Genomic DNA, 57671 nt, shown 5'->3' with positions numbered 1-57671 from the left:
TATATTGTGCCAATTCCAACAATGCAGAAGCCGTAACCGCAGCAGTAGAAACATCGCGCAGATCCTTTTGATTATAATACTTACTTTCCTTGGTCAGTTTATTTTGATCCATATCCCAATACGGAATCAGATCCTTTGGAAGATTGGGATGATTAAGGTAAAACTTAGCGATATTCCTTGCTTGTTCCAGGTATTTCTTTTCACCTGTTTCGCGGTACATCATGGTATATCCATATAATCCCCAAGCTTGTCCCCTTGCCCATGCAGACTCATCGAATGCTCCTTGTGCAGTCTTTCTCGATATTATACTTCCATTATCGGGATTATAATCTACCACATGATAAGAACTGTAGTCTTTTCGATAATGGTTAACCATTGTCGTATTTGCGTGCCGTATGGCAATATCCCGAAATCTTTTGTCTCCTGTCATTTTAGATACTTCGGTCAAAAATTCCAGATTCATCATATTATCGATAATAACAGGATATGTCCACGGTTGCCCGTCCCAGTTCTTACCACCATCCCATGAGCGGATAGTTTTTGGAGCTTCATGAAAGCGTGTTGCCAATGAAGCAGCACCCGTACTTAACACGCCTTTATATGCTGTAGAATCACCTGTTAACCGTAATGCATTACCAAAACTACAATAAAGCATAAACCCAAGATCATGTGTTCCTTTATTGTTTTTCTCCTTTTCTAAATGTTTTAATTTTCGTTTTGCCTCATTCAACAACTTCTCGTCTTTTGTATATTCATAAAGATAGAGTACTGTACCTGGATAAAATCCGGAGCACCACCAGCTAGATCCCCAATTGACATATTTCCCATCTTTAAAGGTGGTAGGAATATCCGACTCCTGGATGGACGAAGCTAGATAGTTGATCTGTTTATGTGCATCTTCAAGATTGGTTTTGACAAATTCTTTATTCAGTCCTAATTTGGCTGTTGTTAAATTCTTCTGACTAGAACATGATATTGCTTGTAGACCAAGCCCGATCATTAATGCTCCTGAAATATAGTGTTGTATCTTCATTATTAGTATTGAGTATTGAGATATGAGTATCAAGATTTTACTTATACAAGTCTAAGACCTACCTAGTATCTCTATTTTTTTAGTATTTAGATTATGAATAAAAGAACAAGGAATTAGTAACTGACGTAATAATCTTTTGGAAACTGTTCCGCATTCCAGCACTTCTGTGATGTCCATTTCTGTGGGGCACATGTCCAGAACTCATCCGTAGCAGGTAATCCTAAGGGTAGGAAAGACAACGATGCCACATACATTGATCCGGCGTTGGTATAATAGTCGGCCAAATTTGACTGCTGGTCTCCAACCACCCCCATACGCAGCCATCCCGACGGAGCGAAGGTTTTGTCAATATAGATGTGTCTGAGTACTGCAGTCAGGGCTGCCCTCACTTGACCTTTTGAAATATCGTCCGGTAATTTATTTTCTAAGGCTACGGTTGCCAAAGGTTGAAACGCTGCATTCTTGTAGGTAGACGAACGTCCTACAACCACATAGTATCCTTCAGGCGATATCATCCGTTCTAAATGATGTGCATAACGCTGCATGCGTTTATAGGCACGTTCATACATTTCTTTGTATTTTCCACCAGCGGAGATATTATGACGAAGCGATTCCACTTGCATACAATGGATCACATAGCCATTGTAATGGTCAAAGCTAAAATGTGCCCCATCACTATACCAACCATCGCCGACATACCATTCCTGATCAAATTTATTGACCGCATAGTCTATTTTCTCACGCGCGCATTCCTCGCCAGCACTATATAGGAAAGTTTCGGTCATTGCAGCAAAAAGTAACCAATTGCTTTCATTTGGTTTGATCTTACGCAATAGTTTGAATTCTTCGACAACCCTTTTCTTTGTTACCTGATCCAATGGTTCCCAAAGTGCTTTGGGTGCTCTCAGGAACGCAAGGGCTAGATGTGCAGCATCTACCAGTGTCTGCGATGAGGGGCCGCGCCATGTAAAATAATCTGGAGATTTAGGATCTACACCATATTGAATACCCAATAAGGCTTGATCACGTAATTTTTTACGTAATTTCCCTTCTTCCGTTCCGTCATCAGGTAAAGCCAGCCAAGGTGCCATGCCTGCCAGCAATCGACCGAAAGCCTCGAGATAACCAACTCCTGGATCTCTACTGTCAAAAGTAGGACTTACCTCCATCGGCATCTTTTTGCGCCATTGTTGTTTACTGATATTATCCAATATAGGTGTGGCGATCTTGCTTAGTATTGAAACCCAATAAGCACGGTCATTCCCAGCATAGCTTATACTTTCATCAGATAAAACACTTGCCTCCGCCCCTATTGGTAACGAGGCCGTCAATGCACCAATCCCAGCACCGCCCAAAAATTTTAATACAGATCTTCTCTTCATTGATAACGGTTTATAAATAATGTATGCTCAACAAGCACACACAAAACATTAAAAATCTTTATTTTAAAATAAAAAAACAAACGAAAAAGAATCAATCGCTCTAGCAAACGATTGCGTGAGCGATTGATAACAAGTTCTTTACAAAAGGAGAAATATCTTTCCTGATTTCTTAATCATCCCAGCCACTGTTTTGTGTCAATGATGTGTTTCGTTCCCGTTCCACTTGTGGAATTGGCCATGTATAAAGTTGATCACCTCGCCAGTCATATGGAGAAACAACTCCTCCCCATGCCTGTTTAATTCCATTTCCGGTGTAAAATGATGTTTCTTTCAATGTTTTCCAACGCAACTCATCAAAATAGATAACACCTTCGCACATCAATTCACGGCGGCGTTCTTCACGAATTTCTTTTCTGAGATCCTGCTCACCTATCCCTAATGGTAATTCTCCAACTCCGGCACGCTTTCTTACTTCGTTTACTTTTAACACAGCTTCACTAGGCTTTTTCGATTCATTCAGTGCTTCTGCCCATAATAAAAGGATATCTGCATATCGCATCACAATATAATCATAAGCGCCTGCCTCTCTATTGGGAATACCTGGGTTAGCTCCCTCATAAACAAACTTACGTGGGTAATAGTAAAAATTAGGGACAATATCCGTTCTCAAGTCAAACACACCACCAAATTCTTGCCGATATGGCCACCTTGAGGTGAAGGTTTGGTCTGTCGCGCCATTTGCTCCCACAAAAGTAGAATAAGGCAAAATCACGTTGCTTACTAACCTTGGATCTCTATCTTCATAGGCTTTCTTAAGTCGTTCTTCATTACCTGTTGGCAAATACAAAGACATATCAAGCTTATTTGTAGTCCGTTTCTCAATGTTCGATATTTCAGTAGCGGTCAAATTATTCCGTAAGAAAAATACCTCCCTTTGACCCGGTGCCATCTGATTATAACCTGGCAGGTAATCATCCCAATTAAACTTAGATCCATCTTTACGCTGATAGCGATCTATCGCATCAGGATGGACCAAATAGGTATTCCAATTGGATCCAAAAGCTGATCGTGATCCAAACCTGAATTGGTAATCTGAACCATATCCTGCCAAAGCGATATTTTGGATACTAAATATAATTTCAGGGCTTTGCTCATTATCACCTTTAAAAAGGTTTGCATAATTACCAAATAAGGTATGTCCCATATTTTTGACTTGCTCAAAGTCGGCAATGGCTTTTGCCCATTCTTGCGTATACATATACACCTTACCACGAAGCGCATGTGCTGCAGATTTAGTAACTCGCCCAAACTCGGCCTTTCCTTTATCATAACGATTTGGCAATAGAGGTTCATTGATACAATCCGTCAGATCTTTGATAATCAAATCCCAGACTTCTTTTTCTGTACTCCTTGGTTTATCCACCTTATCCCACTCGATTGGTTCAGTATAAATCGGAACTCCCTTATACAGTTGATTTAAGCGATAGTAATGGAATGCGCGCAAAAATTTCATCTCTGCAAGTAATCTTGCTTTCTTTTCGGGCCCTACAGGTGACACATTGGTGATACCATAGATCGCATTATTACTCCGGTGAACACCTTCATACAAATTTTGCCATGTAGAAGAGAAAATACCCGATGACGCAGTAGCCGTTGCATTCATCAAGGTTGAATTGTCCCTTCCCTGAAGGGTAACATAGGTGTCATATACATACAGCATCTGACCTAAACGCAAGCCTTGGTAAACACCATTTACACCTTGGTCAGTAAGATTTTCTGTTAGCCACATATTATTGGTTAATACCTGTGTTTTGGGTACGGTATCCAATAAATCTTTCTGACAAGCAGAAAACAATGTTGCCGACCCGATAGTTACTCCAAGCAGTATTTTTTTACTCCACAAATTATATTTTTTTATATTATTTTTCATGATCTTTCTATTTTAGAATCCAATATTCAAACCAAAAGCAAATTGTTTCATTGTTGGATATTCTGCTCCTGCACCAACTTCTGGATCTAATCCTGGAAAGTCCGTAAGCATCAGTAGATTTTCACCTGTAAAAAATACCCTTAAGCTGCGTACTTTAACTTTTTCAGTTAGTTTCTTATCAAACGTATAACCTATTTGCAAATTTCTAAGCTTTAAAAAATTTGCCTTATATAACCAATAATCGCTTGCTTGATTATTGATATTTTCTGCAGAAGTGCCATATTTCAATCTAGGGAAATATCCATTTTGATTGGTACGTGGATCATTTGGCGCCGCCGGGTTATAGAAATAATGGTCATCTGCAATACGAGTGGTCACCTGGTTACCAAGAATCAATACATTATTATTATAACCAATATCTGTCCAGTAATACTGTCCTCCGGCCTCTCCTGCCCAAATCATAGACATATCCAGACCTTTATAAGAGAATCCAAGATTGAATCCATAGATATATTTAGGATTTGTCGACGTACCGGTAAAGTACTGATCGGCATTATTTCCATAAATGCCATCTCCGTTCCGGTCGGCATAAACCAAGTCTCCATAATACATCCGTGCATTCGCACCATAGCTATCCGCAATGGCTTGGGATGAGGTTATAAAAGAATAGCCCGCAGCCTTCATTGCTTTTGCCCATTCGTAATCCTGATCCGTACGGATCATCCCTTTGGTAGGTCCTCCATTGATATTAACTGAACCATCGGCATTAAAATAACTACCATCACCTTGATATACCTGACGTAGATAGAATTCATCCAGCTGGTATCCCTCAAGTCTCCGGTTTACACCACCTGTGGATACATCACCTAAGTTAGTATTCCATACCATTTTTCCCGTTCCGTCATCAACCATACCTTGAACCAGCTTACCTTGGTATTCCGTGACTTTATTTTTATTATATGAGAAATTACCACCAATGTTATAACTGAAATCCCCAATCTTATCCCGCCAGTTCAGATTGAGCTCAATTCCGTTATTACGCATAGCGGCTTGATTGTAATAAGGACCACTAGCAGTACCCGCCGTAATTGGCATTTGTGCTGTACGAATAATATTTGACGTTTTACGATCGTATAAACTTAGTTCCACAGATGCACGACGGTTTAATGTTGCAAATTCCAATCCAAGCTCTTTATTCTCGGAATCTTCCCATTGCAACAAGTTATTGCCAAAACGTGACAATGCTAGTCCATTGGCTTGAGCTCCATTAAATGAATAACCCACCGAACTATATACTCCGTGCCAGCCATAGACATTCAAATCATCTCCGCCGTCATTCCCTAATTTACCCCATGAAGCCCGAAGTTTAATATCCTGTACATAAGGATTGACAGCTTCCATAAACGACTCCTTAGATAAGATATAACCAACAGAAGCAGAAGGAAATGTACCGTATTTTCGTCCACGCCCAAATTTTGAAGCCCCATCCCGACGTAAACTGAATTCTGCTAAATATTTTGCATCATAGTCATAACTGGCACGACCAAAAAAGGAACGCATGGAGTTATCAGATTCGCTTCCAGAGATACTGTTCATCTCCGTTCCTGTACCGATATTGGTAATAGTCGCATCGATCAATCCTTTTCTAGAAGCACTAAATCCGGAATCGTTGTAATAAAATTCATTATGACCAACTAATGCGCCAATCGTATGTTTACCAATCGTTGTGTTATAACGCAATACGTTATCGAAAGATTTTCTGTAAATTTTACCATAAGACTGTCCGGTCGTCGAGTTCGCAAGGTTAACAGGTGTCGATGTAATCGTCATGGTTGAAAAGTCATAGCGTGGTGACGGATCAGACCAGGTTTTCACTTCATCAAATCGGCTCTGGTAGTTAAATTTCGTTTCAAATGTCAAACCCTTCCAAAGTTTAACATTTGCAAATAAGGTAGCGTTGAGTCGTGTACGCTCATTACTTCCCTTATTATCGTAAAGATAGGTCATTAAATTGTTCAGCTGCGATGATTCACCGGAGCTGAGTACAGCGCTTCCAAACTTACCGTCATACATTGGGTAAATACCCGGTGTCGTTTGTCGCAAGAAATTATACAGATTGGCATCGGAAGCCATAGAACGGTCTTCTTTCAGAATAAATGTCTGTGTACCGACTGTCAGGAAATTGGTAACATCTGTCTCCAGATTCACCCGTCCTTCATAGCGCTTCATCCCTGTGTTGTGCATAATGCCCGGGTTGTCTTGTATTCTTCCGGATAGATTATAGCGGATATTTTCACTCCCTCCCAAAACACTGACGTTATGACTCTTTAACCAAGCATTCTCATAAATCCAATCTCCCCAGTTGGTATTGGGATAGGCGACATAATTTGGTATGCCCTGAGCGGTCACACCATTTGGATCAGCATTTGCAGCTGTCCAGGTATCAATAGCGCTTTGCGTATATGGACCTTTCTCGCCTATATTTTCTGCTGCTTCTTGAAACAAGCTCATATGCCTCAAATAATCGCTTAGAAATTCAGGCTTCGCGCTTGGTGTCGTTCTCGAAAACAAACCTGAGTATTTTATTTGAGGTGCTTGTCCGCTTTTTCCTTTCTTTGTTGTAATGACAATAACTCCATTCGCAGCCCGTGCACCATAGATCGCTGCCGAAGACGCGTCTTTTAATACTGATATTGTTTCAATATCTTCTGGATTTACAGCATCCATTACCCCTTGAATACCATCAATAATCACCAAAGCATCATTATTGTTCATGGTACCTGTACCACGTACGCGAATGGTTGCTCCATCACTACCGGGCTTACCATTGCCGACTTTCACCTGAACACCGGCAGCCAGCCCCGACAAAGCCGAGGATACATTCGTCACAGCCCTGCTCTCCAGTTTTTTTCCATCGATAGTTGCGACAGAGCCCAATAGTTTAGATTTCTTCTGTTGCCCATAACCCACAACAACAACCTCATCAATCGCCGAGCTGGCACTTTCCAACGTTACATTAATGGCATTGCGGCCATTTAGTACAATCTCTTGATTTTGGTATCCTACATAGGAAATTGATAGTGTTGCGTTAGGATTCACAGATAAGGAATAGGTTCCCGATCCATTTGTGGAAGTGGAGAGCGTTCCGCCCTTCTCCCGAATGGTTACACCTGACAAAGGTGTTCCCTGACTGTCTTTGATTTGTCCCGTTACATTTATTTTTTGCTGGGCATGAACTGCACCTACAGAAAATAGTGTCATAGCGGACAATCCAATTGCGTAAAACTTAGCCATACTTTAGGAAATTGGTTTTATAATTAAAAATGGTTACTTAACTATGTCAAAATTGAGCAAGAACGACGATTTAATAGGGTGATTTTTATAAATATTAAGGGGTAAAATCTTAAATTTGATGCTGTAACCTCTATTTATCTATGAAATTTCCAGCACAACAGATTCGAAGCATTGTCGTCACTTTACTACACCTCTGTTCAAGTATCATTTGTTGTGCCCAGCACTTTAGTTTCGAAACACTGACGCAGGATAATATCCTAGACAAACAAGCAGTACTGACAATCGCGCAGGATCAACAGGGTAAATTATGGTTTGGTGGGGGAAACAACCTATTTATTTACGACTCCAGAAATGTGACGAATGTTTTAGTCACTGACTCCATTTTCAAAAATGTAGATTACATCAATAAGATTAATATCAATTCGAGAAATGATCTTTTTATTGCAACTGCAACGAAACTCTTCATCTTTAATATTGACAAAAGAAAACCCGTCTATCAACAAGACAAGCCCTTTGATCTTCCCTTAGCTATTCATGATATTTATATTCACGGCAATCAGACCATCCTCTGTTCCGCTCGTGGACTCTATCTTGCTATTCCTTTTGGAAACTCCTATACCATAAAACCGGTTCTGACCCGCAATCATGTCCAAGCTATTGTTCCGGTTAATTCGAAAACATATGCAGTTGCCAGCGATAGTGGTATTGAATTTTGCACATTAAAAAATAATACCCTAACACACATCGATCGTATCTCATTACCACTAAAAAATCAGGGTATTGTTAGCTCTTTGTATTACCAAAATGGCATATTATGGATAGGAACAAAACTACAGGGATTATTTCAATATCGATTATCGGATCAACATTGGCAGCACATTCATGAAGGGAACAGCAACCTCCTAAGTAATAACATCCGAAAAATCAATAAAGGCCCAAATAATACATTAATGCTGGGCACACTAAAAGGGCTTTCTGTCTTTACAGGCAGTACACCTTTTATTAATTACAAACACAATACTTTGGTTCCGCATTCGCTAAGCCAAAATTCCATTTACGATATATTTGTCGACGATCAACAAATTATTTGGTTAGGCACTTATTTTGGAGGTATCAATGCCATTTATCCAAACATGATTCCCCTACATGTTTATTCGAGTCGTGAGTCTCCTCAAAACAGGCTAAATAGTGATATTATTGGCAGTTTTGCAGAATCCCCAGATGCTTATTGGATCGGAACCGAAGAGGAAGGAATAAATCTTCTAGATAAAAAGACGGGAATAATGAAGCCTTTTCCCCAGCTATCGCGATCAAATCTAATCAAGGATCTATCAATACGTGACAGCACCCTCTATGCAGCACAACATGGTGGCGGTTACTCGATCATTGATTTAAAAACTAAAACTGCACAACATGTCCTATTAGACAAAAATCCGCTCCATTTAAAAAATAATATCTATAGCATCTATGCCGGAGTTGATAACTATCTGTACCTGGGTACAAATGCTGGTTTATATATTGTACCTCCAGGGAAACCTCCATATCCGGTCAAAATACTTCCTACCACATTAACGGATATCCAAGCGGATAACAAAAATTGTGTTTATTTTTTATTAGCGGGACGGCTTTACAAGCAAGATCCTAGGACAAAAGTTATTCGCCTATTTACGGATCCAAAATTATCCATTCAAGGGTTTTATGTCCATCCGGATGGCGATATCTGGTTTACAACTGCAACTGAATTATATCATTTGGGCGATATCAAGCCATTGGCCCGTTTTCACAATAACACCTTAGGCTGGCCTGTCATGATTGACAAACATTTCTGGATCAGTAGCAAAAATGGACTGATTTTCCTCGATCCAACCACAAAGTATACTACTGTCCTTAATCAGTACGATGGTTTTCCTGTTAAAAATATGCAGGGAGCTAAGGTCTATAGCAGCGACGCCGGTGTTTTATTCGTGACCACATTGAATGGCTTAGTTTCGATAGACACCCGAAAAATCACCTTTAATCAGAAAAAACCGAACGTGCTTTTTAGAAATATATTTCTTGAAGAGACGCCATTGAACTATGGCCGCATCCAACAAGGTGATCACCCCAACAACTACAGATTGCAATTACGTTATGACGAGAATTTTATCACAGTCAATTTTTCGAGTTCCAATTTTATTAAACCACATAAAAATAGATATCGTTATAAACTCGAAGGTTTTGATAAGGATTGGATAGAAACCAGTACACCAAGTGTCAGATATACCAATATTCCTGAAGGACGACATATACTCAGTGTATATGCCAGCAATAATGACGGCATCTGGAGCAGTACTTCGCTACAAATACACATTGATATAAAGCCGCCGCTCTGGAGAACTTGGTGGGCTTACCTCTTATATGCCGGACTATTTACCCTCGGCGTACACTTTGTTATCAAGTTTGTTGTAGAACGCCAGATGCTGATTAATTCTGAAAGGGAACAGGAAAAGAAAATCAAATTCTTTACACAAATTTCGCATGAGATCCGTACCCCACTGACCCTGATCACTGCTCCTCTGGATGAAATCATCAGCGAAACGGCCAACTTATCGACTACGCAATCTAAGATAAAACGGATTAAAAAGAACGCGGCCAAATTATTGGGGGTTGTTAACGAGCTACTTGATTTCAAAAAATTTGATGACAAGCACTTCATCTTGAAACAAAGCGATATCCCCTTCAGGGAATATATTGAAGACACATTCTACCTCCTCAATGATCTTGCGCAGAATAAACATATCAACTATTATATCCGACAATTGGATGCCGTAGGGTTACAATCCATCGACGCTGTTCAATTCGACAAGGTCATGTTCAATCTATTGTCAAATGCCATTAAGTATACCCCCGAGAATGGCACCGTTTATCTTGAGCTCCTTGATAACGAAGACAGCATCATCATCAACATTGTTGATAACGGGATTGGCATTTCAACGGACAATCAATTCAAGATCTTTGAAGAGTATTATCGGGAGGAACAAGCAAATGACAGTATCGGTACCGGTATTGGACTAGCCTTAACCAAACAGATTGTCCTACAGCATCAGGGAGAGATCCGTTGTTTTACCATGAAAGATGAAAAAGGAGAATGGACGGTGTTCAATCTACGTTTGCCTAAACTATCGAAAGTACACATATCCTCTCCCTCAGATTCCCTGATGACCGTAATAGATGAATCAAATTTAGCAACTCCGTCCGTAATGGACAGATCTTTGCAACAGACCATCCTCATTGTCGAAGACAATAGAGAACTATTGGATACCATTGTCCATTTGTTTCAGGACAGCTATACTGTCATTACAGCTGTCAATGGAGAAGACGCCTTATCGAAAGCGCAAGAGTATATCCCAGATTTGATCTTATCTGACCTGATGATGCCTTATATGAATGGAGCCCAGTTATGCCAGGCTGTAAAAACAAATATTGCTACAAGCCATATTCCAGTTATCCTGCTGACCGCAGTGACAGACAGTAACTCACAGACACAGGCTTTACAATACGGAGCAAACATTTATCTAACAAAACCTTTTGATAATAGGCTGTTGTTTCTATCTGTACAGAATCTCATAGCCATCAGTCATAAAAAGAGCAAGGAATTTCAAGTCAAAAAGACAGATTTCGACAACGAACTGGATGCTCAATTTATTGCCACATTGGATCAACTAATCGAAGATAATATGCAGTCGGATAACTTTGATGTTAATTTTATCTCCCGAAAGATGGGCATGAGCACACCTATTATTTATCGAAAACTCCGGGCGATATCCAACCTTTCAATCAATAATTATGTAAAGATGTACCGACTTAACAGAGCTAAAGAGTTGCTGCGATCTTCCATGAATATTAGCGAAGTCGCCTATGCCGTTGGGTTTTCCGAAAGAAAATATTTCAGTAGGGAATTTAAGAAACAATTTGGATATAATCCATCAGAGCAAGTAGCGGATTCCTCCGAAGATGATTAAAACACAAAATGGATTAGAAAAGGGATTAAATATTTGAAAAGAGACTGTAGTAGGACAGTAATAAATTTAAAACTAACAAAGGCGCTTAAATGGGCGCCTTTGTCATCTTTATCTTGGGATCTTTACAGTGTTTACTTCGCGATTTCTTTAATCAGTGGTTGGCCATCCAAGAGTCTTTTATAACGGATCAATGCTTCTACATAATAGTAGTCCGCATAGGTCAATGGTACATCAATCTCCGAATTTAAAGGAAGCGCCCCTACACTATGCTGAAGAATATAGCCACCGTTTTGACCATAAGCAGCCAAATAAGGTGCTTGGGATAGATTTTTGATCATTGTCTCCGCTTTATCAAAGTAAAGTGCAGATTCGTCGCCTTTGCTGTATTGCGAAAGTTCCAGTAAGGCCGAGGCATACAAAGCCGCAGCGGAGACGTCCCTTAAATCTTTATTGGGGTACATCTTATCAGTTGCAGCGATCTTATCTTTATCAAAATCCCAGTATGGAATTAGATCTGAAGGCAAATCTGGATTATCAAGAATGTATTTCGCTATCTGCTGTGCCTGCTTTAAAAACTCCTTTTTCTTTGTTTCACGGTACATCATGGTATAGCCATATAAGGCCCAACCCTGTCCCCGTGACCAGGCTGACTCATCAGATGCACCTTGATGTGTCTTCTTAGCGCGAACTTTACCTGTATTCTTATCATAGTCGATCACATGGTAAGAACTATAATCTTTCCGAAAATGGTTTTTTAATGTTGTTTCAGCATGGGTGACTGCAATATCATAATACTTTTTATCTCCGGTTATTTTAGAGACCTGTGTTAAAAACTCCAGGTTCATCATATTGTCTATAATGACGGGATAATCCCAGGACCCGTGATCCCAGGAACGGATAGTTTTTGTCTTCGGACTATAACGCGATGCCAATGAATTTGCTCCTGTTGTCAAAACTGGTTCATATTGTTGTGTGTTTCCAGTCAATCGAAGGGCATTTCCAAAACTACAGAACAACATAAAACCCAAATCGTGTGTACCCTTATTATTCTTCTCCTTTTCTAAGTAAGTTAATTTGTCCTCCGCTTTCTTTAGTAGATCTGGATCTTTGGTTCCTTCATATAAATAGAATAAAGTCCCAGGATAGAATCCCGAACACCACCAACTTGATGACGAGAAAACTTCCTTGCCATTTTCAAATGTTTTCGGAAACTTATCTGCCGGTGTTTCCTTATCCAAGACTTTAATCTGCTTGGCAGCTGCATCCAGTTGCTGTTGTACAAACTCTTTTGACAGTTTCAATTTCACAGTTTGCCCATGGACCAAAGTACCTGTTCCCAGAGCAGCCCATAAAATCATAAAAATTTGCTTTCTAAATCTCATTAGTTATATTCCCTTTCTATACGTTGTTTACTTTAATTATTTTAATCTATATTGCTGTTATTTACTTTCACGGATAGCGACTATAGCTCCCTTATTGAGTTCTAATCTGATTAAACCATCCTCCTGCTTCGTATACTTACCCTTTCCCTGTATTTTAACGATTGGGTTAAGCATATCGAGCTTTAGCTTTAATGTTCCACCGTATTGGCTTTTAACTTCAACGGCTACTGTATTCCCATTTTTACGTTGTGCAGAAATCAAATTCCCCCCATCCGCTAAAAACTGGTTAAAGGAGACATCCTTCCATTTGCTCGGAACAGCTGGGAATACGCGCAATATCCCATTCCAATATTGCAGACAGAGCTCCTGTATACTTGCCATGGCGGCCAACGGCGTCTCGATCACAGGGCCACTTTCCGCATAGAGAGTATTCGCTTTTACATATTTGTTCAATAAAACATCCAACGAGGCTAAAGCCGCATCGCCGCGTCCCATCATGGCATACATCGAAGCCGCCCCTGAAAAGGAATAGCCCTGAAGCCATTGCTTTTTACTCTGCCAATATGCAATAGATTTTTCAATCAGCTCCCTGTTTTCCTTTTGATCCCAGTTTACATCATAAAAAGGATAAATCATCATCAGATGCGAATAGTGTCGATGTGACTCCTCATAGGGCACATCTTTGGCAATCATAAAACCATCACTATTTTGTGGGTATTCAACCAAATGTTCCAGCACATCCTTCCATACGGCATGAAGTGGATCGTTGCCTCCACGTTCGTCATCTAGTTCCAGTAAAGCCTTTAAGCCCCACGTTAGGATTGATAGGTCGTAGTTTGTATTATAAGCAAATCCTTTTGAATATTCAGGTGAATAGGTTTTAACAGCGATCGCATATTTCCCATTTTGATCTTTCTCCAGCAAATGCAAATGGTAGTTGACTGCTTCCTTCAAAAGTGGGAATAAACGATCATATACATCTCGCGACAGTGTTGCCCGATAATACTGATAGTAGCTGTGCAGTAGCCACACAAGGTTACCAAGTTCTTTATCACCATCAGAGGCTTTTTCAAGGGAGACACCTTTTTGCAATAATACTGGGCTCCATAAATCCGGTGCAGAAGAACGACCCACCGCTATACTATTGTAGCGATAGGGTTCCGGAACATTAAGACGCAGATTATCCTTATTTTGGTCAATCATTTGAATCAAGGAATTAGCGATATCCAGGTGATTTGCTTTAAAAGTCGGTGAATAGGCGAGCTGCATATTTAGGTTGAGCCAATAAGCTGGCCAGGGAGTGGGACTCGTCCACGGCCCTTGCAGATCCATAGCTGGCTTGTCCGATCTGGTTGCGCTTGCCAGCTTGTACAATTGCATATCATAGAAACCTTGATAAATTGGATCAGGCAGTTCTAGTGTAGATGCCATAAAATAGTTCTTCCACCATTGACGATGTTGTGCCAGCCCCTGCGCTATTTTCCTATTGTCGATTTTTTTGAGATAGTCCAGCGTTTCTTTTGTAAAATCCTTTCCTTCTTGGCTGTAGCCAACTGTGATAACATACCTGTCAAGCTCTTTGGATGATCGAAGCAAATAAGCTGTGGTATATCCCCCACCCGCTGTTAGTGCTTGTTCATAGTATTTTATATGACCTTCTTGTCCATTCTTTCCAGCAGGATTGGCAAGGTATGCCTTCGGTTTTTGGGTATAGGAAAATTTCATGCGTGGACTGATTGCCGAATCGGCCACCCAATTGAGCGTATACTTTCCCTTAAACTCTTTTTTTGACACCTCCAATAAGATAATATTATCATTGGAAAGTGTTGTCGTTTTCACTTTGATCTGTCCCTGATCTGTCGAAACAGTTGCCATGGCATAAGCCTCCTTTAGATGGATATCACCCCTGCTTTGGACGATTGCACTCCCCAGGTCCAGATCAAAGTGCCCCAATTGCAGGCGGGCTTTATCGAACAACTTGTCCTCCGAGTTTGCACGGTGATCATATACATCCGTTCGGCCGATGTCAATACGCACAGATTTTTTACCCGATAGGTAAGTCATCGTTCCCAATAGACCATTCCCTGTAAACACACCCTCATATATCGTATTTCCGAGTGGCGTAACTTTAAATTGCCCAAATCCCATTGCGGGTAGGATTGTCGCAAAAATAATTATGAATAGTGTTTTTGGTTTCATCATATCGGTTTCCTTCTTTTGAAGGCTCCATAAAGATGCTTGATTCTCCAAGCATAATCAAGCTTGTTTTACGAAAACGATTGAGTGGCTTCACGATTTTCCGGTATCCTAATACCTGGTTTTTGTGAGTACCCACTGGATGAATACAAATTAAGGCATACTATTCAGGTATTAAATAGGACCAATAAATCGATCTGTCCTTTCAAAATGCCACATACTGCGACTCTATTATCACAAGGTGGATTAGATTGTATTCTAGAAAATTTATGCGCTTTAATAAGAGATTCAAGCAGTACAGTTCATGTAACAATTCTGTATCTAAATACTAGCGTGGGACAATAGAATCGAACCTTATATACGAAAGAAATGAATTTAGAGCTATCCTTTTATTATTTTTTCATAAAACAAGAAGAAACAATACATAAAATTTTAGTTATCAGTTTATATTTATCAGTTTTTTATCTATTTTTAGGTTCAATATCCAATTGCAGTTAATTTTAACAGCCTAAAATGGATCAATTATAAAACAACTAATCCAACCAACATGAAAGAACAGAATTCATCAAGGCGTGATTTCATTAAAAAATCAGTGGTAGGTGCTGCAGCATTTTCTATTGTACCACGCTTTGTACTTGGAGGCCAAGGCTATCTTGCTCCGAGTGATCATCTAACCAAAGGAGTAATCGGCGTCGGAAATATGGGCCGTGGACACTTCGGCTATGCCGGAACAAAAACAGTTGCCATCTGTGACGTTGACAAAAGCCATCTTGCAGCCGCACAAAGTGACTTGGGTGGCGGCATAAAAGAATACCACGATTTTAGAGAATTAATCAAATCTCCAGAAGTAGATATTGTCCACATTGCAACTCCGCCGCACTGGCATGGTCTTATGTCCATAGAGGCTGCTAAAGCAGGAAAAGATATCTGGTGTGAAAAACCAATGACGCGTACGATTGGTGAAGGTAAGAAAGTGAAAGAAGCCATTGCACAACACGGAAATATGTTCCGTCTGAACACCTGGTTTCGCTTCAAAGATGATTTTTATGGAATGAATGTACCTGTTAGTAAAATCAAAAAACTAGTAGATACAGGCATGTTGGGTTGGCCATTAAAAGTAACGATAAGTAAGCATACAGGATTTGACTGGAAATTCTACTGGGTAGGAAAAGAAAACTTACCGGAAGAACAAGTTCCCGCGGAATTAGATTACGAATTTTGGCTGGGTCCAGCACCGTATAAACCTTACAATAAACATCGCGTACACACCACTTTTAGAGGATATTGGGATTATGATGGTGGTGGATTAGGTGATATGGGCCAACATTATATGGATCCTGTACAATATTTCTTAGGCAAGGACAATGAAAGCCCTGTGAGTGTAGATGTGGATGCACCACAACAACACCCAGATGCCGTTGGTACCTGGAGACGCATTACGTTCACTTATGCTGATGGCTGTCAGATCATTTTAGATGGTGAGGCCAAAGATGAAAAAGCGGCTTATATTGAAGGGCCTAAAGGTAAATTATATAAAGGATTTGCGTCCGATATTCCTGATCTGGAAAGAAAACTGGCGCAATACCCTGAGCCTGCACCACAAATCACCGACTTTTTGGAATCCGTCCGGACACGCGAAAAATTCGCTCTCAATGAAATAAATGGGCACCGCTCCTGTACATTGGTTAATATGGGATTAGCAGCACTGCGCCTCAACCGCTCATTAAAATACGATTCTCAAAATGAGCAATTTATTGATGATGACGCTGCAAATCGTTTAATTCACCAACCAATGAGGGGTCCTTGGTCTATCTAACAATTATAATCCGATGAAATACCATGAACGCAAAAAGACTTCAGAACACTGGATGGATAGCAGTAATCATGGTAGTTTCATGCCGATAAAAGATAAATAATCTCAATGAAAAAGATATTTAATTCGCTGGCTGTATTGCTTCTCATCTCGAGCGCCTCATATGCCCAGCAACCGCAAAATAGAACCACAGCTACCAAAATAGCTGATGTGCTGGCTCAGCAACCCGCAGAGGAAAAAGAAAAGTTCCTGCTCGCCATGCACGAGCTGGAAGGATTTACTTCCGATGACATCGTTGCTTTCCTTAAAGGCCTAAAAGCTCCCGGAAGTAATAATGCTCCAATTGAATTTGCTGCCAACAGCTATTCTTTTTATGTCAATCAGCCTGGAAAAGAGCAACAAAGAAAAGTATTTGTTGAAGGTTTAGCAAAATCCATTGCACAACTGAGCGAACCTACAAATCAAGTTTTCGCTTTACGTTTACTGCGCCAGTGCGCAGATAACTCCGCAATCCCAGCTGTGGCAAATTGTTTAACGAACGATAATCTAGCTGATGCTGCTGCGAGAACTTTGGTCTCTATTCGTACCAGCGAGTCAGCTACGGCCTTGGAAAAAGCATTAGCAGCTTCAACGACTGAAAAAACTGCAATCGCTATTGTTACAGCACTAGGCGATTTAAAGGTTGCAAATGCGGAAAACGCTATTTTGGATTTCACCAAAAAATATAACTCTGATGCTTTCCAACGCACCGCTTTGATCGCATTAAGTAAAATTGGTGGTACAGCTTCCGCTTCGTTATTCCAAAATAAATTGAACGATGCGGCATATAGTTACGATAAATTTGATGCTGTCGGACTAGGTATTGACTATGCACAATCGTTGATCGACAATAAGCATGATCAAGATGCCATCAAATTCCTGAACAAATTCTTCCAGGAATCACAGAAAGCGAAATCCATCAACGGACAATTTGCTTCATTGAAATTATTGGCTGCCATCAATCCAGGTAAGCAACAAAAAAATCTACTGTCTGCTGTAAAGAGTGATAATGGTGCATATCGTAACCTTGCGTTGCAATTGCTCGGTAAATATGGTAAAGGTAGTGATGCGAAAAGCCTGCTGGCTCTAGCGAGTAAGGGGACACCAGAGGTACAGGAAAGTGTCCTAAACTATCTCGCACACAACGGATCTGCGAGCAGTTTAAACGCAATCCAGGCCTTGGTCGGCAAAACGACTTCGCCAGTGACAAAATTGGCAGGATTAAGCGCGATCAACAAACTTTCACAAGGAAAAGAGACCAATACCCTAATACAGGCCTTTGATGCGGATCAAGAATTTAACAATTCTGTTAAGGCGCTTATCCTATCTTCAAAGGATGCTAATGTGATCAATGATGTCAATACTGCACTCGCTTCTGTTGATGACAGCAAAAAAGTTCAGTTATTGGATATATTGAGCAAACGCTCCAATAATGCGTCTTCAAAAGCTGTTCTAGCGATTAAAACAACAAATCCAACAGTAGAGGAAGCTATAAATAAAGCTTTACCTAATGTCGCTCAGGAATCTGATCTTGAAGAACTTTTCAATAGGTTGAACAATACCACTGATCCGAAATCGGCAACGTTATTGCAGAAAGCAGTTGTCAATGTTGTTCAATCAAGCCCTAATGCAAAAGGATTAACAGGAAAATTAGCTGCAAATATTTCAAAATCAGCCGCTCCTAGCGCTGCAAAATACTTCCCTATTTTTGCTGGACTTGGTGATGACCAATCGTTGCAAGCAGTCGGCAATTACGTAAATAATAATAATCTGGAATTAAGGACTGCAGCCATTACATCGTTGTCAAGTTGGTCATCCGCTAATGCACTTCCTAAACTAGTATCCTTATCAAGAACAGAAAAAGATGACAACCTATTCAATACGGTTTACAGAGGATTAGTCAAGTCTATTTCATCTTCGGCTAATACGGCTGATCAAAAAACACTTTTATTACGTGACGCATTTAGTGTTGCAAAGACTGTAGAACAGAAGAAGGCTGCACTTTCAGCTCTTCAACCAACAGGTACTTATCAAGCTTTTATTTTTGCTGCGGATAAAATGGCTGACCCCGAACTAGGAGAAGCAGCTGCGAATACAGCCATGAATATTGCCATGGACAATAAATACTATGGTAGCAAAGTCAGAGAAGTTCTAGAACAGGTAATCGGTAAACTGTCCGGTAGCGAAAGTGGTTACCTGAAAGAGGCGGTTGTTCGCTACCTTTCTGAAATGCCGGTAAAAGAAGGTTATGTATCACTTTTCAATGGTAAGGACCTTAGCGGTTGGAAAGGATTAGTCGCCGATCCAATCAAACGAGGTAAAATGAACGCCAAAACGCTGGCATCCGAGCAAGCGAAAGCAGACGAGATCATGCGCAAGGGTTGGTCAGCCTCGAATGGAGAGATTGTTTTTAGTGGCAAAGGAGATAACCTGGCTACCATAAAACAATATGGAGATTTCGAGATGCTTGTAGACTGGAAATTGGAGAACTATGGTGGTATAGAGGGTGATGCTGGTATCTACTTGAGAGGCACTCCACAAGTACAAATTTGGGATATCGCCAATACAAGAGTGGGCGCTCAAGTAGGCTCAGGGGGATTGTACAACAACCAAAAAAATGAAAGCAAACCACTCAAGGTTGCTGACAACGCTACTGGTGAATGGAATACCTTCAAAATCAAAATGGTCGACGATAAAGTCACCGTTTGGTTAAACGGTCAATTGGTAACCGATAATATTCCACTTGAAAATTATTGGGACAGAAATCAATCCATTTTCCCTACAGAACAGATCGAACTCCAAGCTCATGGGTCAGTTGTTTACTACCGAGATCTTTTTATCAAGGAATTCCCTAGAAAGCAGATCTTCAAAATAAGCGAGCAAGAGAAAAAAGATGGTTTTGAGGTGCTATTTGACGGAACAAATCTGGACAAGTGGACTGAAAACAAAGCTTATATCATTAATGATGAAGGTTATATCTGGGTATACCCTAATGCTAAATTTGGCGGAAACTTGTATACAAAAGAAGAGTACTCAGATTTTATCTATCGCTTTGACTTCAAATTGACGCCAGGAGCTAACAATGGTGTCGGGATACGTGCCCCATTAGAAGGTGATGCGGCTTATGAAGCCATGGAAATCCAAGTTCTTGATAATGATGCCGATGTCTATAAAGATTTAAAACCTTATCAATATCATGGCTCTATCTACGGTGTGGTAACAGCTAAAAGAGGTTACTTAAAACCATTGGGTGAGTGGAACTCCGAAGAAATCTATGTAAAAGGCAACCGTGTTAAGGTAACCTTGAATGGCACTGTCATTGTTGACGCTGATATTGCTGAAGCCAGTAAAAATGGTACGTTGGATGGTAAAGAGCATCCAGGTTTAAAACGTACGAGTGGCCACCTAGGTTTCTTGGGACATGGAACTGAAGTATTCTTCAAAGACATTCGAGTAAAAAAACTCAAATAGTTTTACGAAGTGTAAAATAAAGGGGATAAGGGATCTTATCCCCTTTTTTCTAAACAACCGGCTTGTTTGACAAGTGAGAAAAATAACCGAATGATTCCAAAACTTTTATTAAATTAAGGTTCTAGGATTCTAATTCAAAATATGATGTTTTATGACAAAAGCCGTGAACTTACTGATTAACAAAAAATTGGATAGTAAACCTGAAAAGAAAAATCTATTCAATAAACTTTCAATTATCAAATTAATAGCCGAATTAGGATCTGTATCAGTAAACGACATTGTAAAAAATCTCTCCCTAAGTCTTCCTACGGTCAACAGCCTGATTGCTGAATTATTGGAGGATAACATTGTCCGTCAATTTGACAAGGGAGAATCTATCGGTGGTCGCAAACCAAACCTATATCGGCTGTGTGATGGATTGTTTCAGGTGTTATGTATCGAGCTGCAGCGCTTCTCCATTACACTGAGCATCATGGACAACAACCAAAATATAGTTGCTGAAACTGTAGAACTGGACAATGAATTATCACGCAATGCTGATAATCTTCATGATATTACACAGATTATCGATCAATATTTGTTAGAAAAATCAGTAGATAAGGAAAATTTAACCGGACTGATCATTAGCATGCCGGGTCTAATCAATGCTGAGGAAGGAACTAATGAGACTTTTTTGCATGACGCATCACAATCTATTACGGCGTACTTCGAGAACAAATATAGCAAACCTGTTTATATACTCAATGACGTAAAGGGCGCAGCATATGCAGAGCTGAAATTTGGTCTGGCCAAAAACACGAGAAATAGCCTTATTATTTTAATGGATTGGGGAATAGGTCTTGGGATAGTTTCCAATGGTGAAGTTTATCTCGGACGGGATGGTTATTCCGGCGAAGTAGGCCATATGCCCTTTATTGATAATGGCGAATTGTGTTATTGTGGGAAAAGAGGTTGCCTGGAAACAGTTGCTTCGGGAATTGCTCTAGTCAACAATGCAAAACAGGAGATCCAAAAAGGTGAACTTACTAAGCTCAATGAATTACATAAGGAGGAACTGGATCACCTAACACCAACTCATGTGATCGAGGCGGCTAATAAAGGTGATCAATTTGCTATAAACCAAATTTCTAAGTTGGGAACCAATCTAGGTAAAGCTTTCGCTTCCCTGATCCAGCTGCTCAATCCAGAACTTATTGTACTTGGAGGCAAAATTGCCAAAGCCAATGAATTAATTACGATCCCGATACAACAGGCAATCAATTCGTATACAATGGCGATATTAAAAGAACATTGCGATATAAAAGTATCCAGTTTGAATCTGGACAGTAATACAATCGGTTTGACAAACTATTTTATCACAAAGTATTTGTCTGTTGAATTGCTCCAGAAATCCAAAATCTAAAACTGACCTGTACTCAACAATACCAGAGTACAGGCTCTTTCAGTTTTAATACCATTCTCCATAGCTATCTGCTCTAACTCAGTATTCTCGGCCCCCGGATTAAAGATTATACGCTTTGGTTTCGTTGCCAAAATATAGTTATAATACTCCTTTTGATTTTGCTCCCCAAGATACATGGTCACTGTGTCAATATCGCTATGCACCTCACCTTTCTTCTCGATAGGCGCACCAGCCACTTCTCCCCCGCTCAAACCGATGTTAACAATATCATGTCCGTGCTTACGGAGCATATTCGCTGCCTTATTTGAATAACGCGAAGGGTTCGTACTCGCACCTAAGATTAATGTCTTTTTCATCCTTATACTTATTTGTTCATCAACTATACGGCGCAAAGGCATTTACACAGCCTTCATCGGTATTGGAGTTTTAATCCTGTAGTTTCCCTTTAAACACGCTGCTTCTATTTTTTACAGCGATCAAGGGCATGGATCTATTCATCAATAATAAAATCGCCATGGGTACTGTAGGCATTCTTACGTAAAACTGGCATCCCCAAAATTTTATAAAGTTCATCCAATTTCACCAAGCTACCATTTGTCATATTGGAAAGTAAAACAATCACAATATTCCTTTTCAGATCCCGTACATAAATGTGACGAAAACCGTGCCACCATCCTGTATGGTAGACAATATGGTCGTTACCATGTTCAAATGTCCGCCATCCGTAGCCGTAGCTAAAAATGCCTTTTTTGGCATCAGGGTAACCGCGATAAGCCGAATCCAAGGTTGATTGCTTCAATAATCGTCCATCCCGCAGCGCCAGATCAAAGCGATATAGGTCACGCACCGTACTGTATACCCCTTTGTCTCCCAATGGGCCATCTTGAAAATTCTGTACAACAGATCTTCGCCATACTTTATCATGACCTATAACGTTGGTTGGAATCTTATCGTAGACAGCCTTTGACAACGCGGCAGTATTCGTCATACCTGCAACATTGAAGACACTATCTTTCATATAGGTCGCATAATCCTGCTTCGACACTTTTTCGATAATAGCTCCTAAAACCATAAAGTTGGAATTATTATAGAAAAAACGACCACCTGGAGCACCATATCTATTCGGTTTAAATTCTGTCAGCATTTTCATAACATCCTGATTCGTCATTCCTTTTTTTCGATCGGGCCAGTGGTCTTCCGAAAAATAGACATAGTTAGGTAAACCCGAGCGGTGGGTCAATAGCATTTTAATAGTAATACCGGGGTACGGAAAATCAGGATAAAAATCATTGATCGTCTGATCCAGACGTAATTTTCCAGCTTCGACCAACTTCAATACACCCACAGCCGTTATTGGTTTGGTGACGGAAGCCAACTCAAACTTATCATCAATTGCCAAGCTATCGCGTTTCAGGTAATTGGCCCAGCCAAAAGTATTTTGATATAGAATTTTTCCATCTTTCGCCACCAGCACATTTCCATTGAATGCAGCCTTTGAATGCAAGTTTTTCATAAAGGCGTCAATCTTTGGATCAGCATCCTGGGGATTGTAAATGAGTCTTGTACTATCTATTTTTGCTTGTGCTATCGCCGCCTCTTTTTGTTTTTTCTCTTTTGAACTACAAGCGATTGTAGATACGAACAAAAGAGCTGCCATTCCCTTTAAAAAAAATAATTTCACGTATTGCTTCTCCTGGATTTTCTATATTGTGTTATGTTTACCTAGTTTACTAAGCCAATTCTGTACCTCATTTTTTACACGATACCTGTATCACAATCATGCTATTCTTACTCTGATTAATGTGTATTCTTTTTGATTTTCAATAAAGAATCGTGTATAAAGATAATAATGCTAAAATGAAGATTTTAGTATAAAAAAACGAATTTTTAGAACAAAAAAAGCCACTTTATTACTAAAGTGGCTAATATTTTATTGGCTTGCGGAATCTATGCTAGTAATCTAACTGGATTTTCTACCAATGCTTTTAAAGTCTGTAAGAATGCAGCACCTGTCGCGCCATCTACCACACGGTGGTCACAGCCCAAAGTTACTTTCATTACGTTACCAGGAACTACAGCACCATTTTTCACAACCGGAACAGCTTGGATAGCTCCCACTGAAAGAATAGCGCCATCAGGAGAGTTAATGATAGATGTAAACTCATCTATTCCAAACATTCCCAGGTTGGAAACTGTAAAAGTAGATCCTTCCCAATCCGCTGGTTGTAGTTTTTTCGCTTTCGCTTTTTGAGCAAAATCTTTCACTTCAGCAGAGATGTGAGATAATGATTTACCATCAGCAAAACGTACTACAGGAACTAACAAGCCATCTTCAACAGCCATAGCCACACCAATGTTGGTATGTTCGTTGAAACGGATTTTATCTCCTAGCCAAGACGAATTCACTGCTGGGTGTTTTTTCAATGCGACAGCAACGGCTTTCACCACGATATCATTGAATGATACTTTTACTGGAGCGATCTCATTGATTTGCGCACGAGCAACCATTGCATTATCCATATCGATAGAAACTGTCAAGTAGAAATGCGGTGCTGTAAACAATGATTCTGCCAAACGACGCGCGATTGTCTTACGCATTTGGTTGACAGGTTTCTCTGTATAACGTTCTTCACCAACATACGTAGGTAAAGTAATTGCTTTTGTCTCTGTAGCAGGAGCCGCTTCAGCTGCTGTTGCAGCAGGTTTCGCCGCAGCAGGAACAAAAGATTCAACATCTTTTTTCACGATACGACCACCATCTGCTGATCCTTTGATATCGTTCAAGTTGATGCCTTTATCTTTTGCAATCTTACGTGCTAATGGAGAAGCCTTTACACGAGCATCATCATTTGTAGCAGATGCTACTGGAGCTGCAGTTGCAGTAGGAGCTGAATCAGCCTTAGGTGCTTCCGCAGTTTCTGCTTTTGTAGGAGCAGATTTTTGATTCAATAAAGGTGTAATATCAGTTCCCGCAGGACCAACAATAGCAATAATATCATTTACTTTTGCTGCTTCTCCGGCCTCAAGACCAACATACAACAATGTACCATCAGCATAAGCTGTAACTTCCATTGTCGCTTTATCTGTTTCAACATCAGCGATAGCGTCATCAGATTTGATCGTGTCACCAACTTTAAAATTCCATTGTGCAATAACACCTTCTTTCATGGTATCACTTAACAATGGCATTGTGATCACAGTACATCCCAATTCCTCAGCTGTAACTGTGCTCGCCGAAGATTCTGGAGCAGAAACTTCCGCTGTATTTTTTTCTTCGGTTTTTTCTGGTGCTTTCTCAGCTGCAGGAGCATCACCGCTCAGCAAAGCTTGAAAATCTTCACCAGGTTCACCCAAAACAGCAATAACAGCATCGATCGCTACTGCTTCACCTTCTTTAGGGCCAATATATAAAAGAGTACCTTCTTGGTAAGACTCAAAGTCCATTGTAGCTTTATCTGTTTCAATTTCAGCTACTAAATCACCAGAATTTACTTTATCACCAACATTTTTGTGCCATTTTGCGATGACCCCTTCGGTCATTGTGTCGCTCATTTTGGGCATTCTTACTACTTCAGCCATTCTGTATTATATTATCAAGTTAAAGAGTATTAATCTAAAATAAATGGATAGTCTTGTTGTACATAAACATCTTTGTACAATTCATCTGCAGTTGGGTAAGGAGATTCTTCCGCAAATTTTACTGACTCATCAACTACTTTTTTCACATCAGCCTCAACCTCAGCAAACCAAGCATCATCCGCATATTTGTTTTCCAAAATAGCATGTTTAGTAGCCAATAATGGATCGCGGTCTTTATACGCTTCTAGTTCCTCTTTCGTACGATATTTCGCAGGGTCAGACATGGAGTGTCCTTTATAACGGTAAGTACGGATTTCTAAGAATGTAGGACCTTCGCCAGCACGAGCACGTTGAACAGCTTCATCCATTGCGTTGTGTACAGCAACGACATCCATTCCATCTACAGGAGCAGAAGGCATATCAAAACCTAATCCCATTTTGTAAATGTCTTGCATGTTAGTTGTACGTTGTACAGAAGTACCCATCGCATAACCGTTGTTTTCACACACGAATATAACTGGGAGTTTCCACAACATCGCCATGTTTAGTGTTTCGTTAAATGCACCTTGACGTACAGCTCCATCGCCCATATAACAGATGTTTACATTATCTGTACCAAGATATTTCTCAGCAAATGCGATACCAGCACCTAAAGGAATCTGACCACCGACGATACCATGGCCACCCATGAATTTATGTTCTTTAGAAAAGAAGTGCATTGAGCCTCCTTTACCTTTTGAACAACCAGTGATCTTTCCATATAATTCAGCCATACAAGCATTTGCAGAAACGCCTTTAGCCAAAGCGTGGGCGTGATCACGATAAGCAGTGATTAAAGAATCCTCAGGTTTAATAACCGACATCGTTCCAGCGACTACTGCCTCTTGTCCTATGTACAAGTGACAGAAACCACGAATTTTTTGCTGTCCGTAAAGTTGACCTGCTTTTTCTTCAAACTTACGCATAAGTAACATAGACTTATACCACTCCAAATATGTCTCTTTTGTTATAGGTGTTGAACTCATTTCAAAGTTTTGATTTTCTTACAATTCTAGACTACAAATCTAATAATTTTGGATGAATTTTCTTGGTCAAAAGTCAATTTTATTTATACTTTAAGACACTTCTAAGACATTTGATTTAAAGTATATAGCATTTTTCAGCAAATAAATGAACGGCACAATCAAATAAATCAAAAACTTATGAAAATAAAAAAGCCAAACGACTTAATAATCATTTGGCTTTATCTATTTTATACAAATTGTTTGCTAGCGCAGTTTTTGGATAAGCTCACTTTCGGTAACCTTCACCTGCTCTCCACTTTCCATGTCCTTGAGCGATAATTGACCGGATGAAACCTCTTCATCTCCAACCAACAACACGTAAGGGATTCCTTTTCCATCGGCATAACCCATCTGCTTTTTCAGCTTCACCGGAGCGGCATACAATTCAACAGCAATATTTTCTTTGCGAAGTTTATTGAGCAAACCTAGCGTATAGGTTTCAAGTTGTTTATCAAAATTGATAATCAATAGCTTAGTAGAATCCGCTTTATTTGCTGGGAATAGGTTCAATTCTTCCAATACATCGTATATACGGTCAGCACCGAATGAGACACCCACTCCTGTCAGATCCTTCAATCCGAACATTCCTGTAAGGTCATCATAGCGGCCACCGCCTCCAATACTTCCCATAGCTACTTCATTTGTCTTTACCTCGAAAATACAGCCTGTATAATAATTGAGACCTCGCGCCAATGTAATATCCAGATCAATAATACGGTTCAATAACTCCGTATCCCCGCTCAACTTGGTAATATAATCAAAGACCTCTTCAATCTCTGCAATACCGGTTAAACCAATGGAAGAATCTGCCAAGATAGATTTTAGCGATGCCAGTTTCTCCCCATTTGAACCTTCCAATAAGATAATCGGTTTCAAAAGATTTAGATCGGCTTCGGTAAAACCTCTTTCCAACAATTCTTTATTGACTCCATCCAACCCGATTTTATCCAACTTATCAATGGCGACAGTCATATCGACAATAAGTTCTGGCTTTCCGATAATTTCGGCGATACCAGAAAGGATCTTCCGGTTGTTGATTTTAATATTAAAATCTTTCAATCCAAAACGTTCGAAGGCCTCTTGATAAATCAGAATAAATTCAGCTTCATTCAGCAAGCTTTCTGATCCCACCACATCAACATCACATTGGTAAAATTCACGGTAACGCCCTCTTTGCGGACGATCCGCACGCCAGACTGGTTGTACCTGAAAACGCTTAAATGGTAAGGAGATATCATTTTGATGCATCACAACGTAACGTGCAAAAGGCACTGTCAAATCATATCTTAGTGCTTTTTCAGAAATATGAGGAATTAGCTTATTCGAATTTTTATCTTGTAGTAGACTATCTGGAGCTTTTGTCAAATAGTCTCCGGAATTAAGGATCTTAAAGATCAATTTATCACCTTCATCACCGTACTTACCTGTTAAGGTTGTTAAATTCTCAAATGAAGGCGTCTGTATTTCATTGTAACCATATTTTTTAAACACAGCTTTCAATGTGTCAAAAATATAATTACGTTTGATCATTTCGGAAGGCGAAAAATCACGGGTTCCTTTCGCCAAAGAAGGTTTTACTGTTGCCATATCCGGCAAAGTTAATATTTAGCGGGGACTAAATAAATTAAAGAATAAAAATCCTTTATTCTACTTCCAGAATCTTGAGAAATTCGCAGGCTTTTTCCGCTGCTAATTTTTCGGCCGATTTTTTATTAAAATCGCGTCCCAGACCACACACAACACCATCTACAACAGCTTCGACACTAAACATCTTCGAAGATTCACCCTCTGGATTATCCGTTTGTTGAAATAGGATTTCTTTTCCGGTATGCTGACACCATTCGATCAATCGACTTTTGAAATTAGTCTCAGTCTGCTCCAGCAGTTGGATATCAACATGTGGTTTAATAATACGGTTTAGGAGAAAGCTTTTTGTGAACACATAGCCTTTGTCCAGATACACGGCACCAATTAGCGCTTCAAATGCATCTCCTAACAACGATCCTTGTTTGTTCGGAAAACTGATCATTCGGGCATCGAACTGTATCATTTCGTTGAATCCTAATTTTCTGGAAAGTTGGTTCAGGTTTGCACGACTCACGATTTTGGAACGCATCTCAGTTAGGAAACCTTCGTCTTTATACGGATATTTCTTGAACAACAATTCGGCAACGACAGAACCTAAAACAGCATCACCCAAGAACTCCAGGCGTTCATTACTGTTCTTAGCTCCTTCTTTGATTGTTACTGCAACAGACTTATGTCTAAATGCCATCTTGTACAAATGCACATTCCCGGGAACAAAACCTAGTAGGTTTTTTAGTTTCTTAACATATTCCCGATCCGGCGAAATATATAACTTGTATATCCTTGAAAAAGGCATCTCATCTAAAAATAAGGCGACAAGTTCTAATTAAAGAACCTGTCGCTAGCTCATATTACCAAACCATGTTTGAAGGATCAAACATTAAGCTTTATATTTTTTTACAATCACGGTAGCATTGTGTCCACCGAATCCAAATGTATTACTCAACGCCGCATTCACTGTACGTTTTTGCGCCTTGTTGAAAGTAAAATTCAATTTATTATCAATTTCTGGATCATCTGTGAAGTGATTGATTGTCGGTGGGACAATATCATTTTGCACAGCCAAGATCGAAGCGATAGTTTCTATAGCCCCTGCAGCACCCAAAAGGTGTCCAGTCATTGATTTAGTTGAACTGATATTCAATTTATATGCGTGTTCACCAAACAGGTCAACAATAGCCTTTGTTTCACTGATATCGCCGACCGGTGTAGATGTTCCATGAACATTGATGTAATCAATATCTGAAAAATCCATCTCCGCATCATTGACAGCCATTGTCATTGCCAGTTTAGCGCCCAATCCTTCTGGATGCGAAGCTGTGATATGGTGTGCATCTGCACTCATTCCACCACCTGCAATCTCTGCATAGATTTTTGCACCACGTGCTAAGGCATGCTCTAAGCTTTCTAAGATCAAGGCACCTGAACCTTCACCCGAAACAAAACCATCTCTGTCTTTATCAAAAGGACGGGAAGCTGTTTTGGGATCATCATTTCTTGTTGACAAAGCATGCATAGCGTTAAATCCACCAATTCCAGCTTCATTGACTGTAGCTTCTGATCCACCGGTAACAATCACATCTGCTTTGCCCATACGAATATAGTTGAAAGCATCAATCATTGCATTGGTAGCAGAGGCACAAGCCGATACTGCTGAAAAGTTAGGACCGCGAAGGCCATGACGCATTGAAATATGTCCTGGAGCTATATCAACGAGCATCTTTGGAATAAAGAAAGGATTGAAACGTGGCGTTCCATCTCCCTTTGCAAAGTTGGCAACTTCTTCTGTAAAAGTTGTCAGACCTCCAATTCCTGAGCCCCATATTACTCCGATACGATTTGTATCTAATTTTTCAAAATCTAAGCCAGCATCTTTAATTGCCTCATCAGTAGACGCAATTGCATACTGTACAAAAGGATCGACTTTACGAGCTTCCTTACGATCCATGAAATCATGTGGATCAAACCCCTTTACCTCACACGCAAACTGAGTTTTGAATTTTGACGCATCAAAATGCGTAATAGGAGCAGCTCCGCTTACACCATTTATTAACGCCTCCCAGTATTCTGAGACGGTATTACCAATTGGTGTAAGGGCGCCTAATCCTGTTACTACTACTCTTTTAAGCTCCATTTATTACGATTAGCCTAATTAAATTAGTTAGTTAACGTTTTTTTCTAAATAAGCGATTGCTTGACCAACAGTACCAATAGTCTCTGCTTGATCATCAGGAATAGCAACGTTGAATTCTTTTTCAAACTCCATGATCAACTCAACAGTGTCAAGTGAATCAGCACCTAAATCATTAGTGAATGAAGCTTCTGGTGTTACTTCGTTTTCGTCTACACCTAATTTTTCAACGATAATTGCTTTTACTCTTGAAGCGATATCTGACATGATTTTATAGTTTAATTGTTTAATAAATCTGTGCAAAGAAAAATAAATTTCATCAAAATTCAAACCTAAATTGATATTTAGATGAAAGTCACCATGTTAGGCGACCGAACTTATTCGCGTCTTATACTAGCTAACCCACTCTATATTAACTTAGTTCAAGTATAACAAAAATTATTTTGTATTCCAAACACTCAGCTAATTAACTCAAATTTTACACAAAAAGTATATTCCCACCTTAAAATTATTAGTACCTTCGTTAGCATAAGGACATATATTTTAGGAAAAAAGTGGTCAATAAGTTAGTAGCAAGGTTAGATATGGATATGGATGAAGAGTTAGATTTCACCCTACTCGCCATCACCTGTCCGCTTAAAGATTACCGCCTCTGCCATTTTATCAACAAAATGACAAACCTAGATTTTTCCAGAGGCAAGGAGAGCAAATACGACCATGACGGTCGCCCGAAAAATAAATCAGAAGAAGAGCTTGAATATCATATCATCTTTGACGTAAAGAAAAAAATCAGCTATCACTTCACTGCTTTTCATTATCTCAGTCCGGATTCCGACACAGAATATTTTCTTATTAACAATAAAAGTATTGAGGGAACCTTTTTAATTCCCGAAAACCCCCATTTTGATTTCTTTGTCATCATCAAAAATTACATCTGCGAAGACGATGTTGAACATATAATCAAAAGGATCAGCAAATTACCGGAAGTGGTCATTGCAAAAGAAATATCACCAAAAATATTGAAATCTAAAGAAAATCTCATATTTTAGCAGACTGTAGGTTAGTGTAGCAAATACACCTAACTGTAAATCTAAATTAATTCGATTTAGTTTTGACAAAAGACAACAATACGGCTTGCCGTTTGTTGTCATAAATGAAGAACATTAAAAATACAAAATAACAGATGGAAAAAGTTCAAAAAAGGACTAAAATTGTCGCAACATTAGGCCCTGCTTCGGCAGACAAACAAGTTTTGACCAACATGATTGCCAAAGGGGTTGATGTGTGTCGGTTGAATTTCTCTCATGGCAGCCAGGCAGATCACCTTAAGGTAATCGAAACTATAAATGCAATAAATAATGAAACCGGATTCAATGTTGCCATCTTAGCTGACTTACAAGGTCCCAAGATTCGGATCGGAAAAATGAAAGAAGGTGGTGCTGTTCTCGTAAATGGTTCAAAAGTTGAAATTACCACTCATGAACTCATTGGAGATGAAAACAGAATCTACATTACATACGAAAACTTTCCAAACGATGTTGAAGCCAACGAAATCATATTACTTGATGACGGAAAACTTCAACTTCGTGTTTTAGAGACCAACCATAAAGACACTGTTACTTGTGAAGTGGTACATGGTGGCGTCCTTACTTCACGTAAAGGCGTAAACTTACCAAACACCAAAGTATCTATCCCTTCATTGACTGAAGAAGATTTAGATAACTTAAACTTTGCATTGGATCACGGAGCTGACTGGATCGCGATGTCATTCGTTCGTTCGGCAGAAGATATTGCACAATGTAAAGAAATCATTGCTGCAAAAGGAAGCCATGCACGTGTGATCGCGAAAGTAGAAAAACCTGAAGCAATCGAAAACATTGATGCAATCATCGAAGCTACCGACGCTGTCATGGTTGCTCGTGGTGACTTGGGTGTTGAACTTCCAATGGAAGAGGTACCAGGACTTCAGAAGATCATTGTCCAAAAATGTAGAGACCTTTCAAAACCTGTAATTATTGCTACGCAAATGCTAGAGAGCATGATTACAACACCTCGTCCTACTCGTGCTGAAGTAAACGATGTAGCCAATTCAGTATTGGATGGTGCAGATGCAGTGATGTTAAGTGGTGAGACTTCTGTGGGTGAATTCCCTGAGATTGTAATCGAAACGATGAGTAAGATTATTATCCACGTGGAACAAACTTCTTATCCTTATTATAATGAGAAAGTTAGTGAAATCCACGATGGAACACTTATTCCAGACGCGATTTGCGCTTCTTCAGTTTATCTTGCTCAAAAAACAAATGCTTCAGCAATCGCTGTGTTGACTTCCTCTGGAGCAACAGCATTTGAAATTACAAGTTATAGACCGAATGTAGATATCTTGGTATTCACAGGCACACAGAAACTATTGAAACAATTGAGTTTGCTTTGGGGTGTAAAAACATTTATCTACGACAAATTTGAGAGCACAGATGGCTCGATCCATGATGTCAATAGATTTATTGTAAAAAACAACTATGTTAAACCGGGATCAATTATCATCAATACAGCATCAACTCCGTTAATTGAAAAAGGTAAAACAAATACAATCCGTGTTTCTCAGTTGTAAGAAATAGGATCATAAAAAAGAAAGGCATTCTCATCGTGAGAATGCCTTTCTTTTTTATTTCTTAGGGTATAGGGAGTCAATCTTTAATTTGAAATCTTTTACTTTCAAACTATCTTCCAACAGCCTAAACCGCAATGTATCCTGTTGTGATTTCCTTTTCTTGGGCGATTTTTCTGTTCCCGGCATAGGTGCCAGACCATCCAACTTTTTGAATTTCTGAACAGGCATATTATACTTAGCCGATGTGGTATCTAATCCAAGGACTGGCATCTTGGATTGTTTATCCTGCAGTAACGGACGATGCTCTTTTAGTTTGATCTGACCGAAAGCAATCCCGACTGTAAAAGATAATGCCAATGATAATACATAAGTTTTCATAACATAATCTATTTTAACTTCTAATTTACAACAACATAACCAAGATTTAAAGCAATTGCTGTTAAACATTGTTAAAACAACTCCAAAACAAGTTAGCATCTTTATATTTGTAACAATTCAAGTAAAGCAGCAGATGGGATGTGGGAATGGCTTAGAATCACAGGATGTAATGAGCTCCTGATGCTATTGAAAATATATATTTGCAAAACATAATTTCATGAAGAAAAATAGTATTGTATTAATCATTGGACTAATGTCTTTGGCACTAATCGGCGTATTGGCTATGCAATTCTATTTCCTGAGAGATTCCTACCGTCAAAAGTCACAGCTCTTTGACGAGTCGGTCAATGCTGCACTTACTGCTGTTGCCGGAAAACTCGAGCGACGTGAAGTTGTCGATTTCGCGAAAGTACAACAGGAGCGTAATATCGAAAAATCCAAACAGGAGCAGGCAAAGCAACAACAATTGACCGAGCAGCTCCAGCTTCAAACTCAAATTGAGAATCTAAGAGGCAAACTGGAGCAGATCTATCAAAAATATAAATTAGAAGAAGATAGATTAAAAGCAACCTATCCAAATATTATTAACATTGAAAACTGGTTTTACGAAACTTATGTTAAAAGAACACAATATCAGGATTTGGTTGAAATCAACATTGTCAAGACTCCCACAAATGGGCTATATTATCAAGAAGACGTTATCGTTTCAGCAACAAAAACAATTCCACGAATTGAAGCCAAAGATGACAGTACACGGTTTTTAATTGTCCATATTGATGATTTCAAGCGATTACTTGGAAAGAGTATCGTAGCTCTCCCCCCAAGATCTAATCCAAAACTATCTAAACGAATTTTTGAGCTAGAAACCAAATTAAATAAACTGTCGAAAAAAAATGCAGGCTATGGCTTCAATGTTTACGACTCTGTCGCCATGCTTGGTGGTAAAAAGGCGGACTACATCGAAGATGTCGCTATCGGAATGGAGCTGGCGAAAAGACCGCTTAAGGATCGGTTGAATATTATTATTGTTCAGGAACTCCTAAAAGAAGAATTGATCCATCGTGACATCAAAGCACCTTTTAATATCGAGATATGGAGCACCAGCAATATTTTGCTAAATAATATTCTCAATGAGGCCGAACTAAATAATCCCATAAATACCACAAAGTATTCTACAGCGTTATTTAAAGGTGATGTTGGTGCTGCCCCAGGGAAGCTGACCATATACTTCCCGAACAAAAAAGCGATCATAGCAGACAATATGAGCTACTTGCTACTTCCTATGCTCACACTTTTGTTTCTATTGGTCGGATGTTTTGCCTATACACTCATCATTATCTTTAGACAAAAGAAGGTATCTGAGATGAAAACTGACTTCATCAATAATATGACCCATGAGTTTAAAACTCCTGTGGCCACGATCATGATCGCCAGTGAATCACTTAAGGATCCTGATATCAATGCGGACCACAAACGCGTGCAGAAATTGGCCAATATCATCTACGATGAGAATGTTCGCCTCGGGAATCATATCGAACGCGTATTAGACTTAGCAAAACTGGAGAAAGAAACACTGAAACTCGATCGCGAAGATGTGCATATCAATGACCTCGTAGCCGCTGTCACAGACAGTATGCAGCTTCGGATGCAGAATATCGGCGGAAAATTCAGTGTCGATCTCGCGGCAACAAAAGATATTGTTGTTGGGGATGAACTGCATTTCTCCAATGTATTTTACAACCTAATGGACAATGCGATTAAGTATAGTAAAGGAGATCTACATGTCAATATCAGTTCCAAAAATATTGGCGATAACATTGTTATCACCATCGCCGACAACGGAATTGGTATGAGCAGAGATCACCTCCAAAAGATATTCGATCAATTTTATCGTATCCCCACCGGAAATGTACACAACGTTAAAGGTTTTGGTCTGGGCTTAAGTTATGTTCAGGATATTTTGAGAAGACTCAATGGAAGAATCACCGTAAAAAGTGAGAAAGATAAGGGCACAACCTTTGAAGTAATTTTGCCCGTAAAAAAATAACACGTTCCTTTTTTGTATATTCAGGGAACATTAGTGAAAATTAATAGATTCATTATGCAAAAGATATTATTAGCAGAGGATGATCCCAATTTGGGGGATCTTTTAAAGGACTATCTCGAATTAAAGGGAAAATTTGACGTTACGCTCTGTATTGACGGGGATGAAGCCGTTTCTCAGTTCAAAAAAAATGATTATGATTTATGCATTTTCGATGTCATGATGCCAAAAAAAGACGGTTTTACCGTGGGCCGTGAGATCAGAAAAACAAATAGCACCGTACCGATTATCTTCGCCACTGCAAAAGGCATGATGGAGGACAAGACAGAAGCGTTTGAATTGGGTGGCGATGATTACATCACAAAACCTTTCCGTGTTGAGGAATTACTTCTTCGGATAAATGCTTTATTGAAACGGAGTGTCAGAGATAAAGAGGATGAAGTAGTTGCAGATAAGTTTGAAATTGGAGATTACTTCTTCGATTATACGAGTCAGCAGATTTCCTACAAGGGTCAAATGCAAAAACTATCGACAAAAGAGGCTGAATTGCTTCGCCTACTTTGTTTAAAAAAGAATGATGTATTGACCCGGGAAGAAGCTTTATTAAAAATATGGCATGACGACAATTACTTCACAGGTAGAAGTATGGACGTATTCCTGAGTAAACTTCGTAAATACCTAAGAGAAGACAGCAAGGTTGAAATCGTCAATGTCCACGGTAAAGGTTACAAACTCCTGGTGAGTTAAAGGCATAGAGGGTGAGATACCAATGCGTGATTTCACCCTCCTTTCCAATGAAAAGAAAGAAATAAAACATTTCTATCCTTAGTAGAATAAAAAAAATAGGTGCACTTTTATAAAAAATTTGCATATCAAAAAGAAATGTTCTAACTTAGCATCGCTTATAGAGAAAGGCAGAGGGAATAGACCCGATGAAGCCTTAGCAACCTGTCCCTTGACAAGGTGCTAAATTCTACCCTACTTGATATGGGAATGATAAGCCGAAGTCACCGAATTCTAGTGTGTCCTTCTCTCTCTAGCAAGAAATATAGTTGAAAAGAAATATTAAAAACATTATTATGTTATTGACTAACAATTTAGGTTACCCTCGTGTGGGCGCGTTCCGCGAATTGAAAAAAGCCAATGAGGCCTATTGGGCTAAAAAATCTTCTGTTGAGGAATTATTGGACACAGCAAAAAAAATTCGTGAAGGCAATTGGAAAACACAAAAAGATGCTGGAATAGATTTGATCCCTTCCAACGACTTCTCTTTTTACGATCAAGTATTGGATTTAACCCTTACCGTTGGTGCAATTCCTGCTCGTTACCATTCTTTATTGAATAAAGTAGACAACAACTACAGCTTAGACTTATATTTTGCAATGGCACGCGGTTTCCAACAAGAAGGAATCGATGTTACTGCAATGGAAATGACCAAGTGGTTAGATACCAACTACCACTATATGGTTCCTGAATTCACAAAAGATCAAGAGTTCAAATTGACTTCTGAGAAATTCTTAAATGAATACAACGAGGCAAAATCATTGGGTATTGAGACAAAACCTGTTTTATTAGGCCCAATCACTTACCTTTTGATCGGTAAAGAAAAAGAAGCTGGTTTCGACCGTATCGACCTATTGGACAAATTAGTTCCTGTATATGAGCAAATCTTGTCTAAATTGGCAGAAGCTGGTGCACAATATGTTCAGATCGACGAGCCTTTCTTGGCTTTGGATTTAGATGCAAAAGTAAAAGCATTATACCAACCTACGTTCGAGAAATTGGCTGCTGCTGCCAAAAACATCAAATTGATCGCGACAACTTACTTCGAAGCTTTAAAAGACAACGAAGATATCGCGGTTAACTTACCGATCCATGCATTACACTTGGATTTAGTACGTGGAGAAAACCAATTGGATACCGTTTTGGCTAAAGTTCCAGCTTCATTGACATTATCTTTAGGTATTGTTGAAGGCCGTAACATCTGGAAAAACGATTACGAAAAATCATTGGTTAAAATCAAACAAGCAGTTGATGCATTAGGCAAAGACCGCGTTTGGATTGCTCCTTCTTCCTCTTTACTGCATGTTCCTTTTGACTTAGATAATGAGCATAATGAGCAATCATTGCCTGCTGCAGTTAAAAACTGGTTAGCATTCGCAAAACAAAAATTAGCAGAGGTAAAAGATCTAGCAGTCTTAGCAGAAGGCGAAGTTGATGCAGAAACAACAAAACGTTTCGAAGCAAACAAAGCTGCAGCAGAAAGCCGTCGTACTTCTCCGTTGATCCACAAACCAGAAGTTAAAACACGTACAAGCAACATTACTGATGATGATGCAAAACGTACGTCAGTTTTTGCTGACCGTAAAGCGGCACAACAAGCGAAATTCAACTTGCCAGCATTCCCTACGACAACAATCGGTTCTTTCCCACAAACAAAAGATGTGCGTAAATGGAGAGCTGATCTGAAAAAGGGATCGATCACACAGGAAGAGTACGATAAAGCAATTGCTGAAGAAACTGAAAATACAATCCGTCTTCAAGAGCAACTGGATATCGATGTATTGGTTCACGGTGAGTTCGAACGTAATGACATGGTTGAATACTTCGGTGAGCAACTAGCTGGATATGCATTTACACAAAACGGTTGGGTACAATCCTATGGTTCACGTTGTGTGAAACCTCCAATTATTTATGGAGATGTATACCGTCCAGAAGATATGACTGTACGTTGGTCTTCATACGCTCAATCATTGACAAACCGTCCGGTTAAAGGAATGTTGACTGGTCCTGTAACAATCTTACAATGGTCTTTCGTACGTAACGATCAACCACGTTCAACCACAACTTACCAAATCGCATTGGCGATCTTAGACGAAGTACAAGCTTTGGAAAAAGCAGGTATCAAAATCATTCAGATCGATGAGCCAGCGATCCGTGAGGGATTACCATTGCGCAAAGCAGATCAAAAAGATTACTTAAACTGGGCTGTACGTGCATTCCGTGTATCTTCATCCAATGTTGAAGATGATACACAGATCCACACACACATGTGTTACTCTGAGTTTAACAACGTGATCGAAGATATCGCAGCAATGGATGCAGACGTAATTACAATTGAGACTTCACGTTCACAAATGAAATTATTGAATGCTTTTGCAGGTGATTTCAAATACCCGAACGATATCGGTCCTGGTGTATACGATATCCACTCACCACGCGTACCAAGCAAAGATGAGATGGTAGACCTATTGCGCAAAGCAAAAGCAGTAGTTCCTTCGGAACAACTTTGGGTTAACCCTGACTGTGGATTGAAAACTCGTGCTTGGCCTGAAACTAAAGCCGCTTTAGAATCAATGGTTGAAGCTGCGAAAATCTTAAGAGCAGAATAATTCTTAAACTATATTGATAAAAGCCCAAGATGAAATTTCATCTTGGGCTTTTTTTTGAATACTTTATCCGACATCAAGCGTCTTCGTCTGTTATTTACTCCGCTTTTTGCCCGTCTTATTCATTTCCAATTTTCCTTTAATCCGATCTTCAATAGACTTTATGATCGTGGACAGATCGCTGTTCAGATTATCCAATTTAGCCATTTTGAGGATTTTTAAAGCCTTTTTGTATTTCTTTAATTTCTCAAGTAGCAACACCTTCTTGATCCAGATTACAGCCAGGGACATCCCCGGCAATGTCAACGCATATTTGATGGTTTTCTTTGCCGCTTCGTAATCCCCCATGTCTATCAGGGTCTGTATAAAATAAGGATACACCTCCAAAGCATGCACATTGTGGCTTAAAGCTTCCTGAAAATATTTCTTTGCCTGTTCATAATCAAACAGCTGCTCCGCATAAACCCGCCCCATTAGGCACAATGCCATGGTATTGGATTCATCGTATGACAAGGCATAGGATAAGGATTCTAGCGTATCCTCCAGATAATATGGATAATTATCCAAGGCCTGGAGAACATATTTATTCACTGAATTCATCGTTTTTTTAAACATTACATGAGTATTGAGCTTCTTGCGGCTACCTCTAGCCACACAGATGCCATTTCCTTTTATCGGTTAGATCATCTCAAATGATCGCGTGGCAATACAGACATCACAATCCGATGTCATATACAAATGCCAAAAGTGGTCCGGAAAAGAAGATTAAGAGAGTGCGGTATTCCGGAGAATATGCCCAAGACTCTTCTTTAAGGACGAAGCTGGGGTTTTTAGTATAGCAAACATATTCTTCCGTTTTTTTATTTTATATTAATACCTTATTGTGCTGCAAAGATTCAAAATATTTATCAAATTACAAAATATTTGATTATTAACAACTTACAAATACGCTATATCATTGGCATATTATTGTCATATCGTTTTTTTTAAAATCATAAACCTTTTAGTCATTTTCGTTTCATGGAAAGTCAAACAGTAAATCAACTCATCAAACAATCTAGAAAGCTCAGAGGACTGACACAACAGGATCTCGCCAATCAAGCCGGCCTATCTCTAAGAACAGTACAACGAATCGAAAAGGGGACAGAAGAGATCAGTGGTTTCAGTTTAAGACAAATCAGTCAGATTTTAGAAATTCCTTTAGAACAATTAATTATGCCAAATGTAAATCAAATCAGTATCGACAAAAATCAAAGCGGAAGTATAAAGGCACTTTATCTAGCTTCCTTAACTTTTCTAGTCAACCCGCTATTAGGTCTGTTGGTCCCAGCGATTATGGGCTACACCAAGCAAAATAAAGATACCCAATATAGCAAGCATCTAAAAAAGATAATCATCATACATGCCACCGGTCTTTTATTTCTCGGCGCCTTTATAGGTTATATTTTTGCAGCAGATTTTTTAAAAATTGGATTGCCTTCATCGTTAAATTACATCTTTACAGGCTGGCTTTTTCTGCTAATCCCCCTATGTTATTACTTCGTGATTATCATCTTCACAGCAGTAAACTATTTTAGAATTAAAGGAGCCGATGTAAGTTAAGATTAACTGGTATTCAGCTGGCGCGAACCGAAATTCACGATTCATGTATACTGAAATACAGCTGTATGAATAGATTTTATAAAATCAGAAGAACTCTTCTCCCAAAAGAGATAATAGGAAAAAGAAATCGTAAATAGCGTATTATCATGGCTTCTTTTGGACAATCAATACCCAGTCATTTTCTAGCATGAGGTAGCCCATCTCATAGATAAATTTATAGGTTTGCCCTTTATTATTAGCAAATGTATGTGTGTGGAATTTGAAATCAAAACCCAGTCTCTTTAATTTTTCACCTTGCACCTTTATCATCCCTTTCCCCTCTCCGTTTAGTACATCCATTAGAATACGGCGGTTCTTGCGCAGGATATTATTCAGATTGCGTACTAGATTAGTTTGATCGCTATTCAGTTTATTGTTATATGCATTTCGGCAAGAGTCATCACAAAAGCGCTTATCCGATCTTCCCTTTATATTTTGCCCACATTCCAAACAGATTTTTTCCATAGTGTTTAATATGAAATTTAAACGACAACAAACGGTTACAACCGACTATAGTCGAATACAAATGGTAAACAGACGATTATTATTTCCTCTCCTTTTCATCTTTGCTCAAGGTCATTCCACATCCATTAAAGGTTATGGCCTATAACTAAAATAAGAATTATTAGAAACATTTAAAAATCAGACAAAATGAGCACATTACGTAACAAAGTACAATTAATCGGTCATTTAGGAAATGATCCTATCATCAAAACCACTTCAACAGGGACAAATTACTCAGTTTTACGACTTGCCACAAATGATCTTTTCAAAAACAAAGCGGGTGAATGGGTTGAAGAAGTACAATGGCATACCCTTGTCATTTGGGGTAAGCAGAATAATACCATTGAAAAGAAATGTCGTCGCGGGACCAAACTAATGGTTGAAGGGAAACTTACCTATCGTAACTATGAAAATGCTGAAGGAATAAAAACGTATATTACCGAAATCAAAGTTGACAGCTTTTTGATTCTATCAGATCAAACTTGCTCAAACGAGGATATTCCAGTACTACAAGAGGAGGATGAGGATGAGCTCCCATTTTAATTTAGGGATAAAAAAAAGTAGGACATCTAACGTTGTCCTACTTTCCGCTTTATATCAAAAAAACTATTTTGTCGCACTCGCAGTTAACTCTGCTGCTAGCTTTTGAGCATACTCTGTCCATAGCTTTGCATCTTCCGGAGTTAATTTAGTAAGGGCAGTAGCTGTTTTTGTAGCCCACTCCTGTTGCTTTCCAGCTAACTCTTGGATTTTAGTCGCATCTCCACTTTTAGCAGCAGCAACATATTCATTCACATATTTTGTGTAATCGTCCGCCATCTGTTGTGCTTCTGGAGAACTAAACTTAGGCACTGCAGTAGTGGTAGTTGTTTCTGTTGTTGTTGTCTGCGCAACACCACCTTCAGTATCAGTTGTAGTGACTGTATCCTTTGTTTCTACTTTTTTGCTATCTGCATTATTACAAGAAGCAAAGAAAATTGCAGCAATTGCTGCAGATAATATCATTTTTTTCATGAAACGAATAAGTTTATAATAAATTAAAATTATTTACCAACTTAAATTTGGATTATTTTATTTTATAATCCAAATATATTTTTTTCACAAAACAAATAAATATTAAAAAACCTCAGTTTTTCTCTTTCCCATGCGTTTAAGTTTAAATCTCCGATGATTGAAATAGTACCTGATTGTAACAAAACCATGGCTTTAATTGCGATTCTGCTTCCTCCAGGCTTCCAAAGGAAGATACTCTCCAGAAACAATGTCCAAAATCTGGATATTCTTACAATCACTCTTATTCAAATAGAAATGATAGTAAGGTTCAAATCTTTCTTCACTATTATATCCAGCGGTAAGAGAATACAACTCTCTTCCACCCTGTTTCAAACTATCGATCATGAACGAGATATTGGCTTTGTGATCAGTCAAGCTATCCAAGTTTCTTTTACTTTCCTCAACCTCTTTCAGCGCCAGGATTAATTTCATCGCCTCTTCTGTTGAACAACCTGCCATCTCGCCTATTTTGGCTGAGGTTTCAATTTTCTCCACAGCTGGGCTTTCAGGGATTTGGTCACTTTTTGCTTTAGTGGATGTATTGCTTTGACAGCCGATAAAAGCAAGGAATGATATCAAAAGGACAAATAAGATCTGTTTTTTCATCTGTATAAATTATTTGTTCATCAATTATTTTCAGATTAACGTGTTATTCGTAAGTATTTATTTTCAATGGCATTCATGAACTCGTTTACCCATTAAATTGGTATTTTAAGGTATTCGTGAGCTCAATCATTCGACTCGCTCGGTTCATGCTGCCTTTGGCGGTATAAGTGTTGATTTCATCAGTACAAATGACCTGGTGTTTGGTCGACTACCAATGCTAATCTATATTCTTTCAAATTTACCATACAATTTCCAAAAGTTCCCCTTCTCGGCCAACACAAAGTCGACTTTTTTCCAAGCGTTTAACACCAAACTTATTTCTCTTTCTACCATGGTATATTTCCCAATAAAGAACTCCTCCGCCGAAAAACACAGTCCAAAGGCATTATTTAGAGTATGCAGGCTATCAATATCAATTTCTTCAAAAAATAGAATCGATTGTGCTGTTATGCCAAAATCACCTGGTACCGGTATAGCATCCATATACTCCATTGCTATAAAACGATTACGGCTTTGCAGCGGGAACTCAATGACCGGAAGTTCATTGAGTTTTGATACGTAAGTACAAGCATCTAACAATGCTTCTCGCTCCAACAACGGAACCTGCGACAGTCGCTTGCCACCTAATGTAGGAATATCGGGCTGAAAATAGTCGTTAAAATTGAGGATCTCATTAACGGATAGATTTTTTTCAATTAGATGCTGCACAGGAATGCCAAAATAATTTGCAATTTTCAAGACAATCTCGATTTTTGGTTCAGCACGCATCTCTTCGTAAGATGAAATATTACCTCTAGTAAGATTAAAAACATCTCCAAAAGCCTGTTGACTCAATCCTTTCACCTTTCTCAGCTTCTTAATATTATTCCCGACGTTACTCATTTTAAAAAAAAATTAATTTTTTCTTGCAAAATATTTTTGCAATTCACTATCTTTATGCAAAGAATATGTGCAATATATAAAAAACTTGATTATGTACTTCTCAAAAATTGAAAATTATATCGCCAATATCGGTTATAACATCACTCATAAAGATGAGAAAGAGGGTGTTTTTGTTATCGAAAACGAAGATGATGGTATTCGCAATCTCATTGTAGGTATTGCACAGCCTATCATAATTTTCGAGCAGTACCTATTTACCATAAACAACGAAAACATGGACATGTTCAAATCGTTGCTCATCAAAAATAGAGATATCATCCATGGCGGGTTTGCTTTGACAGAGGATGGCAAAAAGGTCATATTCCGATATACCATGCAAATACATAATCTCGATCAAAATGAATTTGATGCGGCTATTAATTCGCTCAGTCTTTTGATCAGTGAATATTATAATCAATTAATAAGTTTTTCAAAATTATAGAATAATGAATATTTTTAAGAGAATTTTCAGAATCGGTCAAGCAGAAATCCACGCTGTAGTGGACAAAATGGAGGACCCCATCAAAATGACGGAACAAGGTATCCGTGAGATGAAAGAAGACCTAGAGCAATCGTTGGAAGCTTACGCAAAAGTAAAAGCGCTAGCCATACGTACGCAAAATAATTGTGAGAAGAAAAAAGAAGAGGCCAATGAATTTGAAAACAAAGCCATTTTATTATTGCAAAAGGCTCAAAAAGGCGACCTTTCTACTGAAAAAGCAGAAAGCTTAGCCAAAGAAGCATTATTACTAAAAAAACAGTTATTGATCGAAGCCACCGAATTGGAAAAACAGGCGACAATCCACCAAAGCTCAGCGGAAGAGTTACACAAGAATGTAGATATACTTAAATTCAATATATCTAAATGGGAAAGTGAACTATCAACTTTAAAAGCACGGGTTAAAGTATCCAATGCGGCTAAAATGGTCAACCGACAACTAGCCAACATTGATTCCAACAGCACCATTTCCATGCTGGAACGTATGAAGGAAAAGGTCGAAGAGGATGAGGCTTTGGCCAAAGCCTATGGCGAAATCGCAACGGGCAACAAAAGTAGGATAGATGAAATCAATGAGAACATCGGTGGTTCGGACTCCGTCAACAATGAATTGGAAGAGTTAAAACGAAAATTAAATGGCGATGCGGAGATTTGAGTATAAAACAGTCAAAATCGAACCCAAAGGTTTCTGGGGAACCAAACTGGATCCGGACAAAATCGACGAGATCCTGAATGATCTAGGTAATCAGGGCTGGGAATTGGTCACCATGCAAGATCTTGAGGTCAATGGTCACTCTTGGTCGTTTCATTACACGTTCAAACGAGAAAAAATTTAAAAGAAAATACGATGACAGAATTAATCAATATCTTATTCAACCCATTATCAAATGGCATCATGACTGTCCTGGCAGGACTTTCTGTAGTGTATTGGTTTTTTATGTTTCTCATGGGCGATGGTGTACATCTATTTGATGCGGATGCCGATATAGATCTACACCCTACTCCTGATGTCAGTGACGTAGATGGCTCGCATGATATGAACGCTGATGGATCAGATCACCCACACCATCATACGGATTCCGATACACATACCGAACCGGGCTTCTTTGCCAAGGCAATGGATTATATCAATGTCGGAAAAGTACCGATTATGCTTATTGTGACCATGTTTAAATTCATTGGCTGGGTGATCACTATTGTATCCTCATTGTATATTGACGTAGCATCCTGGGGAATAAAATCGGTATTGATCTTAATTCCTGTTTTTATCGTTACGTTTTTCTTAATGCATTTTCTGACCAAACCCCTCGCAAGAATGTTTAAAAATATTGGCTATAATGGCGAAGATAGCCACGACTTCCTGGGTCGCATGGGAAAAATGCGCGCAAGTATTGAAGGCAAAAAAGTAGGTTCCGCTGAATTTATCATCCAACAAGACCCTATCCGTCTCAATGTCGTGAGCTATAACGGTGAAAAGATCGGCTATGGAGATGATGTCATTATCGTGGACGAATCCAAGGACAAAAAATATTATTATGTCACCAAGGAAATCACCATAGATAATATTTAAAATTGATGCGCAAAATAGGACCGCCTTGTCAATCATAAGTTTGCACAAGAAAAATCTAAATACTAAAATCTAAATAAATACTAATCATATGCTATATCAACCTCTTTTATTTTTAAGTGGCTTAAACGGAATTATACTGCTAATTGTCGGTTTAGCTGTCTTTTTAATCTTTGCATTCTTTGTTGTACTGAGTGCATTCTATAAAAAAATTCCACAGGGAAAAGCGATTGTCCGGACAGGTGTCGGCGGGACAAAAGTTGCCTTCAACAAGGGTATGTATGTTGTCCCGGTTTTCCACAAGATGGAGATCATGGACATCTCCATCAAAAAAATTGAGATTGCCCGTATGCAAGGCGAAGGACTGATCTGTAAAGACAATATCCGTGCTGATATTAAGGTGGCCTTCTTTGTCCGTGTTAACAAAAATGTGGACGATGTAATCAACGTCGCCCAGAATTTGGGATGTGACCGTGCCAGTGAGCCTGAGACTTTAAAAAGCATCTTTGAATCCAAATTTTCTGAAGCACTCAAGACTGTAGGTAAGAAATTTGACTTCATCGAATTGTATGAAGCCCGTCGTGAGTTTCGCGATGAGATCCTCGACATCATTGGCACAGACCTGAACGGTTATATCCTTGATGATTGTGCGATCGATTATCTCGAACAAACAGATATCGAACACTTAAATCCCAGCAATATCCTGGATAGTGAAGGCATCAAGAAAATCACCGAGCTGACTGCAAAGCAAAATATCAATGCCAACTTCATCCGTCGTGATGAGGAAAAATTGATCAAAAAGCAAAACGTCGAAGCACGTGAGGCGATTTTAGAACTTGATCGTCAACTTGCCGAAAAAGAAGAAAAACAAAAACGTGAAATTGATAATATCAAGGCACGTGAAGAAGCCGAAATAGCAAAGGTACGTGAAGAAGAGCGCTTGAAATATGAGAGTGTCCGCATTTCGACCGAAGAGCAACTGGCTGTACAGGAAGAAAATAAGCTGCGTCAGATAATCATCGCCGAGAAGAACAAGCAACGTACAGATGCTGTCGAAGCAGAACGTGTGGAAAAAGACCGTGCGTTGGAACAGACAGAGCGTGAGCGTATAGTCACTTTGGCTCAGATTGACAAAGAACGTTCGATTGAGACCGAAAAGAAAAGTATCCAGGGTGTGATCAAAGAACGCGTCCAATTGGAAAAAGGTGTTATCGAAGAACAACAAGGAGTCAAAGATATTGAAGTATTCCGCGAAGTAGAACGGAAGAAACAGGCCGGCGTTATTGCTGCATCACAAGAAGCCGAAGAGAAATTAATTTCTACAGTAAAAGCTGCTGAAGCAGCGAAAATTGCGGCAGAACAAGAAGCTGAGAAAAAGGTGATTGACGCTGAAGCAGCACGTAAGATTGCTGAAAAACGTGCACAGGAATTATTAATAGATGCCGAAGCGAAAAAAGAAGCATCACTCAAAGAGGCAGAAAGCCGCAAGATCATAGCGGAAGCACAAGCGAAAGAAGAAGCCGCAATAGGTTTGTCGGAAGCCGAAGTAATGGTTGCAAAAGCCGAAGCTGAAGAGAAGCAAGGTACAGTACAGGCAACTGTGATCGAGAAAAAAGCCGAAGCCATGCGCAAAGAAGGTTTAGCACAGGCGGAAGTTGTTCGTGAAAAAGCACTTGCCGAAGCGAAAGGTATCGAAGAGAAAGCCGAGGCCATGAAAAAACTGGATGGTGTGGGTAAAGACCACGAAGAGTTCAAATTACAGTTACAAAAAGAACGTGACATTGAACTTGCACAGATCAATATCCAAAAAGATATTGCACAAGCACAGGCTGGTGTATTGTCCGAAGCGCTTAAAACAGCGAAGATTGACATCGTTGGTGGTGAAACCATGTTCTTCGAAAACATTGTACGTCAGGTATCCAATGCCAAAGGTTTTGACCATCTGATCGACAATTCGAAACATGCGACTGATATCAAAAATTCGCTATTGGGCCCAGACGGGAAAGGTGACCTTGCTGAAAAAGTACGTGGATTAGCAGATAAATATGGTATCTCATCGAATGATATCAAGAACTTAACAGTTTCTGCAGCTTTGATCAAATTACAGCAAGCGGCCACAGATGCCGAGAACGGTGAAGATGCAGGTTTTATCAATTCCCTATTTGGGTTGGCAAAAAACTTAGGCATTTCCAATAAAAAGTTGTAACCATATTCATCATCTTGAGCCTTGTAAAGCCTCAAATCTTAACAGGCTCAAGATAATATTCTAAAAACCAAAGCAATCACATGATACGTTTTGTCCTATTTTCTATTTTTCTGTGCTTAAATACCTTATTGGTAACTGCCCAGACGGTGCAGCAACGATTGGATTCATTATTCCAATCCCTAAATCAGGACGGTGAATTCAGCGGAGCATTCTTGGTCGCCGATGGTGGAAAAGTTGTTTTTGAGAAATATATAGGTTTCGAAAACCCTGCAAAAACGAAAAAAATAAATAGCAATAGTCGTTTTGAATTGGCCTCGGTGAGTAAACAGTTTACAGCGATGGCCGTTATGCAATTGGAAGAACAGGGCAAACTCTCCTATGAGGATGATATTACCAAATATTTCCCACATATAAAATTCAAAAATATCCGTATCAAAAATCTATTGCGTCATACCTCGGGAATACCGGAATTTTTGGCTTGGGATCAGCAATGGATTGACAAGAAAAAAATAAATACAAATCAGGACTTCCTCAAAATAATTGAGACAAAGATTGACAGCACCTCCTTTAAGCCAGGTGATCAATACACTTATTCGAATACAAACTACCTGCTCCTGGCTCTGATTGTAGAAAAAGTATCCGGGCAATCTTTTGCTTCCTATATGCAGCAGTATATATTCAAACCCGCCGGAATGAAAAACACGTCTGTATTTTCGGCGCGTTCATCCAATGCTGACCTTAAAAACTACGCAAAAGGAATGGCCTATGATGCCAAGACCAAGAGCTTCAAAAGTGTTGATGACTTTCCCGCATTTAGCTATCTAACCTATTTTGATGGCGGAAGTGGCCCCTATGGAATAAGTAGTACGGCTCAAGATCTCTTCAAATGGAATCAGGCTATCCAAAACAATACACTATTAACGCGTCAAAATTTCATGAAGGCCATCTCTGTCGATACGCTCAATAATGGCAAATCCATTAAAATGGCAGGTTTGTACTATGGTTTTGGCTGGCTCTTTACCGACAGTACCAACAGTGAAAGCAAGATGCATTTTCACAGCGGGGGATATCCTGGCTATAAAACGATCAACATTCGAGATTTTAAAGAACAAAAATATTTCATCGCTTTAATGAACAAATGGAATACGGTTGATGTATATCCGTTGACATCCGCTGTGAATGCAATTCTTCAAAAAAGAAAAGCTCCAGTTATTGAACGTGAAAAATTAACGGGAGCGATCATACTTGTGGAGTTTCAGATCAAACAGCTTTTAGGAACATATGAATACACAAAACAACCTGAATTGAAGTTCAAAATTACAGCTGATGATAATGGTAGTCTATTTGCCCAGTTATCGGGACAGTCAGCGATCGAAGTCTATCCGAAAAACGAGTTAGAGTTATTTTATACGGCTGTGCAAGCCGAGCTGAAATTCAGCAAAGAAAATGATCAGATCACAGCGCTGACGCTGTATCAAAATGGTCAGGAATTAAAATTCAATAAAGTTAAATAAGTCAAGAACTAGCGGAACTTATGCCAGAAGAAAACGTAATAAATCAGAACGATAGCCTTGATCAAGGTGCATATGAGATTATCCGAAAGCGTCTTCTTACACAAAAAGAAGAACTAGCGACCAAGCTCCAACAGTTGAATGAAGCCCGTAAAGAAGTCTTCAATTCGACGAGTTTTGTCCTCAAAGCCAATCAACGGATCACCACAGAAAACAACTGTGTTGCCCGCGGCATTCTGGCCTTGGATAATCAATGTATTTTTGGGTATAACGTGCATTTTGGACTGCGTACCGAGATCAAGCTGGAAGATGTTTTCAGTGTTTATGCATTTGAGAATAATCAATTTATTCCGCAGTCCCTCGACCTGATCAACGATCAAAATTTCATCTCAGATTATCAAAATCTATATAAATACTATAGGGACTCCATATTCTCCAAATTTCGTAGGACGGAGAACTATTTGTACATGATCTTTCAGACCAGCAAAAATCCTGCTGACCTCAAAGCATTCAAATGGTTAATCAAAGATGGTAAGCTCCAGTATCAGGATGACCGCAGCATTCATGAAGCCAAATTGCCCAACCAATTTGAATTTGACTGGACAAAAACAACGCTCGATGATCGTAGACTGGGAAAATATCCCCATATATCCATTATGGATAAGATTTTTATTGAGGCGATCAATGGCGACATCACCTTCAAGATCGAAAACAATACAGACAGTGGCAAAGGGATCTATTCCGAAAAAGTGGTCAATGCAGACCAACAATTGGACGATGCCGATTATTACTACGCAGATCTCGGCAACCTTATTGCGGTACGCATCAAGCCTTATCAGGAAGATTTCAGGGCCTTTGTCTATAACCAACGGACAAAGGAAGTCGTCAACCTCAAATCACTGAATGAATCAGCAATATTATTACCGGACAATCAAGGGATTATTTTTTCCAATGGATACTATTTACAAAATGGTACACACAAGGTTTTTGACGCCCAGTTTGAACATGTATCGTTCCTGCGTAGGATAGCCTCCCCCAATGGTGAAGATTTTCTGTATATATTCTGTCAGGAGGAAACCAATACCTATATCCTACTGTCCTATAACATCATCCAGCAGCATGTCGAGACCCCGATTATCTGCAACGGATTTACCCTGTTCAAAGATGGTAGCTTAATTTATTTCCGCACCGAGGCGGAAGCCACCAGACATCATCAGGTGCAGATCTGGGAAACACCTTATATGGCCATGCTCAAAGAAAATGAGCAGAAGAAAGATGATCCCCTTTATAAAGTAGGCAATAAACAGATCGTGCAGGCGATGGCCGAGGCACAGGAGGTCATACAACTGATCAACAAAGAGGACAGCTACGAAGGTTTATACGAAGATATCCTCAAAAAATCCACGGTTTTATTGGATTCCTATTTTTGGATAAAAGATGATGCTTTATCAAATCTTGGCCAGCCATTAACACAGATCAAGGAAGTCGCCAATACCGCTATTGATGAGTTCGTCAAAGTACAGGCGCAACGCAAACATGCCGCAGAATTAAATATAGCAGCAGAAAAGAAGATGGAAGAACTCACCTTCTCCATCAATAGTACCGTTGTGGACAAACTCGATCAGCTCGTCCATCAATTGGCCGACTCCCGTCGCCTTCAGGGTGAAATCATCGACCTTAAAAATGTAAAATATATTGATACGGTCAGGATAGATAGTCTGTTGGAAAAATTGCAGAGCATCACCTCCGAACTGGCCGAAAAAACCATTGCTTTTCTCCTACGTGACGAGGCCCTGCTTCCTTACGAACAAAAGGTGGAACAGCAGAAGAAAAATGTGGAGGCCATGGTGAAGGTCTACGATGCCAAAGCAATTGAGGAAGCCAATTCAGCCATTTCAAGCGAACTGGAACTATTGATTGATATCCTCAATAGTCTAAAAATTGACGACTCCACACAGACAACCAAAATCATTGAGAAGATTTCGGTTATTTTCTCCTCCTTAAATGAAGTGCGCTCACAGCTTACGCGAAAACTCAATTCATTGAAGAGCACGGAAGCGATAGCGGAGTTCTCAGCACAGCTGACTCTGTTGGAGCAATCCGTGACCAACTACCTCGAACTGTCAACGACAACCGAAAAGGTAGACGAATATTACACAAAAGTCATCGTTCAGCTGGAGGAACTTGAAAGTAAATTTTCTGAATTTGAAGATTTTGCCCTGAAGATCGCGGACAAACGTGATGAGGTTATCAAGGCCTTTAATTCCCGCAGAGAACAAATCGTTGAACAGATCAACAAGCGTACATCCTCGCTCGAACAGATCGGTCTTCGTGTATTAAAGAATATTGAGAACAAATCCAAGACATTTGCAACACGGGAAGAGATCCTCAGCTTCTTTGCTTCGGATCTTATGATCGACAAGATCAGACAGTTGGTACAGGAGCTAAAAACACTGCAGGATGTCTCAAAAGCAGAAAACCTTGAAAATCTATTAAAGAAATCACAGGAAGATGCCTTACGGGTTTTACGCGATAAAAATGATCTCTTTGTTGATGGCGAAAATATCATTGCATTGGGCAAGCATAAGTTTGCAGTCAATAGTCAATCCCTCAGCCTTACCTTGCTGCGCAGAAATGATGAACTGTATTTCCACCTGACTGGGACAAGTTTCTATCAAAAGGTGCAGGCCGAGGAAATCAACAGTTTTCAGGACATCTGGGATCAGGAACTTGTCTCTGAAAATAAGGAAGTCTATCGTGCAGAATACCTTGCATACAAAGCTTTCGTTGCTTCAAAAGGAGAACAAGATTTTGATGCCGCATTATTTATCACACAGACTGTGGAGCAAAGTTATTCGGAAGGCTATGTCAAAGGAGTTCACAATGTGGATGCACTGTTGATCTATGATACGGTCAAACAGTTGGATACTAAATTGGATCTGCTTCGCTATGATCCCCTATTGCGTACGATGGCTCAACTATTTTGGCAATCCCTTTTGGATGATCAACGGAAAAAGCAGCTGGCACTGATACACTCGACGTACACGATATTAAAAACGTTTCCAAATTCAAATCGTTACCAGTCTGTCATTGATGAACTGACCAAGTTATTCAATGCATGGGAGACACATTTGGATCGCTCCACCATTCATGGCCGTGACCTGGCGACTTACCTTTTTCAGACGTTTACAAGCTACAATACCTTTGTCGTCAGTGAACAATCCGATGAACTGAAAAAGGCTTTTATTCGATTGCTGGAATCCAAGAAAAGTTACAAGCTATTTGAAGCGGATATTCAGAACGAACAGTTTAGCTTGGTAGATCGCTTTTACCTGACTTTAAATTGGCTCAACTCCTTTGTGGATGAGCATCCGGAATATCTTACACTACGCAAGTATATTGAGGAAGCAGCGATCATGTTGCTTTATCCGACCCATGCGTATCACCTGATAATCGCAAAAGACCAGGCGCACATCAGCGGATTAAAAGGCAATCATGCGATCCTGAACAATGGAGAGGAGCATATCCAATATCATGCGTTTTTAGCACGTCTGGCGCAATTCAGTGAGTATAATGTACCTCGTTTTGTGGCTTTCTCCACATTGAAAGAGCAGCTTGCGAAGTCATATGCCAAAGAACTAAAGATCGGTGAGTTTGAGCCCAAAGTACTGACCTCCTTTGTCCGTAATAAGCTGATCAACGAAGTTTACTTCCCATTGATCGGAAATAACCTCGCCAAACAGCTGGGAGCCGCAGGCGACAACAAGCGTACAGCCCGTATGGGAATGCTGCTATTGATCTCGCCTCCGGGCTATGGTAAGACCACCTTAATGGAATATCTTGCCAAAACGATGGGCTTACATTTCGTCAAAATCAATGGCCCGACCATTGGTCATTCGATTACATCCATTGATCCGATTGAAGCGAAAACATCCGGAGAACGGGAAGAACTGAAAAAGATCAATCTTGCATTTGAGATGGCTGACAATGTCATGCTGTATCTGGACGATATCCAGCACTTAAATCCAGAGTTTTTACAGAAGTTCATTTCCCTTGCCGATGGTCAACGTAAGATTGATGGTATTTTTGAGGGCGAGAGCAAGACCTATGACCTCCGTGGCAAGCGCTTCTGCATCGTGATGGCCGGAAACCCATATACAGAGAGCGGTTCTAAGTTTCAGATTCCCGACATGCTTGCCAACCGTGCCGACGTGTACAATCTCGGTGATGTGATCGGTGACACCGAAGCATTATTCAACCTCAGTTTGATTGAAAATGCGGCGATTGAAAACAGCTACCTCGAAAAGATTGCAAGCAAATCATTTAATGACTTTTATGCCCTAGTCAATTATGCGCAGTCTGTTATGGATCAATTGCCCGATTTAGAGGGCAACTACCTGAAACAGGATATTGATGATTTTATCGCGGTGCTGCGACATGTACTGAAAATCAGGAATGTCGTGATCAAAGTGAATCAGAATTATATTCAGAGTGCTGCGATGCAGGATAATTACCGCACCGAACCGCCATTCAAAATGCAGGGATCCTATCGGAATATGAGCAAACTGGTGGCGCAGGTGGTACCGATGATGAATGAACAGGAAATTGATCAGGTTCTTCTCGCGCACTATGAGAGCGAATCGCAGACACTGACAGCAGATACTGAAAGCAACCTTTTAAAACTAAAAGAGTTAGCCGAGCTGCTAAACCCTGTTGAACAGGAACGTTGGGAAACCATCAAGGAAATCTTCCGCAAGAACAATAAACATGGTGGACTGGCCAAAGACGATAAAGTATTCGGTCAGCTACTCGACTTCAATGAAAATCTGGAGGGTATTATTCAAGCGATCCGGGAGTATAAGAATTAAAACCATAAACTTAATTTTTCTCCATTGGTTCGGATAGACCAATGGAGAAAAATAATTTATCAAATGATTTAGCAACGATGGTATCTACAGTCCTTTCGAAGCGGAATTACCCTACTTTACAGCTCCCGAAGAAACGGTAAATATTCCGTAATCGTCAATAAGCATCCGCTCTTTGATCACTCCATTGTAAGCCATAATCCGATCCAGTTCTTTCTGCGAACGTCGACGCATGACCCAGTCTTTCTTCTGATGACTGTTCAGCACATAAGCGATCATTTTCAATTGTGGATGCCATGGCTGTCCGGTATAGACCAGATGGCTATTTTCCTCACAAATGGAAGTCGCACCATGTACCGCCCTGCTCGCCATTTCATTGTTGCCAAACAATTCGAAAATACCAGAGATCACCACAATATTAGGTTCAAAATCCAGTTTGCTGTAAGTCTCCGGATCAAAACAGTCGTAATTGCTGAAACGTATTCCTTGGAGCCCTTTCTTCTTGATGATTTTCTCTCCCACTGCAATATTTGACAACATAAACTCGTTGATCACGATCTCCACTTCCGGATATTTTTCTTTGATGTCAAACAAATAATTTCCGGTACCGCCAGCGATATCCAGAATTTTCACAGACCGGCCTGTAGACTCGACCTGCTCAATATTCTCTTCTAATAGACGTAATAGATGCTGTTTGCGTATACGGATTCCTTTCCAGCCGATCGCTTCCAAGTACCCTTTATCGATGACTTTACCCAGCCCCAACCTGCCTTTCGGTTCATTGCGATAGACGTAATCCAATGAAATTCCCGAATCAAAACCAAACTGAAGCCCTAAGTTCATACCATGACTCAATGATCCGATCTTGCCTAAAGTCCATTTCTGAAAAGCATAGTTAAGCTTCTCAGCCGCAGGCATCACCTTATGATACAATTTCTCATATTCTTTCACCGAAAACTCGTCAGGCTCCAGCCCCTGTTCAGGCTTTTGCCTTGCATAGGCTTTCGTAATAAAATCTTTTAAATAGGTATAGACTTTCTGTCTGTTGGATTCAAACAGGATACCATGATAAAAATTGCGTAGGGTAATAAATGTCTTTAGCTTGGAAGCGATGGTCACGAAGAATTGCTTTTGCACCGAGTTTTTAACCACATAGTCCTTTTCAGCAGATAGCACAATGACGGGAATATCGATTGCGGCTGCATCGTCTACGATACGCACACCAGCTTTCAATAGGTCGACCAATAAAGCGCCGTTAATGGATTTTGAGATTAGGGGATCGGCATCATAAGCCTGTTGTTGCTCAATATCATGGGTCAGTACCTTCGCCTTGACATAGCTTTGGATAACAAGATCTTTTTTCAGCTTGGTTCCAAGCGCAATCATCTGGTTGGCCAGTGGTACATACAGTTTAATTTCAAAGGCAGGAGCCAATAAAGCCATACCTGCGATCGGAGGAGCAAAATCATGTACCCAAGCACTCACAATGATCCCAGCAATACTATTGGCGATGACAAAGACATCCTTCGTATCAACCGCATATTCGGCATGGATATAGGCCACAAAACTGTCTAGATCGCGCACATTATCCATGAAAACTGGTGATACCGGCACTTTGGTATGACCATGTCCACGCAGATCAAATGCAAAGATGGAATAATCGGCAAACTGTGGATCGGTAGCCATCTCCTGCAGGCGTTCTGAATGTTCATGCCCACGGTGCAATACAACTAAAGCCTTTTGTCCCTTTTGATAATTCCAAACACGATATAGCAGTTCCCCTTGATCGAAACTCTTAAAATAACCTGATTTCATCTTTTTATAATTTATTCCATCAATACAATGGCGTATGTAATTTTAGTATCTATTCAGATATGGCGGTTAAAAACAAAGACCAAGCCACCCTTTTTGATTAGGATCTGTCCGCGACGATAATTTTCATCAACTGGATCGCATGATCCTGTAACACCATATGCCTATTGACCGACTTCACTCGATCAATAGCTTTATTTAAATCTAAAGATAATAATTTCTGAATCATCAGAACAGCAAAAATCATGCTCCTACTATAACCCATTGTACAATGAATGATCATATTTTCATGTTCATCCAATGTACGATAAGCGGATACCATTGCGTCTATGATCACATAGGCATCATGCACATTGATCTCCGCAATATCCAGCAAAGGGAAAGAATGATACTTTTCTATGGCACCCAAGAGTTTTACTTCCTCCAGCTCAGCTGCGAGGTCAAAAACAACCAGATTGCGATCCAAGCCCAAGGCTATAAGTTCCGAAGCGTCCAACCTTGGCCCCACATAACAGCGGGGTAGTAATTCCATCAGTGGCGGATTATTTTTCTTTCTAAAAAAACGCCACATCAACCGGTACGCAAATTGGTAAGGGGCGTAAAATACTTTCTTTATCAGTGGTATTCGACCCCGATGATCCTTTAAAAACCCCGTATTACTGCGCAGGTAATTGTAACCAACCGCAAAGCAGACTAAGGCAATCCAAGCAAAAACAATCAGCGGCAATACGTATCCCTCGCAGAGCAGTGCCAGTAGCATGAATATCCACCCGATGAGGTAATAAGTATTCGCTGGCTGTTGATTTTTGCCCCACTCCTTATTTGGAAAGAGTATAAAACTGACCTGAACCAATATGCAAGCTGTCAATAGATCAATCACATGGTGTTGATATACCGTCAATGTCCCTAGGCCCATCAACAGAAGCCAGATGCCCAAGATTATTTTCTTCCATCCGTTGAACTTCCAACGCTGCACCGACCAAAAAAGACAGGCATAAACGACATGCAGGGAGGGTGCCTGATTAAAAGGCGAATCATATTCCTTTAAGAAGGAAAAGAAAATGGTAAACAGAGGATTTTCAACCGACGGTCTGTCAAAAGAAAACCGCAACGGAAAAAGGAGAAAGCACAATGCCGCAATCAGGGTGACAAACGTAAATCGCTTTGCATAGCACTGGAGCTCGCTCTTTTGTCCGCAATAAAATGGCACAAGGCAAAAAAACAGCCCACTGCTCATATAGGGCAGAATCATCCATGGAATGAATGGGATGTACTGTTCAAAAGCAAATACAAAAGAAGGTACCGCAGCTAAACTGGAGGCGTAGGCTGCTGTATAAGGATAGGTAAGTTGAAAAAGTAACAGGCAATAGATGACAACAAGGAGCTGCCCGCCTACTTTCTTTAATCGTTTTTCATCCATTTGGCTTTCCTAAACATGATTTTACTTAATAATACATGAGGGAGCAGGCCTAAAAATCCCATCAGCCATTTCATACGCTTCGGAAAAATCACGATTTCTTTCTTTTGCTGTATCGCTTTTAAGATGCGTTGTGCGGCATCGTCTAAGCTGATCAAAAAGGGCTTTTTGGAGAGATCTTGCTGATTAAGTTGACGGAGCTTAGTTGTATCCACATACCCCGGTGCTATGACTGTCACTGTAATCCCATACGGAAGCAATGCCCTCCGATAAGCGTCAGCCACTTGGATTGCGGCTCGCTTTGTTTTGCTGTACAAACTAGAATTCGGAAAGTCTAAAGTTC

Annotated in this window: 41 protein-coding genes and 1 riboswitch (2 of these 42 running past the window's edge); of the genes, 18 read left to right on the top strand and 23 right to left on the bottom strand. The window is 39.7% G+C overall.

Annotated elements, in window-relative coordinates:
• The 4 genes from ABFX33_RS26120 to ABFX33_RS26105 all read right to left on the bottom strand — a co-directional run.
• Positions 1-1033: the 5' portion of a glycoside hydrolase family 88 protein gene (locus tag ABFX33_RS26120; RefSeq protein WP_346089235.1), read on the bottom strand. The gene continues 242 nt to the left of window position 1, outside the view; 1033 of the gene's 1275 nt are visible here — the first part of the coding sequence; it begins with the start codon at positions 1031-1033; its stop codon lies beyond the left edge, outside the window.
• A 113-nt stretch (positions 1034-1146) separates the two neighbouring features.
• Complete coding sequence (locus tag ABFX33_RS26115; RefSeq protein WP_346089233.1) at positions 1147-2415, bottom strand: DUF2264 domain-containing protein; 1269 nt, start codon at positions 2413-2415, stop codon at positions 1147-1149.
• Positions 2416-2584: 169 nt separating this feature from the next.
• On the bottom strand, positions 2585-4345 hold the full coding sequence (locus tag ABFX33_RS26110) for a RagB/SusD family nutrient uptake outer membrane protein (protein ID WP_346089231.1): 1761 nt from the start codon (positions 4343-4345) through the stop codon (positions 2585-2587).
• Positions 4346-4357: 12 nt separating this feature from the next.
• Positions 4358-7639 carry a SusC/RagA family TonB-linked outer membrane protein gene (locus ABFX33_RS26105; protein ID WP_346089229.1) on the bottom strand — a complete coding sequence of 1094 codons (3282 nt, stop codon included), beginning with the start codon at positions 7637-7639 and terminating at the stop codon, positions 4358-4360.
• A gap of 140 nt (positions 7640-7779) precedes the next feature.
• On the opposite strand from ABFX33_RS26105, the gene ABFX33_RS26100 reads away from it, so the two are divergent.
• Positions 7780-11640, top strand: coding sequence for a hybrid sensor histidine kinase/response regulator transcription factor (locus ABFX33_RS26100; protein WP_346089227.1), 3861 nt, complete (start codon positions 7780-7782; stop codon positions 11638-11640).
• A gap of 131 nt (positions 11641-11771) precedes the next feature.
• Here ABFX33_RS26100 and ABFX33_RS26095 read toward each other — a convergent pair whose 3' ends face one another.
• Together ABFX33_RS26095 and ABFX33_RS26090 are read right to left on the bottom strand one after the other, a co-directional pair.
• A complete protein-coding gene (locus ABFX33_RS26095; RefSeq protein ID WP_346089226.1) occupies positions 11772-13022 on the bottom strand; it encodes a glycoside hydrolase family 88 protein in 1251 nt (416 codons plus the stop codon).
• Between the two features lie 57 nt (positions 13023-13079).
• A complete protein-coding gene (locus tag ABFX33_RS26090) occupies positions 13080-15224 on the bottom strand; it encodes a glycosyl hydrolase family 95 catalytic domain-containing protein (protein WP_346089224.1) in 2145 nt (714 codons plus the stop codon).
• 586 nt (positions 15225-15810) lie between these two features.
• On the opposite strand from ABFX33_RS26090, the gene ABFX33_RS26085 reads away from it, so the two are divergent.
• From ABFX33_RS26085 to ABFX33_RS26075, 3 genes are all read left to right on the top strand, one after another.
• A complete protein-coding gene (locus ABFX33_RS26085) occupies positions 15811-17034 on the top strand; it encodes a Gfo/Idh/MocA family oxidoreductase (RefSeq protein WP_428835664.1) in 1224 nt (407 codons plus the stop codon).
• A gap of 105 nt (positions 17035-17139) precedes the next feature.
• The gene (locus tag ABFX33_RS26080) at positions 17140-20541 is read left to right on the top strand and encodes a DUF1080 domain-containing protein (RefSeq protein ID WP_346089222.1); all 3402 of its coding nucleotides are present in this window, start codon (positions 17140-17142) and stop codon (positions 20539-20541) included.
• Between the two features lie 151 nt (positions 20542-20692).
• Positions 20693-21943 (top strand): ROK family protein, encoded by a 1251-nt coding sequence (locus tag ABFX33_RS26075; RefSeq protein ID WP_346089220.1) that lies wholly within the window; start codon positions 20693-20695, stop codon positions 21941-21943.
• Here the strand turns inward: ABFX33_RS26075 and ABFX33_RS26070 are convergent.
• The 8 genes from ABFX33_RS26070 to ABFX33_RS26035 all read right to left on the bottom strand — a co-directional run bounded on the left by ABFX33_RS26070 (position 21940) and on the right by ABFX33_RS26035 (position 30571).
• Positions 21940-22299 (bottom strand): CoA-binding protein, encoded by a 360-nt coding sequence (locus ABFX33_RS26070; protein WP_346089218.1) that lies wholly within the window; start codon positions 22297-22299, stop codon positions 21940-21942. The genes ABFX33_RS26075 and ABFX33_RS26070 overlap by 4 nt on opposite strands.
• A gap of 134 nt (positions 22300-22433) precedes the next feature.
• Positions 22434-23600 carry a serine hydrolase domain-containing protein gene (locus ABFX33_RS26065; protein WP_120261758.1) on the bottom strand — a complete coding sequence of 389 codons (1167 nt, stop codon included), beginning with the start codon at positions 23598-23600 and terminating at the stop codon, positions 22434-22436.
• A 290-nt stretch (positions 23601-23890) separates the two neighbouring features.
• On the bottom strand, positions 23891-25522 hold the full coding sequence (locus ABFX33_RS26060; RefSeq protein WP_346089216.1) for a pyruvate dehydrogenase complex dihydrolipoamide acetyltransferase: 1632 nt from the start codon (positions 25520-25522) through the stop codon (positions 23891-23893).
• A gap of 29 nt (positions 25523-25551) precedes the next feature.
• Complete coding sequence (pdhA, locus tag ABFX33_RS26055) at positions 25552-26547, bottom strand: pyruvate dehydrogenase (acetyl-transferring) E1 component subunit alpha (protein WP_120261760.1); 996 nt, start codon at positions 26545-26547, stop codon at positions 25552-25554.
• A 243-nt stretch (positions 26548-26790) separates the two neighbouring features.
• Complete coding sequence (hisS, locus tag ABFX33_RS26050) at positions 26791-28173, bottom strand: histidine--tRNA ligase (RefSeq protein ID WP_346089214.1); 1383 nt, start codon at positions 28171-28173, stop codon at positions 26791-26793.
• A gap of 55 nt (positions 28174-28228) precedes the next feature.
• A complete protein-coding gene (gene rnc / locus ABFX33_RS26045; RefSeq protein ID WP_120261762.1) occupies positions 28229-28969 on the bottom strand; it encodes a ribonuclease III in 741 nt (246 codons plus the stop codon).
• Positions 28970-29053: 84 nt separating this feature from the next.
• The gene (gene fabF / locus ABFX33_RS26040; RefSeq protein ID WP_120261763.1) at positions 29054-30307 is read right to left on the bottom strand and encodes a beta-ketoacyl-ACP synthase II; all 1254 of its coding nucleotides are present in this window, start codon (positions 30305-30307) and stop codon (positions 29054-29056) included.
• A 27-nt stretch (positions 30308-30334) separates the two neighbouring features.
• Positions 30335-30571: an acyl carrier protein gene (locus tag ABFX33_RS26035; RefSeq protein ID WP_028070665.1), complete on the bottom strand. Its 237-nt coding sequence runs from the start codon at positions 30569-30571 to the stop codon at positions 30335-30337.
• A gap of 287 nt (positions 30572-30858) precedes the next feature.
• Between ABFX33_RS26035 and ABFX33_RS26030 the strand changes: the two genes are divergently transcribed.
• Together ABFX33_RS26030 and pyk are read left to right on the top strand one after the other, a co-directional pair.
• The gene (locus ABFX33_RS26030; RefSeq protein WP_346089211.1) at positions 30859-31353 is read left to right on the top strand and encodes an IPExxxVDY family protein; all 495 of its coding nucleotides are present in this window, start codon (positions 30859-30861) and stop codon (positions 31351-31353) included.
• Between the two features lie 134 nt (positions 31354-31487).
• Entirely contained in the window at positions 31488-32915 is a 1428-nt protein-coding gene (gene pyk, locus ABFX33_RS26025) for a pyruvate kinase (protein ID WP_346089210.1), read from the top strand.
• Between the two features lie 54 nt (positions 32916-32969).
• Here pyk and ABFX33_RS26020 read toward each other — a convergent pair whose 3' ends face one another.
• Complete coding sequence (locus tag ABFX33_RS26020; RefSeq protein WP_346089208.1) at positions 32970-33293, bottom strand: hypothetical protein; 324 nt, start codon at positions 33291-33293, stop codon at positions 32970-32972.
• A 217-nt stretch (positions 33294-33510) separates the two neighbouring features.
• On the opposite strand from ABFX33_RS26020, the gene ABFX33_RS26015 reads away from it, so the two are divergent.
• The 3 genes from ABFX33_RS26015 (at position 33511) to metE (ending at position 38729) form a co-directional block, all read left to right on the top strand.
• Positions 33511-35340, top strand: coding sequence for an ATP-binding protein (locus ABFX33_RS26015; protein ID WP_346089206.1), 1830 nt, complete (start codon positions 33511-33513; stop codon positions 35338-35340).
• A gap of 54 nt (positions 35341-35394) precedes the next feature.
• A complete protein-coding gene (locus tag ABFX33_RS26010) occupies positions 35395-36084 on the top strand; it encodes a response regulator transcription factor (RefSeq protein WP_120261768.1) in 690 nt (229 codons plus the stop codon).
• Between the two features lie 152 nt (positions 36085-36236).
• A riboswitch (SAM riboswitch) is annotated at positions 36237-36340 on the top strand.
• Between the two features lie 76 nt (positions 36341-36416).
• Positions 36417-38729 carry a 5-methyltetrahydropteroyltriglutamate--homocysteine S-methyltransferase gene (gene metE / locus ABFX33_RS26005; RefSeq protein ID WP_346089204.1) on the top strand — a complete coding sequence of 771 codons (2313 nt, stop codon included), beginning with the start codon at positions 36417-36419 and terminating at the stop codon, positions 38727-38729.
• 90 nt (positions 38730-38819) lie between these two features.
• Here the strand turns inward: metE and ABFX33_RS26000 are convergent, their stop codons facing one another.
• Complete coding sequence (locus ABFX33_RS26000; RefSeq protein ID WP_223584483.1) at positions 38820-39326, bottom strand: tetratricopeptide repeat protein; 507 nt, start codon at positions 39324-39326, stop codon at positions 38820-38822.
• Positions 39327-39746: 420 nt separating this feature from the next.
• On the opposite strand from ABFX33_RS26000, the gene ABFX33_RS25995 reads away from it, so the two are divergent.
• The gene (locus ABFX33_RS25995) at positions 39747-40328 is read left to right on the top strand and encodes a helix-turn-helix domain-containing protein (protein WP_346089203.1); all 582 of its coding nucleotides are present in this window, start codon (positions 39747-39749) and stop codon (positions 40326-40328) included.
• Between the two features lie 144 nt (positions 40329-40472).
• Here the strand turns inward: ABFX33_RS25995 and ABFX33_RS25990 are convergent, their stop codons facing one another.
• Positions 40473-40832: a hypothetical protein gene (locus tag ABFX33_RS25990; protein ID WP_120261772.1), complete on the bottom strand. Its 360-nt coding sequence runs from the start codon at positions 40830-40832 to the stop codon at positions 40473-40475.
• 186 nt (positions 40833-41018) lie between these two features.
• On the opposite strand from ABFX33_RS25990, the gene ABFX33_RS25985 reads away from it, so the two are divergent.
• A complete protein-coding gene (locus tag ABFX33_RS25985) occupies positions 41019-41414 on the top strand; it encodes a single-stranded DNA-binding protein (protein WP_257094670.1) in 396 nt (131 codons plus the stop codon).
• Positions 41415-41477: 63 nt separating this feature from the next.
• Here the strand turns inward: ABFX33_RS25985 and ABFX33_RS25980 are convergent, their stop codons facing one another.
• From ABFX33_RS25980 to ABFX33_RS25970, 3 genes are all read right to left on the bottom strand, one after another.
• Entirely contained in the window at positions 41478-41885 is a 408-nt protein-coding gene (locus ABFX33_RS25980; RefSeq protein WP_346089201.1) for a hypothetical protein, read from the bottom strand.
• Positions 41886-42077: 192 nt separating this feature from the next.
• Entirely contained in the window at positions 42078-42530 is a 453-nt protein-coding gene (locus tag ABFX33_RS25975; protein WP_257094682.1) for a hypothetical protein, read from the bottom strand.
• Between the two features lie 222 nt (positions 42531-42752).
• The gene (locus ABFX33_RS25970) at positions 42753-43412 is read right to left on the bottom strand and encodes a helix-turn-helix domain-containing protein (protein WP_346089199.1); all 660 of its coding nucleotides are present in this window, start codon (positions 43410-43412) and stop codon (positions 42753-42755) included.
• 91 nt (positions 43413-43503) lie between these two features.
• Between ABFX33_RS25970 and ABFX33_RS25965 the strand changes: the two genes are divergently transcribed.
• The 7 genes from ABFX33_RS25965 (at position 43504) to ABFX33_RS25935 (ending at position 54102) form a co-directional block, all read left to right on the top strand.
• Entirely contained in the window at positions 43504-43893 is a 390-nt protein-coding gene (locus tag ABFX33_RS25965; protein WP_120261777.1) for a type III secretion system chaperone family protein, read from the top strand.
• A gap of 4 nt (positions 43894-43897) precedes the next feature.
• A complete protein-coding gene (locus ABFX33_RS25960; RefSeq protein ID WP_120261778.1) occupies positions 43898-44605 on the top strand; it encodes a PspA/IM30 family protein in 708 nt (235 codons plus the stop codon).
• Entirely contained in the window at positions 44592-44786 is a 195-nt protein-coding gene (locus ABFX33_RS25955) for a DUF4177 domain-containing protein (RefSeq protein WP_257094693.1), read from the top strand. The genes ABFX33_RS25960 and ABFX33_RS25955 overlap by 14 nt, the downstream gene beginning before the upstream one ends.
• A gap of 11 nt (positions 44787-44797) precedes the next feature.
• Positions 44798-45520, top strand: a complete 723-nt coding sequence (locus tag ABFX33_RS25950; protein ID WP_346089197.1) for a hypothetical protein — start codon at positions 44798-44800, stop codon at positions 45518-45520.
• Positions 45521-45608: 88 nt separating this feature from the next.
• Positions 45609-47723, top strand: coding sequence for a flotillin family protein (locus ABFX33_RS25945; RefSeq protein ID WP_346089195.1), 2115 nt, complete (start codon positions 45609-45611; stop codon positions 47721-47723).
• A gap of 80 nt (positions 47724-47803) precedes the next feature.
• Positions 47804-49237, top strand: coding sequence for a serine hydrolase domain-containing protein (locus ABFX33_RS25940; protein WP_346089193.1), 1434 nt, complete (start codon positions 47804-47806; stop codon positions 49235-49237).
• Between the two features lie 20 nt (positions 49238-49257).
• The gene (locus ABFX33_RS25935; protein ID WP_346089192.1) at positions 49258-54102 is read left to right on the top strand and encodes a DNA repair ATPase; all 4845 of its coding nucleotides are present in this window, start codon (positions 49258-49260) and stop codon (positions 54100-54102) included.
• 111 nt (positions 54103-54213) lie between these two features.
• On the opposite strand, the gene ABFX33_RS25930 is transcribed toward ABFX33_RS25935, so the two are convergent.
• The 3 genes from ABFX33_RS25930 to ABFX33_RS25920 form a co-directional block, all read right to left on the bottom strand.
• Positions 54214-55914, bottom strand: coding sequence for a bifunctional alpha/beta hydrolase/class I SAM-dependent methyltransferase (locus tag ABFX33_RS25930; RefSeq protein ID WP_346089190.1), 1701 nt, complete (start codon positions 55912-55914; stop codon positions 54214-54216).
• Positions 55915-56011: 97 nt separating this feature from the next.
• Positions 56012-57331, bottom strand: a complete 1320-nt coding sequence (locus ABFX33_RS25925) for a phosphatase PAP2 family protein (protein WP_346089188.1) — start codon at positions 57329-57331, stop codon at positions 56012-56014.
• A protein-coding gene (locus ABFX33_RS25920; protein WP_346089187.1) for an SDR family NAD(P)-dependent oxidoreductase crosses the window boundary here: on the bottom strand, positions 57313-57671 show its 3' portion. The gene runs 397 nt beyond the window's last position; only the last 359 of its 756 coding nucleotides appear in the window; the start codon falls outside the window, past its right edge; its stop codon occupies positions 57313-57315. Before ABFX33_RS25920 ends, ABFX33_RS25925 begins: the two co-directional genes overlap by 19 nt.

Origin of the sequence: Sphingobacterium ginsenosidimutans (genome assembly GCF_039536865.1) — a bacterium.
GTDB lineage: Bacteria > Bacteroidota > Bacteroidia > Sphingobacteriales > Sphingobacteriaceae > Sphingobacterium > Sphingobacterium detergens.
Note: the sequence above shows the minus strand (reverse complement) of the source record. Positions and strands in the feature narration are given on the sequence as shown.

What these genes read in the sequence shown, in the direction of transcription:
- ABFX33_RS26115 (WP_346089233.1), bottom strand. Translation starts at nt 2,415, where the DNA reads ATGAAGAGAAGATCTGTATTAAAATTTTTGGGCGGTGCTGGGATTGGT.
- ABFX33_RS26110 (WP_346089231.1), bottom strand. Translation starts at nt 4,345, where the DNA reads ATGAAAAATAATATAAAAAAATATAATTTGTGGAGTAAAAAAATACTG.
- ABFX33_RS26105 (WP_346089229.1), bottom strand. Translation starts at nt 7,639, where the DNA reads ATGGCTAAGTTTTACGCAATTGGATTGTCCGCTATGACACTATTTTCT.
- ABFX33_RS26100 (WP_346089227.1), top strand. Translation starts at nt 7,780, where the DNA reads ATGAAATTTCCAGCACAACAGATTCGAAGCATTGTCGTCACTTTACTA.
- ABFX33_RS26095 (WP_346089226.1), bottom strand. Translation starts at nt 13,022, where the DNA reads ATGAGATTTAGAAAGCAAATTTTTATGATTTTATGGGCTGCTCTGGGA.
- ABFX33_RS26090 (WP_346089224.1), bottom strand. Translation starts at nt 15,224, where the DNA reads ATGATGAAACCAAAAACACTATTCATAATTATTTTTGCGACAATCCTA.
- ABFX33_RS26080 (WP_346089222.1), top strand. Translation starts at nt 17,140, where the DNA reads ATGAAAAAGATATTTAATTCGCTGGCTGTATTGCTTCTCATCTCGAGC.
- ABFX33_RS26075 (WP_346089220.1), top strand. Translation starts at nt 20,693, where the DNA reads ATGACAAAAGCCGTGAACTTACTGATTAACAAAAAATTGGATAGTAAA.
- ABFX33_RS26070 (WP_346089218.1), bottom strand. Translation starts at nt 22,299, where the DNA reads ATGAAAAAGACATTAATCTTAGGTGCGAGTACGAACCCTTCGCGTTAT.
- ABFX33_RS26065 (WP_120261758.1), bottom strand. Translation starts at nt 23,600, where the DNA reads ATGGCAGCTCTTTTGTTCGTATCTACAATCGCTTGTAGTTCAAAAGAG.
- ABFX33_RS26060 (WP_346089216.1), bottom strand. Translation starts at nt 25,522, where the DNA reads ATGGCTGAAGTAGTAAGAATGCCCAAAATGAGCGACACAATGACCGAA.
- pdhA (WP_120261760.1), bottom strand. Translation starts at nt 26,547, where the DNA reads ATGAGTTCAACACCTATAACAAAAGAGACATATTTGGAGTGGTATAAG.
- hisS (WP_346089214.1), bottom strand. Translation starts at nt 28,173, where the DNA reads ATGGCAACAGTAAAACCTTCTTTGGCGAAAGGAACCCGTGATTTTTCG.
- rnc (WP_120261762.1), bottom strand. Translation starts at nt 28,969, where the DNA reads ATGCCTTTTTCAAGGATATACAAGTTATATATTTCGCCGGATCGGGAA.
- fabF (WP_120261763.1), bottom strand. Translation starts at nt 30,307, where the DNA reads ATGGAGCTTAAAAGAGTAGTAGTAACAGGATTAGGCGCCCTTACACCA.
- ABFX33_RS26035 (WP_028070665.1), bottom strand. Translation starts at nt 30,571, where the DNA reads ATGTCAGATATCGCTTCAAGAGTAAAAGCAATTATCGTTGAAAAATTA.
- pyk (WP_346089210.1), top strand. Translation starts at nt 31,488, where the DNA reads ATGGAAAAAGTTCAAAAAAGGACTAAAATTGTCGCAACATTAGGCCCT.
- ABFX33_RS26020 (WP_346089208.1), bottom strand. Translation starts at nt 33,293, where the DNA reads ATGAAAACTTATGTATTATCATTGGCATTATCTTTTACAGTCGGGATT.
- ABFX33_RS26015 (WP_346089206.1), top strand. Translation starts at nt 33,511, where the DNA reads ATGAAGAAAAATAGTATTGTATTAATCATTGGACTAATGTCTTTGGCA.
- ABFX33_RS26010 (WP_120261768.1), top strand. Translation starts at nt 35,395, where the DNA reads ATGCAAAAGATATTATTAGCAGAGGATGATCCCAATTTGGGGGATCTT.
- metE (WP_346089204.1), top strand. Translation starts at nt 36,417, where the DNA reads ATGTTATTGACTAACAATTTAGGTTACCCTCGTGTGGGCGCGTTCCGC.
- ABFX33_RS26000 (WP_223584483.1), bottom strand. Translation starts at nt 39,326, where the DNA reads ATGAATTCAGTGAATAAATATGTTCTCCAGGCCTTGGATAATTATCCA.
- ABFX33_RS25995 (WP_346089203.1), top strand. Translation starts at nt 39,747, where the DNA reads ATGGAAAGTCAAACAGTAAATCAACTCATCAAACAATCTAGAAAGCTC.
- ABFX33_RS25990 (WP_120261772.1), bottom strand. Translation starts at nt 40,832, where the DNA reads ATGGAAAAAATCTGTTTGGAATGTGGGCAAAATATAAAGGGAAGATCG.
- ABFX33_RS25985 (WP_257094670.1), top strand. Translation starts at nt 41,019, where the DNA reads ATGAGCACATTACGTAACAAAGTACAATTAATCGGTCATTTAGGAAAT.
- ABFX33_RS25980 (WP_346089201.1), bottom strand. Translation starts at nt 41,885, where the DNA reads ATGAAAAAAATGATATTATCTGCAGCAATTGCTGCAATTTTCTTTGCT.
- ABFX33_RS25975 (WP_257094682.1), bottom strand. Translation starts at nt 42,530, where the DNA reads ATGAAAAAACAGATCTTATTTGTCCTTTTGATATCATTCCTTGCTTTT.
- ABFX33_RS25970 (WP_346089199.1), bottom strand. Translation starts at nt 43,412, where the DNA reads ATGAGTAACGTCGGGAATAATATTAAGAAGCTGAGAAAGGTGAAAGGA.
- ABFX33_RS25965 (WP_120261777.1), top strand. Translation starts at nt 43,504, where the DNA reads ATGTACTTCTCAAAAATTGAAAATTATATCGCCAATATCGGTTATAAC.
- ABFX33_RS25960 (WP_120261778.1), top strand. Translation starts at nt 43,898, where the DNA reads ATGAATATTTTTAAGAGAATTTTCAGAATCGGTCAAGCAGAAATCCAC.
- ABFX33_RS25955 (WP_257094693.1), top strand. Translation starts at nt 44,592, where the DNA reads ATGCGGAGATTTGAGTATAAAACAGTCAAAATCGAACCCAAAGGTTTC.
- ABFX33_RS25950 (WP_346089197.1), top strand. Translation starts at nt 44,798, where the DNA reads ATGACAGAATTAATCAATATCTTATTCAACCCATTATCAAATGGCATC.
- ABFX33_RS25945 (WP_346089195.1), top strand. Translation starts at nt 45,609, where the DNA reads ATGCTATATCAACCTCTTTTATTTTTAAGTGGCTTAAACGGAATTATA.
- ABFX33_RS25940 (WP_346089193.1), top strand. Translation starts at nt 47,804, where the DNA reads ATGATACGTTTTGTCCTATTTTCTATTTTTCTGTGCTTAAATACCTTA.
- ABFX33_RS25935 (WP_346089192.1), top strand. Translation starts at nt 49,258, where the DNA reads ATGCCAGAAGAAAACGTAATAAATCAGAACGATAGCCTTGATCAAGGT.
- ABFX33_RS25930 (WP_346089190.1), bottom strand. Translation starts at nt 55,914, where the DNA reads ATGAAATCAGGTTATTTTAAGAGTTTCGATCAAGGGGAACTGCTATAT.
- ABFX33_RS25925 (WP_346089188.1), bottom strand. Translation starts at nt 57,331, where the DNA reads ATGGATGAAAAACGATTAAAGAAAGTAGGCGGGCAGCTCCTTGTTGTC.